At 66.9% G+C, this 47,868-nt stretch carries 43 protein-coding genes; 33 read left to right on the top strand and 10 right to left on the bottom strand.

What is annotated here, in order from left to right:
• The 12 genes from ACM9NP_RS17965 to ACM9NP_RS17910 form a co-directional block, all read left to right on the top strand.
• The coding region (locus ACM9NP_RS17965) for an MBL fold metallo-hydrolase (protein ID WP_415647883.1) at nt 1–1,013 on the top strand (1,013 nt) is incomplete at its 5' end.
• On the top strand, nt 977–1,909 hold the full coding sequence (locus tag ACM9NP_RS17960; protein ID WP_415647888.1) for a fatty acid desaturase: 933 nt from the start codon (nt 977–979) through the stop codon (nt 1,907–1,909). The genes ACM9NP_RS17965 and ACM9NP_RS17960, both read left to right, overlap by 37 nt.
• A gap of 93 nt (nt 1,910–2,002) precedes the next feature.
• Complete coding sequence (locus ACM9NP_RS17955; RefSeq protein ID WP_415647882.1) at nt 2,003–3,574, top strand: NAD(P)-binding domain-containing protein; 1,572 nt, start codon at nt 2,003–2,005, stop codon at nt 3,572–3,574.
• Nucleotides 3,571–4,743, top strand: coding sequence for a trans-sulfuration enzyme family protein (locus ACM9NP_RS17950; protein ID WP_415647881.1), 1,173 nt, complete (start codon nt 3,571–3,573; stop codon nt 4,741–4,743). The genes ACM9NP_RS17955 and ACM9NP_RS17950 overlap by 4 nt, the downstream gene beginning before the upstream one ends.
• A complete protein-coding gene (locus ACM9NP_RS17945) occupies nt 4,740–4,985 on the top strand; it encodes an acyl carrier protein (protein WP_415647880.1) in 246 nt (81 codons plus the stop codon). The genes ACM9NP_RS17950 and ACM9NP_RS17945 overlap by 4 nt, the downstream gene beginning before the upstream one ends.
• Nucleotides 4,982–5,665 carry a hypothetical protein gene (locus ACM9NP_RS17940; protein ID WP_415647879.1) on the top strand — a complete coding sequence of 228 codons (684 nt, stop codon included), beginning with the start codon at nt 4,982–4,984 and terminating at the stop codon, nt 5,663–5,665. The genes ACM9NP_RS17945 and ACM9NP_RS17940 overlap by 4 nt, the downstream gene beginning before the upstream one ends.
• 79 nt (nt 5,666–5,744) lie before the next feature.
• Nucleotides 5,745–6,926, top strand: coding sequence for a bis-aminopropyl spermidine synthase family protein (locus ACM9NP_RS17935; RefSeq protein ID WP_415647878.1), 1,182 nt, complete (start codon nt 5,745–5,747; stop codon nt 6,924–6,926).
• Nucleotides 6,927–6,928: 2 nt separating this feature from the next.
• On the top strand, nt 6,929–7,396 hold the full coding sequence (locus ACM9NP_RS17930) for a GNAT family N-acetyltransferase (RefSeq protein ID WP_415647876.1): 468 nt from the start codon (nt 6,929–6,931) through the stop codon (nt 7,394–7,396).
• A gap of 89 nt (nt 7,397–7,485) precedes the next feature.
• On the top strand, nt 7,486–8,535 hold the full coding sequence (locus tag ACM9NP_RS17925) for an HAD-IIIC family phosphatase (protein ID WP_415647875.1): 1,050 nt from the start codon (nt 7,486–7,488) through the stop codon (nt 8,533–8,535).
• Nucleotides 8,532–9,146 carry an S-adenosylmethionine decarboxylase gene (locus tag ACM9NP_RS17920; RefSeq protein ID WP_415647874.1) on the top strand — a complete coding sequence of 205 codons (615 nt, stop codon included), beginning with the start codon at nt 8,532–8,534 and terminating at the stop codon, nt 9,144–9,146. Before ACM9NP_RS17925 ends, ACM9NP_RS17920 begins: the two co-directional genes overlap by 4 nt.
• A 341-nt stretch (nt 9,147–9,487) precedes the next feature.
• The gene (locus tag ACM9NP_RS17915; RefSeq protein WP_415647873.1) at nt 9,488–10,051 is read left to right on the top strand and encodes a HEAT repeat domain-containing protein; all 564 of its coding nucleotides are present in this window, start codon (nt 9,488–9,490) and stop codon (nt 10,049–10,051) included.
• A gap of 64 nt (nt 10,052–10,115) precedes the next feature.
• A complete protein-coding gene (locus tag ACM9NP_RS17910; protein WP_415647872.1) occupies nt 10,116–10,544 on the top strand; it encodes a VOC family protein in 429 nt (142 codons plus the stop codon).
• 24 nt (nt 10,545–10,568) lie between these two features.
• Here the strand turns inward: ACM9NP_RS17910 and ACM9NP_RS17905 are convergent, their stop codons facing one another.
• The 3 genes from ACM9NP_RS17905 to ACM9NP_RS17895 form a co-directional block, all read right to left on the bottom strand.
• Nucleotides 10,569–10,706: a hypothetical protein gene (locus tag ACM9NP_RS17905; RefSeq protein WP_415647871.1), complete on the bottom strand. Its 138-nt coding sequence runs from the start codon at nt 10,704–10,706 to the stop codon at nt 10,569–10,571.
• 18 nt (nt 10,707–10,724) lie between these two features.
• A complete protein-coding gene (locus ACM9NP_RS17900; RefSeq protein WP_415647869.1) occupies nt 10,725–14,909 on the bottom strand; it encodes an nSTAND1 domain-containing NTPase in 4,185 nt (1,394 codons plus the stop codon).
• 387 nt (nt 14,910–15,296) lie between these two features.
• Nucleotides 15,297–16,289: a prephenate dehydrogenase gene (locus ACM9NP_RS17895; protein ID WP_415647868.1), complete on the bottom strand. Its 993-nt coding sequence runs from the start codon at nt 16,287–16,289 to the stop codon at nt 15,297–15,299.
• A 112-nt stretch (nt 16,290–16,401) separates the two neighbouring features.
• On the opposite strand from ACM9NP_RS17895, the gene ACM9NP_RS17890 reads away from it, so the two are divergent.
• Complete coding sequence (locus ACM9NP_RS17890) at nt 16,402–16,749, top strand: MmcQ/YjbR family DNA-binding protein (RefSeq protein WP_415647867.1); 348 nt, start codon at nt 16,402–16,404, stop codon at nt 16,747–16,749.
• A 277-nt stretch (nt 16,750–17,026) separates the two neighbouring features.
• On the opposite strand, the gene ACM9NP_RS17885 is transcribed toward ACM9NP_RS17890, so the two are convergent.
• Together ACM9NP_RS17885 and cysC are read right to left on the bottom strand one after the other, a co-directional pair.
• Complete coding sequence (locus tag ACM9NP_RS17885) at nt 17,027–18,232, bottom strand: cytochrome P450 (protein WP_415647866.1); 1,206 nt, start codon at nt 18,230–18,232, stop codon at nt 17,027–17,029.
• A 256-nt stretch (nt 18,233–18,488) separates the two neighbouring features.
• Nucleotides 18,489–20,027, bottom strand: a complete 1,539-nt coding sequence (gene cysC, locus ACM9NP_RS17880; RefSeq protein WP_415647865.1) for an adenylyl-sulfate kinase — start codon at nt 20,025–20,027, stop codon at nt 18,489–18,491.
• A 250-nt stretch (nt 20,028–20,277) separates the two neighbouring features.
• Between cysC and ppc the strand changes: the two genes are divergently transcribed.
• Both ppc and ACM9NP_RS17870 read left to right on the top strand, forming a co-directional pair.
• Entirely contained in the window at nt 20,278–23,013 is a 2,736-nt protein-coding gene (ppc, locus tag ACM9NP_RS17875) for a phosphoenolpyruvate carboxylase (protein ID WP_415647864.1), read from the top strand.
• A 56-nt stretch (nt 23,014–23,069) separates the two neighbouring features.
• Complete coding sequence (locus tag ACM9NP_RS17870) at nt 23,070–23,663, top strand: histone deacetylase (RefSeq protein ID WP_415647863.1); 594 nt, start codon at nt 23,070–23,072, stop codon at nt 23,661–23,663.
• Nucleotides 23,664–23,687: 24 nt separating this feature from the next.
• Here the strand turns inward: ACM9NP_RS17870 and ACM9NP_RS17865 are convergent, their stop codons facing one another.
• Nucleotides 23,688–24,788 carry a hypothetical protein gene (locus ACM9NP_RS17865; RefSeq protein ID WP_415647862.1) on the bottom strand — a complete coding sequence of 367 codons (1,101 nt, stop codon included), beginning with the start codon at nt 24,786–24,788 and terminating at the stop codon, nt 23,688–23,690.
• 181 nt (nt 24,789–24,969) lie between these two features.
• Here ACM9NP_RS17865 and ACM9NP_RS17860 point away from each other — a divergent pair, with 181 nt between their 5' ends.
• From ACM9NP_RS17860 to ACM9NP_RS17845, 4 genes are all read left to right on the top strand, one after another.
• Nucleotides 24,970–25,785, top strand: coding sequence for a metal-dependent hydrolase (locus tag ACM9NP_RS17860; RefSeq protein WP_415647861.1), 816 nt, complete (start codon nt 24,970–24,972; stop codon nt 25,783–25,785).
• 177 nt (nt 25,786–25,962) lie between these two features.
• Nucleotides 25,963–29,592 (top strand): transcription-repair coupling factor, encoded by a 3,630-nt coding sequence (mfd, locus tag ACM9NP_RS17855; RefSeq protein ID WP_415647860.1) that lies wholly within the window; start codon nt 25,963–25,965, stop codon nt 29,590–29,592.
• Between the two features lie 92 nt (nt 29,593–29,684).
• On the top strand, nt 29,685–30,350 hold the full coding sequence (locus tag ACM9NP_RS17850) for a hypothetical protein (RefSeq protein WP_415647859.1): 666 nt from the start codon (nt 29,685–29,687) through the stop codon (nt 30,348–30,350).
• Between the two features lie 5 nt (nt 30,351–30,355).
• On the top strand, nt 30,356–31,336 hold the full coding sequence (locus ACM9NP_RS17845; RefSeq protein ID WP_415647858.1) for a nucleoside triphosphate pyrophosphohydrolase: 981 nt from the start codon (nt 30,356–30,358) through the stop codon (nt 31,334–31,336).
• Between the two features lie 323 nt (nt 31,337–31,659).
• On the opposite strand, the gene ACM9NP_RS17840 is transcribed toward ACM9NP_RS17845, so the two are convergent.
• Genes ACM9NP_RS17840 through ACM9NP_RS17830 form a run of 3 tightly spaced genes read right to left on the bottom strand, consistent with a single transcriptional unit; the run spans nt 31,660 to nt 33,525 of the window.
• Complete coding sequence (locus ACM9NP_RS17840) at nt 31,660–32,334, bottom strand: YqeB family protein (RefSeq protein WP_415647857.1); 675 nt, start codon at nt 32,332–32,334, stop codon at nt 31,660–31,662.
• Entirely contained in the window at nt 32,331–32,933 is a 603-nt protein-coding gene (locus ACM9NP_RS17835) for a TetR/AcrR family transcriptional regulator (protein ID WP_415647887.1), read from the bottom strand. Before ACM9NP_RS17835 ends, ACM9NP_RS17840 begins: the two co-directional genes overlap by 4 nt.
• A 40-nt stretch (nt 32,934–32,973) precedes the next feature.
• Nucleotides 32,974–33,525, bottom strand: coding sequence for an HD domain-containing protein (locus ACM9NP_RS17830; protein ID WP_415647886.1), 552 nt, complete (start codon nt 33,523–33,525; stop codon nt 32,974–32,976).
• 286 nt (nt 33,526–33,811) lie between these two features.
• On the opposite strand from ACM9NP_RS17830, the gene ectA reads away from it, so the two are divergent.
• The 10 genes from ectA (at nt 33,812) to ACM9NP_RS17780 (ending at nt 44,469) form a co-directional block, all read left to right on the top strand.
• On the top strand, nt 33,812–34,345 hold the full coding sequence (ectA, locus tag ACM9NP_RS17825) for a diaminobutyrate acetyltransferase (protein WP_415647856.1): 534 nt from the start codon (nt 33,812–33,814) through the stop codon (nt 34,343–34,345).
• 96 nt (nt 34,346–34,441) lie between these two features.
• The gene (gene ectB / locus ACM9NP_RS17820) at nt 34,442–35,701 is read left to right on the top strand and encodes a diaminobutyrate--2-oxoglutarate transaminase (RefSeq protein ID WP_415647855.1); all 1,260 of its coding nucleotides are present in this window, start codon (nt 34,442–34,444) and stop codon (nt 35,699–35,701) included.
• The gene (locus ACM9NP_RS17815; protein WP_415647854.1) at nt 35,698–36,117 is read left to right on the top strand and encodes an ectoine synthase; all 420 of its coding nucleotides are present in this window, start codon (nt 35,698–35,700) and stop codon (nt 36,115–36,117) included. The genes ectB and ACM9NP_RS17815 overlap by 4 nt, the downstream gene beginning before the upstream one ends.
• The gene (gene thpD, locus ACM9NP_RS17810; protein WP_415647853.1) at nt 36,114–37,007 is read left to right on the top strand and encodes an ectoine hydroxylase; all 894 of its coding nucleotides are present in this window, start codon (nt 36,114–36,116) and stop codon (nt 37,005–37,007) included. The genes ACM9NP_RS17815 and thpD overlap by 4 nt, the downstream gene beginning before the upstream one ends.
• 557 nt (nt 37,008–37,564) lie before the next feature.
• Nucleotides 37,565–38,479 carry a class I SAM-dependent methyltransferase gene (locus ACM9NP_RS17805; RefSeq protein WP_415647852.1) on the top strand — a complete coding sequence of 305 codons (915 nt, stop codon included), beginning with the start codon at nt 37,565–37,567 and terminating at the stop codon, nt 38,477–38,479.
• 224 nt (nt 38,480–38,703) lie between these two features.
• Nucleotides 38,704–40,317, top strand: a complete 1,614-nt coding sequence (locus ACM9NP_RS17800) for a DUF885 domain-containing protein (protein ID WP_415647851.1) — start codon at nt 38,704–38,706, stop codon at nt 40,315–40,317.
• Between the two features lie 300 nt (nt 40,318–40,617).
• Nucleotides 40,618–41,895 (top strand): phosphopyruvate hydratase, encoded by a 1,278-nt coding sequence (gene eno / locus ACM9NP_RS17795; protein ID WP_415647850.1) that lies wholly within the window; start codon nt 40,618–40,620, stop codon nt 41,893–41,895.
• Between the two features lie 364 nt (nt 41,896–42,259).
• Complete coding sequence (locus ACM9NP_RS17790; protein ID WP_415647849.1) at nt 42,260–43,573, top strand: M14 family zinc carboxypeptidase; 1,314 nt, start codon at nt 42,260–42,262, stop codon at nt 43,571–43,573.
• Between the two features lie 89 nt (nt 43,574–43,662).
• Nucleotides 43,663–44,022 carry a DUF6086 family protein gene (locus ACM9NP_RS17785; protein WP_415647848.1) on the top strand — a complete coding sequence of 120 codons (360 nt, stop codon included), beginning with the start codon at nt 43,663–43,665 and terminating at the stop codon, nt 44,020–44,022.
• A gap of 60 nt (nt 44,023–44,082) precedes the next feature.
• Nucleotides 44,083–44,469 (top strand): GNAT family N-acetyltransferase, encoded by a 387-nt coding sequence (locus tag ACM9NP_RS17780; protein ID WP_415647885.1) that lies wholly within the window; start codon nt 44,083–44,085, stop codon nt 44,467–44,469.
• Nucleotides 44,470–44,664: 195 nt separating this feature from the next.
• On the opposite strand, the gene ACM9NP_RS17775 is transcribed toward ACM9NP_RS17780, so the two are convergent.
• The gene (locus ACM9NP_RS17775) at nt 44,665–45,081 is read right to left on the bottom strand and encodes a hypothetical protein (protein ID WP_415647847.1); all 417 of its coding nucleotides are present in this window, start codon (nt 45,079–45,081) and stop codon (nt 44,665–44,667) included.
• Between the two features lie 174 nt (nt 45,082–45,255).
• On the opposite strand from ACM9NP_RS17775, the gene ACM9NP_RS17770 reads away from it, so the two are divergent.
• From ACM9NP_RS17770 to ACM9NP_RS17755, 4 genes are all read left to right on the top strand, one after another.
• A complete protein-coding gene (locus ACM9NP_RS17770) occupies nt 45,256–45,861 on the top strand; it encodes a superoxide dismutase (RefSeq protein ID WP_415647846.1) in 606 nt (201 codons plus the stop codon).
• A 201-nt stretch (nt 45,862–46,062) separates the two neighbouring features.
• The gene (locus tag ACM9NP_RS17765; protein ID WP_415647884.1) at nt 46,063–46,431 is read left to right on the top strand and encodes an FtsB family cell division protein; all 369 of its coding nucleotides are present in this window, start codon (nt 46,063–46,065) and stop codon (nt 46,429–46,431) included.
• The gene (locus tag ACM9NP_RS17760; RefSeq protein ID WP_415647845.1) at nt 46,428–46,925 is read left to right on the top strand and encodes a DUF501 domain-containing protein; all 498 of its coding nucleotides are present in this window, start codon (nt 46,428–46,430) and stop codon (nt 46,923–46,925) included. Before ACM9NP_RS17765 ends, ACM9NP_RS17760 begins: the two co-directional genes overlap by 4 nt.
• Nucleotides 46,922–47,836, top strand: coding sequence for a Ppx/GppA phosphatase family protein (locus ACM9NP_RS17755; protein ID WP_415647844.1), 915 nt, complete (start codon nt 46,922–46,924; stop codon nt 47,834–47,836). Before ACM9NP_RS17760 ends, ACM9NP_RS17755 begins: the two co-directional genes overlap by 4 nt.
• Nucleotides 47,837–47,868 lie beyond the last annotated feature (32 nt).

Here is a 47,868-nt window from a genome sequence, read left to right as displayed (position 1 = left end):
CTCCCCAACCGGCCCCCGCCCCGCCGACCGACGGCGTCCGCATGCGCTACCTCGGACACGCCGGAGTACTGCTCGAATCGCCGGACGCGTGCGTCCTCCTCGACCCGATCGCCGGATACGACGGCGACGGGATCGACCACGTCCGCATCACCGACCTGCCGCCGTACATCGACGCGATCGTGCTCAGTCACGCACACGCCGACCACGTCTCGATCGAGACGCTGCTTCAGTTGCGGCACAAGGTCGGCACCGTCATCGTGCCGGGAGCGGGAGGCGGCACCGTCCTCGACCCGGCGCTCGCCCCGATGCTGCGCGCCCTCGGCTTCGCGAACGTCGTCAGTTTGGGCGAGCTCGATTCGCACCGCGCCGGCGAGGGCCTGTCCGTGACGTCCGTCCCGTTCCTCGGCGAGCACGCCGACCTCGACATACGGGCGAAGATGGTGCCGCTCGTCGAACTCAACGGGCGCCGGTTCCTGTTCGCGACCGACACCGTCGTCATCGAACCGAAGCTGTACCACCGGATGGGCGACCTCGTGACCGACGTCGACGCCCTGTTCATCGGACTCGAATGCGTCGGCGCGCCGATGTCCTGGCTGTACGGAGCGCTGCTGGGCCGACGCCCGGATCGCGCCCATGACCGCACTCGGCGACTGTCGGGTTCGGACGCCGCGATGGCGGAGGTCCTCACGACGCTGACCCGCGCCAAGCACGTCTACACGTACGCGATGGGCTTCGAACCGTGGCTGCGCCACATGACCGGATCATCCTATGAGGATGACTCCGAGCAGGTGACGCAGGTCCGCGAGCTGGAACGCTCGCTGGCGTCGCAGGATGTTCCCTGCGAGATGCTGTACCTGCGTGGGGATCGACAGTGGTTATCGAGCGCCACCGCTTCGCCCCCGTCATCGAGGACGAGCTTCGACAACTGCGCGGCCTCGACAACTGGCACGGTCCGCTCGCCTTGGCCACCGACTGGATGGTCATCGTCGGTGTCATCGTCGCCTGTGAGCTGATGCTGTCGGGCTGGACGTGGTGGGTGGGCTACCTGCTCATCGCGTTGCCGATCATCGCGACGAGACAGCGCGCCCTGGCGACGTTGCTGCACGAGGCGGCCCATGGGGTGCTGACGCGGAACCGGCGCCTCGGCGTGCTCCTGGCGACCTGGCCCTCCGGCTATCTGATTCTTCAGAGCCATCGGACTTATCAGCGCAGCCATCTACGTGATCACCACGGCGCCTTCGGGAACCCGTACATCGATCCGGATCTGCGCGCGCACCTGGCGCACGGCCTGTACGAGCCGATGTCGGCCAGGACGTTCACGCTCAAATACCTGTTGGCTCCGCTGTTCGGAGTGCGCACGCCGCGACTGATCGCCGAACTGATCACGCAGCGGTTGTCCGGCACCCGCCGGGAGGTCCTCGCCGGGCTCGGGGTGGTCGCCTACTTCGCGGCCGTCGGAGGCGTCTTGTTCGCCTGTGGACTGTTCGACGTCTTCGTCGTGTACTGGCTGGTGCCGCTGTTCCTGGTGTTCCCGCTCGTCAACTGGTACATCGAGCTGCTGGAACACTTTCCGATGGTGGGCAATGAGTACGTCGACATTCTGACGAGCCGCCCGAGGGCGACCGGGCCGATCACCCGGCACCTGTTCGGCATTCACGGCGAGGGTTACCACCTCGACCACCACCTGTCCCCGAAGATTCCTTATTGGAACCTTCGGCGGGCTCACGAGATCAGAACGCGGGATGCCCGGTATCACGCGGCCGTCCTGGCGACGGCGCCGCCCGGTCGCGGCCTGCTGTGGCAGTTCCGGGACATGGCGCGGCAGGTCGGTCGAGCCCAATCCAACACCCGACTACGCGCCCAACTCGATTCGCTGACCGACGCCCCCACCCCGGTGCGAGCGGCGTGATCGAGACCCGCGTCAGAGCTGTGTGGACGTACCGTCCATCGCACCCCCCTCCGCCCGATCCGCTGGACGGGCACCGACAGACGGGAGCATTCCGTGACTGAACCAACCGCCGATCGCCAGCACGAGTACATCATCATCGGAGCGGGACCGGCCGGGCTCCAGCTCGCGTACTTTCTCGACCGCGCCGGACTCGACTACGTCCTGTTGGAAGCCAACAAGGTCGGTCATTTCTTCAGCGAACTGCCCCGACACCGGCGGCTGATCTCGAACAACAAGGTGCACACCGGGTACGACGATCGGGACATGAATCTCCGGTGGGACTGGAACTCCCTGCTGTCGGAGAACCTCGATCACCTCTTCACCGAGTACACCGATGAGTACTTCCCGTACGCGGACACCCTGGTTCAGTACCTGGCCGACTTCCGCGAACGCTTCGCGCTCAACGTCCGGGAGGAGACCCGGGTGGCGTCGATCGGTCGGGACTCCGACGGCGGTTTCGTCGTCTCGATCGAGGGTGGGGAGGTCCTGCGGTCCCAACGCGTCGTCGTGGCGACCGGACACACCGTCCCGCACATCCCCGACGTCCCAGGCATCGAGGCCGGCGAAGAGTACTCGACGATCTCGACCGACGCGAACGAGTACCGCAACCAGCGCGTCATGATCGTCGGCAAGGGCAACTCCGGCATGGAGACCGCGGAGGCGATCTTCGAGCACGCGGCGAGCGTCCACATGCTCAGCCCGAACCCCGTCCGGCTGGCCTGGAACACGCACCACGTCAGCGACGTCCGCGCCGTCTACAACAACGTGCTGGACTCCTACCAACTAAAAATGCAGAACACCATCCTGGACGCGAACCTCAGGCGGGTCGAACGCCGCGAGGACGGACGGCTCAACGTCGCGTTCACGTACAGCCACGCCAACGGCCAGGACTGGGATCTGACGGTGGACCGGCTCATCCTGGCGACGGGCTTCCGATTCGACTTCTCGATCTTCGACGACAGTTGCACCGTCAGCACCTGCCATGACGGACGCTGGCCCGCGATGACGAGTTCGTGGGAGTCGACCGACGTGCCCGGCCTGTACTTCGTCGGCACGATCATGCAGGCACGGGACTACAAGAAGTCCTTCTCCGGGTTCATTCACGGCTTCCGGTACAACATCCGATTCCTCAGCGAACTGTTGCGCGAGCGGTATCACGGCGAGCCGCGCGCCGTTGACGTCATCGAGTGCGACCCGAAGACACTCGCGGACGCCATCGTGGACCGAGCCGACAACGCCTCCTCCATGTTCCAGCTGCCCGCGTTCATGTCCGATGTGTACGTCCTCGATGGAGCGGACGGGATCGAACGGCACCGTGACACGACGGTCGCCTACGCCCTCGACCACGAGCCGTGGCGGAACCGGACGCTTTTGATCGCGACCCTGGAGTACGGCCACCTCCCCAAGGGGGCCGACCCGTTCAACTTCCCGCGCGATCCCCGCGACGGCACCACCAGTCAATTCATCCACCCGGTCCTGCGGCTGTACGTCGACGGCGAGCACGTCGACACCTACCACGTCCCCGAGGACCTGGAGAACGAGTGGAACAAGGACATGTACCTCGAACCGTTCCGTGAGGCCCTGGCGCGCATGCTGAACCGTGACGAGCGAATGGTGACGGCGTGAGGCCGGCGACCCGGGCGGTCCGGGCAGGCCGCACCACGGACGCCGTCCGGGATCTCTCCCCCGCGCTGCATCAGTCGTCCGTCTTCTACGCCGAATCCGTCGCGGAGGCGGTGCAGCTCGAAGACATGAGCGGTGGGGTCTCCAGCTACACGAGAACCTCGAATCCGACGACGATGCGGTTCGAGGGCGCCATCGCGGAACTGGAATCGGGGGAGGCGGCCGTCGCGACGTCGTCCGGCATGGCGGCGTTGACGCTGACCTTCCTGACGCTGCTCACCCCGACCGACCGGGTCGCCATCTCACCGCACAGCTACGCCGACACGCTCAGTGTCCTCGAAGAACTGTCCGCGCGCATCGGCTTCACGCTCGCGGTGTTCGATCTGTCCGCACCCGACGCCCACGACCGGTTGGCCGAGGTCGCCGCGACGCTCATCGTCGTCGAGTCACCGTCGAATCCGATGTTGCGCATGGTGAATCTGCCCGAAATGGCGGCCGTGGCGACCCGACTGGGGGCGAAACTCATCGTCGACAACACGATGGCGACACCGATCAACCAGCGCCCGCTCGAACTCGGCGCGGATCTCGTGATCCACAGTGCATCGAAGTACTTGACCGGTCATCACAACGTCATCGGAGGGGTCATCGTCGGCCATTCCGAGCTCGTCGATCGACTCCGCTACATGCGTACTATCACCGGCATCTGCCTCGACCCGCACTCGTCGTGGTTGTTGTTGCAGGGTCTGCAGACCCTCGCGATCCGAGTGGCCGCACAGAACGCGACCGCGACGCGCGTCGCGGCGTTCCTGTCCGCTCATCCGGGCGTCGACTTCGTCGCCTACCCGTCGCTGGCGGACGACGTCGCGATCGCCAACAACCTGACCGGCGGCGGCGGCGTCCTCACCTTCGGTCTACGAGCGGGTCGGGAGGCGATCACGTCGTTCCTCGAATCGTTGTCGCTGTGCCTGATAGCGGTGAGCCTCGGCGGCACGAAGACCCTCATCGAGGCACCCTCGCTCATGTCGCACGTTCAAGGGGGGCCGGACAACAAGTCGCTGAGCGTCATCCCGGAGAACGCGATCCGCTTGTCCGTCGGGCTTGAGGACGCCCAGGACATCATCGACGACCTGGCCGCCGGGCTCGACCCGAACGCGGGAAAGGAACATCCATGATCGACACTCCAATGGCAATCGCGGTACCGACCGTGATCGCCGAGGTCCTCGGGCTCGACACGGTCGACGCCACCGCCGACCTCCGCAACGACCTCGGCATCGATTCACTGACCGGCACGTACATCGTCGCCAAGTTGCGCACCGAGTTCGGCCTCCGCGTGCCGCTGCCGACACTGCTCGACTCCGCCACGGTCGCCGACTTCTCAGCGACCGTCGGCGCCCTCGCCGGGGACACGGCGTGACCGCGAAGGCCCTACTGACGTTCGACTTCACCGGTGTCGACGCCGACCGAACGTTCACCGGGCTCATCCCCACCGAACACGTCGGCGCCGTCCATCGGATCGATCCATTGACGGCCCAGTTCACCCGAGCACTGTCCCTGGAAGAACAGGCGGACGTGATCGTGGACGGCGCCCCGTCACCCCGCCTCGTCCTGGCGTTCTGCTCCGCGGCGACACTCGCGACGATGGTCGCCGTGCGGCTCGGCGAACGCGACGGGACGGCCCCCGGCGTCATTCTCGCCGACCCCTATCTGGTGTCGCGGGCCCGCGTCGGGGAGGAGTTCGCGGCACTGCACCGAAAACTCGGCGGCGATCCGGGCACGCGCGTCTCCGAACTGCCGGAGATGGAACGTCACCTGACGGACCGGAGACCAGACCTGATCGCCGAATGCGGCGGCGAAGAGGTCGCCGACGTCGCCGACTACCTACTCGACCGGTACCGGTCGTGGCTGCGGTTCCTGTCCGCCAGCGCCGATGCGGGTACGGTGGTCGACGCCCCGCCCATCACCGTCATCTCGGACAAACCGGATCCCGTGGCGGGACTGACGACCGACCCCGCGACCGTGACGACGATCCGCTGCCCGACCGGCCGAGGCGCACCCGAGCTGGCGGCCGCCGTCGCGCGACTCGTGAATGGCTGAACGACGTCTCGAAGCCCGTCGCTATACTTGACCGTTCGTGTGCGCCGGGCGGTCCGCCCGTGCGTTGAGTCCCGTTTGCGTGAGGAGCAGTGGCATCGACCGCCGTGATATCGCCGTGATCGCGGCCGAGGTGGCCACCGCCGTCGACCTCGCCGAGGGCCCCGCTGGAGTCCTCGATGTGCTGCGGGCCGTGGCCCGCCACGAACCGATCGCCGTTCGCGACGTCAGTCGCCACGCCGAGCTGCCCGTCCCGATCGTCGCCGCGATCTGCAACGAGTTGCGCCGGCGGAACGTCGTCGACTCGCAGCGTCCGGTCCGGTTGACCGAATCAAGCCGTTCCGCATTCGCCGTCGGCGGCTGGCAGGACGGCGGCCGCTGCCCGACTTGCGACGGGCGCGGCATCGTCGTCCCGGCCGAGCTAGAGGCGATCGGCGATGAACTGGACCGGCTCGCCGAGGCGATGCCAGAGGCCAAAGTAGAGCTCGACCAGACACATTGCACCGTCGACACGAAGTTGCGTCGCGTCATGCTGATGGCGGAGCTCGGGTTGTTGACGAAGCGCATGGTCTTCCTGGGCGACGACGACCTCACGTCCCTGTCCGTCGCCCACGCCCTCAGCCTCACCGGCGAGACTCCCTCGATCACGGTCGTCGACGTCGACACCGACGTGCTCGCGTTCATCGCCGAGCAGGCCAGAACCCTCGGTGTCCACATCGACACCGTCGAGCACGACCTCGTCAAGCCGCTGCCGGAGGCACTGCTCGGTGCGTTCGAGCTGGTCTTCACCGACCCGCCTTACACGATCGCGGGCGCGGAGCTGTTCCTCTCCCGTGCCGCGTCGGCGCTCGCGCCCCAGATCGGGCATCACATTCTCTTCGCGTTCGGGGCGCGGCGTCCGTCCGAGACCGTCGCGGTGCAACGCATCATCGGCGAACTCGGTTTGGCGGTGCGGTCCCTGCAACCGAACTTCAACGATTACGTCGGCGCCGGGATTCTCGGTGGCACGAGCCACATGTACCACCTGCGGACCACCGACGAGACGGCGCCGCTCATCGTGGGCGAGCACGAGGGGCCGCTGTACAGCGCGGACGGGCGGGCCGCCGCCGTCCGCCGATACCAGTGTGTCCAATGTAAGCACATCGAGCCGGTCGGCCCCGGCGAGCGCTACCCGCGCATCGCCGACCTGAAGCAGGCCACGTGTCCACAGTGCGGTTCGGAGAAGTTCCGTCCGCTGTCTCTGAACGAGCGCCCGAAACGGTGAGCATGAGCCATGTGATTCGACCGGCCGACGAGCACGACGTCGACGGCATTGTGGACTTCGAGATCGAGATCGCGAAGATCTCCTTCGGGGACGAGGCGATCACCGATCCGGCCGTGCATCGCAAGCGAGTGGTGTCGGCGCTCGGCAAGAGTGGCGAGATCATGCTCGTCGCGGGCGAGCCGGGAACCCCGCCGTTGGGTTGGGCGTGGTTGTCGGGTCGCCGGAATTCGTTGACGGGGGCGCATTACGGGAACTTTCGGTCGCTGGCCGTCGGTGACCATCCCGACCGCGCGGAGATCGGTGAGGACCTGCTGGCCGAGGTGATCCGGCTCTGCCGGGCCGACGACATCGGGGAACTGGTCGGCAAGGTTCACGCGACGAACCTCCCGATGCGGGCGTTGTACCGCAAGTTCGATTTCGAGGCCGTGCATCTGACGATGCGGAAGCGTCTCGACGGGGACGACACGTGATCGGCACCGCTCATTTCGGCCGGCAATGGACGTCTCATGACTTGCGCTGACGTGCGACTCGTGTCGTATCCGTGCGATCGGGGCCGGTGATGGCGGCTCCGATCAAATGCGTCGTATGGGATCTCGACCGCACCCTTCTGGAGGGTGTGCTGCTCGAATCGGCCGACGCGAGGCACAGTCCGACAGTACGCCCCGGCATGGCCGAGGTGCTGTCCACACTGCATGAACGCGGGATTGTGTCGAGTGTGGCGAGTCGGAATCCTCCCGAGCTCGCCGCCTCCGCGGTCGCGGCCGTCGACTGGCCGACGCCGCTGCTGGCCCCGCAGTTTGGCTGGGGCGCGAAGTCGGCGTCGATCCGTCGGATCGCCGACGAACTGAACATCGACGTCGACGCGATCGCCTTCGTAGACGACGATCCGTACGAGCGGGCCGAGGTCGCCTCGGCTCTGCCGGACGTGATGACGCTGTCGCCCGACGATGTCGTCGGCGCGTTGACCTGGCCCCGTCTTCGTCCCGAGACCGTGACGGACGAGGGTCGACGTCGCGCGGAGAGCTACCGGGACGCGCGGCGCCGCACGGAGGCCGCACAGGATTTCGCGGGTTCCCGCGAAGAGTTCCAATCGTGGGCGGGAACGGTGCTCACAATCCGGTCGGCGACGACCGACGACGTCGCGCGGCTGGCCGAACTATCGGTGCGCACCAACCAGTTCAACTCTCGCGCCAGCAGTCTGTCTGCGGGGAGCTTCGAGGAGCGGATCGCCGACGACACCACGACCGTCGCCTGTATCGGCTTGTCCGACCGTTTCGGCGACGACGGGACCATCGGCGGGGTGGTGATCGATCGTGGCGCGAAATGGACGGTCGAGTTGATCATGATGTCGTGCCGGGCGATGGGGCGCGGCGTGATCGAGGCGATGCTGGCGTGGATCGACCGGTTCGCACAACAGTCGAATGTGGATGACATCGTGGTGCCGCTGCGCGTCAACGACCGCAACGTGCCGCTGCGTTTGTCGCTGGTCGCGGCGGGATATCGCGCCGCGACACCGGAACCGGGGGCGGAGGCGTTGTTCCGGCGTCCGGTGCCGACCGAACCGGTGACGCTCGAAACCTGGGTGACAGTCGAAAGTGGGGGGACATGATCGAGGAGCTGCGGACACTGCTGGCTCACCTGACCGCGCGCGACGAGCTGGGCCGGATCGGAGCGGACGTCGCTTTGTTCGGTGAGGACGTCGGCCTCGACTCGTTGACGGGAATGCGCCTGCTGCAAGAGGTCAAGGACCGGTACGGCGTCGACGTCGCCGCCGAGGACTTGAACCTGGACGCCCTCGCGTCCCTCGGCGCGCTCGCCGCGTTCATCACCATCCATCGACCGGACCCGATGGCTGGCCTGTCGATCATGCGCGAGATCGAGGCGTACACGCCGAAAACGCTGTATCTCGTCGACGCCACGTACACGGACGCGCCGCTGCTGTCCGATATCGACGGTCTCACGCGGGCCGCGCGGGCCGCCGTCGACTCCGCCGGTGGCCATGTCCTCAGCGACAACCACGTCGTGTTCCCCAACGGCGCGATCACGCTGATCATGATCCTCGCCGAATCCCACCTGAGCGTGCACACCTGGCCCGAGGAGAGCCGCGTCGCGATCGACCTGTTCAGTTGCGGCATGATCGACGGCCGCGCGGTCATCACCGAACTCAGTGCGGCGCTGGCGATCCCCGATCCCGACATCAGGGCCATCGACCGGGGCTGATTCGCCGCCCCTGGATCCATCAGTCCCTTGTGCACTTTTGGAGGCGGCCCTCGCCAGGTCAATCGGGGCATCGACATCGCGTCTTGCCCCAACACGATGGCCGACACCGATACGCGGGCGATCCGCCCGTCTTCCAACGCCACGTCCGCCCATTCTCCTCGAGGAATCGACGCTCCCCCCGAGGATCGATGCGGCGGCAATGTCCGCCGCTGATCACATCGCCGGGAGCGAACTGCGCGTCGTCGAACGCCACACCGCGCTGAGGCTTCGCGACCCAGGTGACGTCCCGACCCGCGCTTCGCTCACCCGGAAATGACAGGGTCGGCCATTAGAGTCGGACCATGACCGAACCGGCCCACCCCGAGCGCTCTCCGCGGGCGCTCGTCGCCGAGGCCCGCGATAAGTACGGGGACGGCGTCATCGTGCGCTGGTGTGCGGATCTTCTGCGGGGCAGGGTATCTCCGTCCGATCCGGACTCGCCGTCGCTCGGTTGGATCGGTGGGCGACACGCGCTGTCCGAGCTGCGCGTGGGCCGTATCGCGGAGCGCGGCCAGGACTACTGGATCCGAACCTGGGCGGCACGGGCATTCCTGTACGTGTGGGGTCCGGAGGCGATCCCCGCGGTCTGCGCCGGGCTGAGCGATCCGGCGTGGCGAGTCCGAGAGATGTCGGCGAAGGTCGTGCGGCTGAGGGAGATCGGCGAGGCCGCGGACCTGTTGCCCGAGCTCGCCGACGACGAGACTCCGCGCGTCCGGGTCGCCGCGCTCCGCGCCATCCCGGTGGTCGCGGAAGCCGAAGCGGCCGAGGCGATCCGGGGCCGCCTGGACGACGATGACGACTCGGTCCGGGACGCGGCCGAGACCGCGTTGGCCCGACTGTCCGAACGCCTCGATCGGGAACTATGACGTCGGTACCGGTGCGGCGACCACAAACTCTGTCGATTTGGACTCCACACAAGATGAGGACACCATGAAACAACAGGTGCACTTCGTGACACTCGCGACCGCCGACCTCGACGCCACTCGCGCCTTCTACGGAAGCCTCGGGTGGACGTCGACCGTGGACGTCGAAGGCGAGATCGTCTTCTTCCAGGCGGCATCGGGTCTGCTGTTGGGATTCTTCGACGCCACGAAGTTCGACCAGGATCTCGGCTCTACATCAGACACCTCGACGATCTCCGGGGTGACGTTGTCCCACAACGTCGACAGCCCCGCCGCCGTCGAGGAGCTCGTCGACGCCATGCGGGAAGCCGGTGGGACGGTGGTCAAGGAGCCGCAACCGGGTGCGTTCGGCGGGATCTACCACGCTCACGTCCAGGACCCCAACGGCGTGATCTGGGAGATCGGGCACAATCCGCATTGGAGCATCGACGAGGACGGCACGGTCAGGCTCGGCTGACCATCCTGGGACGGGCCGAGCACGTCACGGCGTCTCGGCCGTGTACGTCGTCGCCAGACCACTGGGGACACACCCGGTCACGTAACCGCCGACGGCGCCGAGTCCGCGAAGGTACACCAGCTCGGCCGCACCGCCCTGAACCACATGGACTCTCGTGTCCATATTGTCTAACCTTACGACCTAACCACAGACGGTCAAGGAGTCTCGCGAGATTTCGGGGAGGTACTCCTCCCACTCGCGGTCGGTCAATCCACGTCCGACCCGGTCGCAGACGGCAGAGTGGGGGTCCCGCAAGAAACCAAAGTCGAAGATGTACGTGACTGCGCTTGCGGAAACCGCGAACTCCCGACCATCGGAGGAGAACTGGATATCGTCCACGGCTTTGCTGATAGACAGCTCATATACCACCATGGCCCGATCGATATCCCAGACGGCAACGCGGCTATCAGATCCATCGGCCATCTCCACAGCGATGAAGTTGTCATCGGAGGAGAAACTAAACGACTCCACATCGGCTCCGCTCAATTCCGGGTTCAGGTCGCGCGCCGAGATCGTGTGACGTTCACCGGTTTCAACATCCCATATGTTGAGGCTGCCACCGTACCCGTCAGCCAAAGCCGATCCGTCATGACTGAACAAGAGCTCACCACTCCATACCCCGTGATTTCCTTTTAGGACCTTCTTGAGTTCGCTGGTGCGGACGTCCCACAACCGCACCGACCGTCCGTCAATAGTGGCGAGAGTCGTAGCGTCATCGCTGAGACTCAGCGACCACACGCCGTTTTCGTGACCGGGGAAACTCATGATCATTTCGCCGGTACGAGTGTCCCAGACGCGGGCAGATCCATCACTAGTTGCGGATGTGGCACTCGCCAGAAGCCTGCCGTCGCCACTGAAATCGAGTATGTCCACCGGCACTTCCTGATCGGGCAGAGTGGCGAGCAGTTCGCCGCTCGAGCTGTCCCACAGATCGATCTCGCCCCCGCCCTCGGTATGCGACACGACTGTCGCCACTGTGGATCCATCGGGACTGAGCTCACTGAACGATCCAGACCGCTCAGAGTAGTGGGAAGGTGCATCAACCAGGCTGCCTGGCTCGGTGGGAAAATTCCAGACCGCCGTGCCATCGTCGTTGGTGGCGGTCGCTTGGGATAGATCATCGGCAAGTTCGGGTTTCCAACTAAGCCTTGAATCGAGCGTCCAGCTCGGAGCCGGCAGCGCTTGCTCTAGATCCCACAACTGGATGCCACTTTCCGTGCCTGCCACGAGAATCTCGCTTCCGGGCCACAGCTCAAGGTCACTGACGTCGCGAGCCGGGACCTGGGCGACGAGGTCGAGGGTTTCGGCATCCCATACACCGACGAAGGTTCCGTACCCCAGTGCGAGCAGCCTGTCGACTCGACTCACCACATCAAGCCCTTCGTATGATCCCGGAATCTGTGGTGCGGCCATCCCATTGGCTATGTCGAGATAACACCCTCTGTCCGTGCATGCATGGTAACCGTCGGCCGAGTCGTTCCACAAAGCCGTTACAGACTCTGCGGAACCAGTCGACCATGAGTCCACCTCCCGTCCGCTATCGATACTCCATCGTCGAATGTTGCCTGTGAGGTCTCCGGTCAGGAGGCCGGCCCCATCTGTGGTGAAGGCCAAGGTATTGATCGTCTCATCCTTGCCGGCTTCCAGCTGGAGGAGTTCTTTACCGGAATCGCTGTCCCAGACCCAGGCCCGATTCTCGTAATAGCTTGCACCAGCCAGCATCGAACCGTCCGGGCTGAATTTCAGAACAGAGATCCCGGCCTCAATCCCGTCCCCGACGATCATTTCTTGGTCATGCGAAGCGGTGTTCCAGATTCCGATCCCCTCCCTCACATTGGCGGCGAGGCGTGACCCGTCCGGGCTGAACTCGAGATTCGCGGCAGTCCCAACAGGAGCTTCCCCGTTGAACGGTGTCGACTTCCAGGTCTCGGTGTCCCACAAGGTCATTGCTCCGGTATCTGATCTCGAGGCAAGCTGCGAGCCATCGGCGCTGAAGGCCACGGCAACCGAATCCAGCGCGTCCGGATCGGGAACCAGACCGATGGAGGCGTCATCCACCGCGGTGGTCATCGCGGCGAAGGCTTTGTCACTGTTGTCGAGCTTCCATGCCGCGGCAGCGAGAAGCTTCGCGAGTTCTCCGTCGGTGCCCAGCTGCTTGGCGCTTTCGGCGGCGAGTTGGTCTGACAGAACACTGTTGCGCTGCCGCGTGAGTTCTTGATTGGCGTCGAGAACCTGTCCCACCATGATCGAGGCGAGCACCACGAGGGCCACAAGACTCGATGTCACCACACGCCTGACCCGGCGGCGTCGTCCAGAGCGGCTTCGGGACGCTTCCAGGAAGGCTTCGGCGCAGCCGTCCGGTGGGTTGAACCGCTTCGTGTCCTCATTCCACACATGACGACGCTCGTGCTCAACCGCTTCCAGTCGCGTTCCGCGGTACAGGAAGGACGAGTCCTCAGCTCCGGCACGCCACTCAGCCGCGTCATCAATCCATTGTGACCAGAGAGCCAGGCTCTCCCGTTCGGGCTCCATCCACTCTCGCAACCGGCGCCAATGCACCAAAAGCACGTCATGGGCGATCTCCGCCGTGGTCGCATTCTTGACGACCAAACGTTCGGCGGTAGCCCTCTCCAGTACCGTGTCGGCGTTGCCGTCGACGGCGAATAGTTCCTGGTATGTGGCCGGTCGCCTGGTCAGCCTTCCGTCTCCGGAGACCGTGGTCATGAGCCGGAAGAGGTCGTGTGCCGTCTTCTTGTCGTCGGGATCAAGCGTGGAATAGAAGCTCTCGGCGCTGGCCTGCACCGCCTTGGAAACTCCCCCGAACGACAGATAAGCGCGTCGGGTAAGGCGGTCACCATCGCGGCGCCGCCAGGTCATCAACATCGCCTGCGACAACAACGGCAGCACCGCCGGCCCGATATCACCGTCACCTGTGGAACTGTGCAGGCCGGCAAGGATGTCGTCCGCAAGCCCCTTCTCCAGTTCGATGCCCGCAGCGGCAGCCGGGCCCGTGATGACCTGCCGCAGCTCATCAACGCTCATCGGGCCGACAACGAAAGCGTTGTCCTGCAATGCCGGGATCAGCTCGCGGTAGTTGGCGCAACGATCGACGAAGTCACCACGCAATCCAAGAACCACCAGCCCCGATGATTCGGACCCGCCCGCAGCGATCGATTCGATGGCGACGATGAAGGCCTTGCGTTCGGTCTCATCGTCGACAAGGGTGAAGAGCTCCTCGAACTGGTCCACCACCAAAATCAATCGAGCCGGTTCATCACGACCGCTGTCCGGCATCAGATCTCGTACGAGATCGTGTGCCTGTTCCGGCGCGTCACGCAGTGCGCCAAGCAGCTGATCGGCTTCGGCTCCACTCACCGATGCCAGATGGCCCGCCAACCGCTCCATAGGGGCCGTTCCGGGGGTCATGACCCGGTGCGGCCATTCATCGGCACCCGGTACCGGACACCGACCGGCGGAGACGGCCGGAATGAATCCGGCGTGCAAAAGCGACGACTTCCCGGCTCCCGAAGCGCCGGTCACCACCAGGATCCCGCCCGAGTACAGCGACGAAGCAGCCCGGTAGACGACCTCCTCGGTCGAGCGCTCTCGTCCAAAAAAGACAGCCGCTTGGTCTTCCTGGAACGACGACAAGCCACAATAGGGAGCCTGGCCGTGCCAATCGATATCGACGGGTTCTGGTTGCCTCTCTTGGTTTTCCACGTGCCGGAGGATCCGCCAGGTCAACTCCCGGTCGGCCTCCTGGCGAGTCTCGATCCGTTCGAGTCGGCGCAACGCCTCATCGACGCCCCCGCTGATACGGATCAGCAGCGGCCTGAACTCCACATGGTCGACCGCCAGCGCGCGCAACTCGGTCAGGATCGCCCCATCACCCTCCTTGATGGCCGCCGCAACGACTTCGGCTACCGCGTCCGTCTTTTCGAATAGGTTCGCGATCCCGGTACGAAGTTCACTGGCGAACTCGGTGTTCTCGTACAGCAACTCGTCGAAACGCTGTTCCAACGCTGCTGCGACGACCTCCTCCGCTACCTGCTCACCCTTGTCAGTCTTGAGTCGATCGACGATCCCGGAGACCACACTGCTGAGAGCTTGACCTCCGATGCCACCCAGCACGCCGACGGCGGCCACCGCAATCGTTCCCGCTCCCGTCGCGGCAGCGGCGATCGGGGCACAGGCGCCCGCGCAAAGCATCGCCGTCAACGTTGGACGCGCACCGGACCGCACCACACCGACAGCACGTCCAACCGCACTGCGAATCCCGGCACGCATTCTAGAAATGACATGTTCATCCGAAGGTACAGACCCCATGTACTTACGGTAGCGGATTCCGTTGGGGCACAGGGATCACCGAGCCATGTACGAGCCCGTGCCACCTTCATGGAGGGTCTTTCGGGAAGGCATTGCGGTTGCGCCGCAAGATCCGTATAGCTCCCGTTTGGACGTTCACGCGGACGTCGATCTGTAGTCACGAGTCGAGTTTCACGGCTTGGTGGGGAGGCCCCTCCTGCCAGTGCATTACCTTGCGATCTCGTACACCGCCCACCAGGCCGAAACCGACTTAGGACGCGATAGTCGGCCCAAGAGCACGCGAACGCGGAAGACAGAGCACCCGAAGGGCACCACATTCCGGGACCGTCGACTTGAGGCACTCTCGCTCATTAGCACGAACGCCATAATCTGTCCTCTTTGGAGGCACTATGCCGGCGTCTCGGCCGTGTACGTCGTCGCCAGACCGCTGGGGACGCACCCGGTGACGTAACCGCCGACGGCGCCGAGTTCGCGAAGGTACGCCAGCTCGGCGGCACCGTCGCCGCTCGCGAAGGTTCGCGTCCTCGTGGTCATGGCGCGCGCGACGACCGCGTTTCGCAGCGTGGCGGCTCCCGTGAACAGATCGATCAGGGTCTCGTGTTCGTTGTCGCGCACGGCCTCCAGGACCTCGTCCATGAATCCGGCGACGCCGCCCCACTGGTCGAGCACCGCCTGCCGGTTGTGCAGGAGCATGTCGACGGTGCGGTCCGGGTTCGTGCCGGCGACGCGAGTGCCATCGCGAAAACTTCCGGCCGCGAGCGCCGTCACCGTCGGGGCCATCGGCGAGGCCGCGGCGGCTCCCGCGAGCGCCCCGGCGAGGACGTGCGGAATGTGCGAGGACAGCGCGACGGTCTCGTCATGCCGTTCGGCGTCGATGACGATCGCCTTGGCGCGCATGACATCGGTGACGAATCCGACGAGGCTCCGCAGGGGCTCGATGAGGATTGTCGATGGTGGACATAGCACCCACGGCGCGTCGGTGAACAGGTTCGGGTCGGCAGCGGCGAGGCCCGAGAGTTCGGTACCCGCCATGGGGTGCCCGCCGATGAACCGTCCGGCCAGTGAGGAGGCTGCGGCGAGGACGTCGGTCTTGGTGCTGCCGACGTCGGTGACGACTCCGCCGTCGTCCATGCTCGCGGCGATCGCGTCGAAGCCGCCCCGGATCGCGTCGAGCGGCGCCGCGCAGACGATGAGATCGCGACCGATGACGGCGGTGCCGACGTCGGCGGTGAACGGTAGACCCAGACGTGACGCGATCTCGGCCGTCCCCGGGTCGGGATCGCACCCGATGACGTCGATCCCGGCGTCGTGTGCCCGGCGCAGGATCGAGCCTCCTATGAGCCCGGTGCCGATGACGGCGATGCGGCGAAACGCCTCCACGATCGCTCCCCTTCCTCGTGTTCGGGGGAAGCATCGCACGACCGACCGCTGTGACGTGGGGGCACCTCGCGTGTCGCCCGGTCGTGTCGGCGTCGTCCCCTACCCTGACCGGATGAGTGTTGCGTTGGCCCGGCTGCGGAGTCTGTGTTCGGCGCTGCCGGAGGCCGTCGAGGGCGTCACGGTGCACCACCCGAGTTTCAACGTGAGAGGGAAGACCTTCGCGCTGTGCACGGATTCCCCGGAGCCGGACCTGTGGATCAAGTCCACTCTGGGCGATCAGGCGGAACTGATCGCGACGGACGCGACGCGATACTTCAAGCCCCCGTATCTGGGACCGCGCGGTTGGGTCGGCGTCCGTGTTGACGGCGCCGACTGGTCGGAGGTCGCCGAGCTCGTCACGGACGCCTACCGCCTCGCCGCCCCAAAGCGCCTGATCCGCCAACTCGACGACCCCAGCTGAGCAGATCGCGTCGGACCTCGATTCCTGACTGAGGCCATTCCAACTTCCGCTTGGTTGGTCAAATGTCGGAAACAGGCGTGTTTTCGCAATTTGCCCAACCAAGCGGAACTTTTGACCAACCAAGCGGAACTTTTGACCAACCAAGCGGAGTGGACGGTGGGGGGACGGTGGTCGAACTGATCGGGCGTCGATGATCGGCGCGGAAGGGAACGATCCCCTCGCCGCGACGGATGAACCGTGCCGCAAGGGGATCGGACGTAACCAGGGCTGGGGCGTACTACCAGGTGACGGGGAGCTTCTCGACTCCGTACACGATGGAGAGTTCGCGGAACGTCAGGTCCTCGAACGGCACCGCGAGGCGAAGGTTGGGGAAGCGACGCAGCAGCGCCGGGTACGCCATGCGCAGCTCCAGGCGACCGAGTTCGGCGCCGACGCACCGGTGGAGGCCGTAGCCGAAGGCCACATGGGACGGCAGCGGACGGTGCGGCTGGACCTGGTCCACGTTGACGCCGAGCTTCGGGTCGCGGTTCGCGCCCGACAGCGAGCACAACGCGAGCTCGCCGGCCTTGATCGTGTGCCCCGCGATCTCGACGTCCTCGAGCGCGACGCGCGGGAACGCGACCTGGACGACCGTCAGGAACCTGAGCAGCTCCTCCACGACCGCGTTGACGTCCTTATCGGACCCGTCGCGGACGAGGGCCGCGTGCTCGGGCTCCGTCATGAGGTGCAGCGCGCCGAGCGCGAGCATGCTGGCGGTCGTCTCGTGCCCGCCGATCAGGATGCCGTCGGCGAGGCCGGTCAGCTCCTCGTCGCTGATGTTGTCGCCGTGCTCGCGGACGAGCATGCCGAGCAGGTTGTCGCCCGGGTTGCGGCGCTGCTCCTTGACGAGCTCCGACAGGTAATCCAATGTGTCCTGCACGGCGGCGAGGCAACCCATGATGTCGCCGAGGAAGTCGAAACGCGACTCGGACAACTTCTGGAACTCGGCGCGGTCCGGGTACGGGACGCCGAGCAGCTCGCTGATGACGAGCGACGGGATCGGCACCGCGAAGAGGTCGACGATGTCGACGGGCCCGCCGGTGGCGGCCATCTCCGCCTCCATCGCGTCGAGGCGCTCCGTGATGATCGCGTCGATGCGCGTCTCCAAGCGGCGGAGCCGACGCATCGTGAACTCCGGCGTCAGCATCTTGCGGAGCCGGGTGTGGTCGGGGGGATCGGTGAAGCCGAGGCCGCCGGGGTTCATCTCGGCGAGCATCTCCAGGCCGTCACCGGCGGTCAGTTTGCTGTAGTCGTTGGAGAACCGGTCGGAGTCGCCCAGCACCGCGCGCGCGTCGTCGTAACGCGTCAACAGCCACACCGGCGGCCCGATCGGGTATTGGAGCCGACTGATCGGCTCCTCCATGCGCCGCTTCGCCAGTTCCGGCACGGGGCTCAGGCCCTCGCGCTGAAACATCACGAGGGTGAAGGGTTCTTCTTCCGACATGGGTGGTCCTCATCGTTATGAAAGGGGTCGAACTCAACCTGCCAACGTACGTGTTCAGCCTGCCAGACGCCATGGCGGAGCCGCACCGACCTGCATCACAAAGCGGCCCTGAGTTAACCCTGAGATCGTCTCCTACCGGTGAGTAATGCCCACCGTTCAACGCCTGCCGAACACGGGCGCACAACGCGGCCCACCTGGCACCCTGTGTGGCAACTCACGCGCCGCCGAACCCCTGAAATGACGTGGTGGGGCCCGGTCAGCGGGACAGCCCGAGACCCGTCGTCTCCAGCCATCCACCCTCGGTGAGGAAGTCGAGCACCCGGTTCACGGCCTCGTCGATCGACAGTTCCGAGGTGTCGACGGTCAGGTCCGCGTCCTCGGGAACCTCGTACGGGTCGGAAACGCCCGTGAACGATTCCAGGACGCCCGCGCGGGCCTTCGCGTACAGACCCTTCCGGTCGCGCTCCTCGCACACCGCGATCGGCGTGGCGACGTGTACGAGCACGAAGTCGCCGCCCGCCTCGGCCGCCATCTTCCTGGCCGCCTCACGCCCGGCGGCGTACGGGGCGATCGGGCAGCACACGGCGACGCCGTGATGGTGCGCGACCTCGGCCGCGACGAAACCGATCCGACGGATGTTGAGGGCGCGGTCCTCTGGTGAGAAGCCGAGCTTCGCCGACAGCAGCCGTCGCACGACGTCGCCGTCGAACAGGGAGACGGTGCGCTCGCCGGATTCGAGGATGGCGTCGTAGACGCCGCGCGCGATGGTCGACTTTCCCGAGCCGGACAGGCCGGTGAGGAACACGACGACGCCGCGCTTGCGGCGTGGTGGCTTGGCGCGCCGCAGTTCGGCGGCGACGGCGGGCGGTGTGTGCCAGTCCGGGAGACCGAAGCCCCGGTCGAGCATGTCGTTGATCTCCGCGGTGCCCATCGGGTGCCGGCGGAAGGGCGGCTCGACCTCGTCGATCGCCCGCCACTGTCCATCTCGGACGTCATAGCAGAGTTGGCGCGGAAGCATGACGCGAATGCCCGATCCGCCCGCGAAGGTGCGCCCCATCGCCAGCAGGTGCGTGGCTCCGTACGCGGCCGCGACGCGCGCCGACAACAGGCCGTCGCGTACCTCGTCGCCGCGCTTCGACAGCGGGACGGCGACGATCGTGGACGCGGGCAGGCGGTCCCGCGCCGCGAGGATCGATCTCACGAGCGCCGACGGTGTCAGTCCGGCGCTGCCGAGATCCGCGACGGGGATCAGGATCAGCACGTGGGCGTTGAGGGTGTGCGCGGCCCGGGAAATCTCCGCCAATTGTGGACGGTGAAGCGGTCGGTCGGCGATGACGCCGAGCACTCTGGAACCGGTGAGGCTCTGCCGCACCTGCACGGGCGTGGACCGGAGCTTCCTAAAGGGACCTTGCTGGACCTCGCCGATGCGTCGCACCGGTCCCCCGACCAGGACGTGCCCGTGCGGAGCCGGCGTCATCTCGACCGCGTCGACGGCGGCGACCGGCGCGCCCTCGGGATCGGTGAGCACCAACACGCGCTGCAGCGGCGAATCCGGCCGCAGCGACTCGACGAGGGCCTCCGGTACCTCCAATGTGACCGGTGTCGGCCACGGCGTCCCGTCCGACAGCGTGCCCGAGGCGAGCACGGACTCGACATCGGTCTGTCCGAGGAAACCGCGCAGCGGCTCGTACGCGCCCGCCAGCAGCAGTTCGAGATCGGCCAGCTCATGCGAGCGTGGGGTGTAGGCGGGCGCGTTGGCCAACACCTCGTCGGGCAACACCCAATCGGAAACCACGCCGCATCCCCTTTCGAAGGCACAACACTCACGTCGGCGCGTCCAGTCTCCCAGGCGCCACCGTCAAGTTAGCCGACCGGTCCGACGCGTGATCGCGCAGCCACGTCGCGTTCGTTGGCGCCGACCGGCGCNAACGAGGCGATCCACACCGTACGGTTACGGGGCGCTACTCGAAACGACGCGGCGTGCCGTTAGGCTTCGGCTGGACAGCGCGGTCCGCATAGCCCGATCGACATCCTTGGAGTGACCCGTGGATGCACAGACTGTGGACATCGACGCCAAACTGCGCGCGGACATCCGGCGGCTCGGCACTTTGCTGGGCCACGGGCTGACCCGCCAAGAAGGACCGGAGCTGCTCGACCTGGTCGAGCGAGTGCGTCGTGCCGTGCGCACCGACGCCGACGAGGCCGAGGAGCTGCTCGCCGGGCTCGACGTGACGACGAGCAAGAACCTGGCGCGCGCGTTCTCGCTGTACTTCCACCTCGCCAACATCACCGAGCAGGTGCATCGCGCTCGTGAGCTGCGACGACGGCGTGCCGTCGGTGGGGGTTGGCTGCGGGAGGCCGCCGCCGAGATCCGGGCGGAGGGGCTGCCCGCGGAGACGATCGCGCACGCGGCGCGGCGCCTCGACGTCCGTCCGGTCTTCACGGCCCACCCGACGGAGGCGGCGCGTCGGTCCATTTTGACCAAGCTGCGGGAGGTCGCCGACGTGTTGGACGTCGAGGCGGCCGACGCGGCGCTGACCGGACACGTCGACACGGAGTCCACCGACGAGCGACTGTCCGAATTGATCGATCTGTTGTGGCAGACCGACGAGGTCCGCGCCGAACGGCCCGCACCGTCCGATGAGGCGCGGAACGCCGTCTACTACCTGACCGACCTGTACGCCGACGCCGCGCCGCGAGTCCAGGCCGACCTCGCGCGGACCCTGGTCGAGCTCGGCGCGAACCCGTCGCTGACGGACACCCCGCTGCGGTTCGGGACGTGGATCGGCGGCGACCGTGACGGCAACCCGTTCGTGACGCCGCAGGTCACCGAGAACATCCTGCTGTTGCAGCATGAGCACGGCATTCGGGCGGCGGAGGCGGCGCTGGACGCGTTGATCTCGGAGCTGTCGATCTCGCGGCGGTTGCGCCCGGCGAGCCCGGAGTTGATGGCCAGTCTCGCCGTGGATCTCGAGGCGCTGCCGCGGCTTCCCGAGCGGTTCCGGCGGGTCAACGCCGAGGAGCCGTACCGGTTGAAGGCGCGGTGCATGCGCGCGAAGCTGGAGGCGACGCGGGAGCGGCACGCCAATCGGGGACGACACGAGCCGGGCGTGGACTACGCGGACGGTTCGGAGCTGGTGGCGGATTTGCTCGTGCTGCACGATTCGCTGGTGGCGGGCGCGGGTCGGCTGGCGGCGGCGGGCCGACTGGCGAACGCGATCCGCGCGGCCGCCGCGTTCGGACTGCATCTGGCCACCATGGACGTTCGGGAGCACGCCGCGGCGCATCACGCCGTCCTGGCGGAGTTGTTCGACCGCCTGGGCGAGCTGGATCGGCCGTACTCGGCGTTGTCCCGGGAGGAACGGACGGAGCTGCTCGCCCGCGAGCTGGGTTCACGTCGGCCCTTGGCGCCGACGGATGTGCGGCTGTCCGACGCGAACCGCCGCACCTTCGACGTGTTCACCACGATCCGCTCGGCGCGGCGCCGCTTCGGTGCCGAGGTCATCGAGTCCTACATCATCTCGATGACGGAGGGCGCCGACGACGTACTGGCGGCGGCGATACTGGCCCGCGAGGCCGGGCTCATCGACGTCGGCGAGGGTCGCGCGGACATCGGGATCGTTCCGTTGCTGGAGGGCGTTCCGGAGCTGGACTCCGGCGGCACGACGCTGCGTCGGTTGCTGGACATCGCGCCGTATCGCGCGATCGTCGAGGCCCGCGGTGGTGTGCAGGAGGTAATGCTCGGGTACTCCGACTCCAATAAGGAATCGGGTATCGCGGCGAGTCAGTGGGCGATCCAGTCCGCGCAACGGGATCTGCGCGACATCGCGCACGCGGCGGGCGTCCGGCTGCGGCTGTTCCATGGTCGAGGCGGCACCGTCGGTCGAGGTGGTGGTCCGACGCACGAGGCGATCCTCGCGCAACCGTCGGGCACCTTGGACGGCTCGATCAAGGTGACCGAGCAGGGCGAGGTCCTGTCCGACAAGTACACCCTGCCGGTGCTGGCCAGGGAGAATCTGGAGCTTTCGGTGGCGGCGGTGCTGAAAGCGACGCTGCTGCACGCCGTTCCCCGGCATCCCAAGGACGTCCTCGACGGTTGGTATTCCACCATGGACATGGTGAGCGGCGCGGCCCGGTCGCGCTATCGCGAACTCGTCGACGATCCGGGGCTGCCGGAGTACTTCTGGGCCGTATCGCCGACGGAACTGTTGGGGGCGCTCAACATCGGGTCGCGCCCGGCGAAACGGCCGAACGCGGATGCCGGGCTCGGCGGCCTGCGGGCGATCCCCTGGGTGTTCGGATGGACGCAGTCGCGGCAGATCGTGCCGGGCTGGTTCGGCGTCGGCTCCGGTCTCGCGGCGGCACGGCGCGCGGCAGGTGGTGACGTGCTCGACCAGATGCACCGCCAGTGGCAGTTCTTCTCCACGTTCATCTCGAACGTGGAGATGACGCTGGCGAAGACGGATCTCGACATCGCGGCGCGCTACGTGCGCCAGCTGGTCCCGGAACGCCTGCACGGGCTGTTCGACGTGATTCGGACGGAGCACGAGCTGACGGTGTCCGAGGTGTTGCGGTTGACCGGGAACGACGAGCTGCTGGCCGCCAATCCACAGCTGCGCCGAACCCTGGACGTGCGGGACAGGTATCTGGCGCCGCTGCACCACCTCCAGGTGTCCCTCCTGAAGCGATATCGCACCGAGTCCGAAGCGGATCCGCAGTTGACGCGGGCGTTGCTGACGACCGTGAACGGCATCGCCGCAGGCATGCGCAATACCGGCTAATACATCGGTTTCGATATAACAATATACCGGTACATGACTGAACATAAGGCGATCTCGTGACGACCGACGACAGTCCTGTGTGGTATGTCTGTTATGGATCGAATCTGGACGGCGAGCGCTTCTCGCGCTATGTGCGCGGGGGTCGACCCGACGGTGGCGCGCGGGTGTATCCGGGGTGTCGGGACAACTCGGCACCCACCGACACGATGTCGTTGTTCATCGACGGAGAGGTGTACTTCGCCGGCCGGTCGGTGACCTGGGGCGGTGGCATGGCGTTCCTGGACCCGACGGTCGGCGGCGATACGCCCGGACGAGCGTATCGGATCACGCTCGGACAGTTCGCCGACGTGTGCGCGCAAGAGCAGCGGCGCGCGCCGGGAACGGTGACCGTGCCGTTGGCCGACGTCGCCGACGCGAAGCGCCTCATCGTCGGTACAGGCGACTACGCGGCGCTGCACTGGCTCGGAGACCGCGACGGAGAGCCGATGCTCACCTTCACCGCGGCGAATCGGCTGCGACCCTATGTGGCGCCGAGCCCGGCGTATCGAAACGTCATCGTCGCGGGGCTGCGCCAGGCGCACGGGTGGGACCGGGATCGCGCGCTGGCGCACCTGTCCGGGCTGCCGGGGTTCCACGGCGAACCGGCCTGAGCGCCCGCGTGGGCGCCCGTCGCGTCAGAACTCCAGGTCGACGGTGTAGGTGTTCGGCGCGTCCTCCCAGACGCCGACGCCGTTGACGTTCTTCCACACGGCCGTGAGTTTGCCGGTCGGAGCGACCGTGAACGTGGCGGCCGTCGCGTCCTCCGACACCTCGAAGATCAGGTCGACGGAGACCGGGTCGAACCGGACGTCGGTCGAGCCCGGAACGACGGTGCTGTCGACGTCGGCGGTGAACGTCGGGTTGCCCGCCGCCGTGGTCTTCTTCCCCTTGTCGGGGTTCAGCGAGAAGACGTCGTCCTGGGCGAACTTCCAGTACAACATCGGCTCGTGGCTGTCCTCGCTCGTATCGAAGCCGTACACGGCGTCCGTCGTGATGTCGCTGATCGGGACGCTGACCCACACCTTGCCGTCGTCGGCCCAGCCCTTGGCGTCGATCCACGGCGCCCGTTCGGCGGCGCCGATCGCCATGCTCACCGAGACGGAACGCTGCGCCGGTTCGTAGGCACCGCCCGGTCGCCCGGTGGCCTTGCCCTTGGCCTTGTAGTCGTCGGGGTCCTGGGAGCGCAGCGCGGCGTTGTAGTAGGCGTCGATCTGTTCGGTGCGGCTGCCGTCACGTAGGTCGAGGGTCTGGCTGCGGTCGGCATCCGTGACGCGCAGCAGGACGGGCGCGTCGGTGGGAATGACGGCCGCGACGGTCTCCCCGTGAGTGGGAACCCGATCGAGCGTGGTGGCCTCGCCGTCGACGAGCAGCTCGGCCGTCGCGCCGGGCTCGGCGTGCCCCTCCCCGAACACGGCCAGGAAGAACTCCGTGCCCTTGGTCGCATGAACGGGGCCTCCGCCGAAGCCATACCGGGCGGCGTCGACGGCGCTGACGGATCGCGAGACGCTGTATCCGGTGGCCTGGAGGGAGTAGTGAGGCCCGGTGAGGCGGCCGGGGCTGTCGGAGGCGGTGGTGTCTATGGGACTCGCGGGCGTGAATCCGTCGGCCACGGCGAGCTGTACGTAACCGGCGGGCCCGTAGCGGTGGAGTCCGGCGGTCGGCGCGGCACACGCGGACAGCCCCAACACCACTGCCAGGGTGATGGGCATGACGAAGCGTCGGCGGCTGGAGGACATGCACAAATACTATGCAGCCGTCCACGTTCACCGAACCGCCCGGACGTCTGGTTGTCAATGGGTCGTCCTACCGATGCCGATCCCATGAGCCCCGCCCGCTTCAGGACCGCAGTGGCGAATCTGACACCCTAACGGGAGAAGACACCCCGTCCATAAAAGAATAACCATTGAGGAGTCACCAATGGTCATGGGCCCCACGCATGCCGTCTCCGGTACTGCGGCATGGTTGGTCGCCTCCGCCGTCGGCGAGTTCGCCTTCGGCATCCATCAGTCCGCCGCGTCCATTGCGGTCGGCACGATCGCCTGCACAGGCGCCGCCCTATTGCCCGATTTGGACTGTTCCGGTCGCGTACTGCAGAACAAGGGGGGCGCGACCGTCGCCCGCACCTTCGGAGTCGCGTCGCTGTTCCTCGCCGAGTGCGTCGAGAAGGGTGCCCTCGGCATCCACAAACTCACACGCACCAAAAAGGACAAAAAGCGAAATCACGGACACCGAACCTTCACTCACACCTGGCTGTTCGCGATTCTGCTCGGCCTCGGAACCGCCGCGCTGGTCGGCAACTTCGGTAAACCCGCCGTCATCGGCGTCATGTTCTTCCTGACGGGTCTGGCGATCCGCGGGATCATGAACGACTGGGCGCGCCAGCAGGGCTGGTGGGTGATCACCCTGTTGTCCCTGGCCGCGGCATTCGGCTTCCATCAGTTGTTGCCCGGCAACCAGTCCTACACACTGCTCGGTGTCGCCGTCGGCATCGGCTGCGTCGTCCACACTCTGGGGGACATGATCACGAAGATGGGTTGCCCGGTCTTCTTCCCGATCCCCATCAAGAAGAAACTGTGGACGGAGTTCGGCCTGCCGAAGAAGATCGCCATCAAGGCCGGCAGCCCGATCGAGAAGAACATCCTGATGCCCGCGTTCACGACGATCGCCGTCGTCTCCATGATCCTGCTGCTCCCCGAGGTTCAGTTGATGATGGCGGCCGCCTTCGCCGAATGACGACGGCGGGGCCGTCCCCGGACGGTTCCGCCAGCGCCCGACCGGCGCGCCGACCGCAACCGCGTCGGCGCGCCGGTTTCTTGTCATAGGGCGGGAGTACAGTCGTTGGGCGGCGCACGACCCTGTCGTCGCTTGTCCGTTATGTACTGTATGTCTGGTTTGGGGTGGCTTGCTGCCATGACTACGTCCGTCAACAATCTGTCGGGGCTACGCCGGGCGTCCCTCGACGAGCCGGGGCTGGCCAGCGTCGCCCGGCTGGGCGCCGACGCGTCCCCCAGCGAGGCGGTCGACGTGACCGCGCCGAACGCGGCCCGTCCGTTCGTCATCGCCGGGCTCGCGGCGCAGGACCGCACCGTGCTCGCGGTGACCGCGACCAGCCGTGAGGGCGAGGAGCTCGCCGCCGCCGTGGCGGACCTGCTTCCCGAAGCGGGCGTGGCGTTCTACCCGGCGTGGGAGACGCTGCCGCACGAGCGCCTGTCGCCGCGCAGCGACACCGTCGGGCGGCGGATGGCGGTACTGCACCAACTCGCGCACGGCGGCGACGCGCCGATCCGAGTGCTCATCGCGCCGATCCGCAGCATGCTGCAACCACAGCTGAAGGGCCTCGGGGACCTCGTACCCGTTCAACTCCACATTGGCGACACCGTGGATCTGACGGAGGTGGCCCGGGCACTCTCCGATCTGGCCTACACCCGCGTCGACCTCGTCGAGAAGCGCGGCGAGTTCGCCGTCCGCGGCGGCATCCTCGACGTGTTCCCGCCGACGGAGGAGCACCCGTTCCGGGTCGAGTTCTTCGGTGACGACGTCGAGTCGATCCGCCAGTTCGCGGTCTCCGACCAGCGATCCCTCGACGGCGACGGCTCGGCCGAGGTCAAGTTCGTCTCCGCCCCACCCTGCCGTGAGCTGCTTCTGACGCCGACGGTGCGCGAACGCGCCGCCGAGCTCGCCGAACGCCACCCCGGACTGGCCGAGATGTGCACGCCGATCTCGGAGGGCATTCCCGTCGAGGGCATGGAGTCGTTGACGCCCGCCCTGCTCGGCGGGGATCAGCTGGAGTTGCTCGTCGAGACGATGCCGCCGGGCACGGTCGTCGTCGCGTGCGACCCGGAGCGGATCCGCGCCCGCGCGCACGACCTCGTCGCCACGAGCGAGGAGTTCCTGCAGGCGAGCTGGGCGGCCGCCGCGACGGGTGGCTCCGCGCCGATCGACCTGGGGGCCGCCGCGTTCCGCAACCTCGGCGAGGTCCGGGAGACGGCGCTCCGCCGCGACTGCGCGTGGTGGACGATCGGGCCGTTCGCGCAGACGGACGCAGAGACGCAACGACTGCGGTCCACCGCCGACGAACTGGCCGCGATCACCGGCGAGGCCGCTGACATGGGCGACGTGACCGACGATTCGACCGTCATCACGGTCGGCGCGACGGCCGCGAACCTGTACCACGGCAACGCGTCCACCGTGGCCGATGACATCACACAGTGGACTACGGCGGGTTGGCGCGTGTGCCTGGTGTTCGCCGCGTCCGGCCCGGCCGCCCGCGCCGTCGAACAACTGCGGGACGCCGGGATCGGCGCGAGTCTGTCCGATTCGGTCAGCGACCTGACACCGGGAACCGTCACCGTCACCACGGGGGCGCTCAGCGGCGGCCTCGTCGACGAGAGCGCCAAGCTCGCGATCCTCACCGGGGACGACATCTCCGGCGGCAAGGGTTCGACCACGAGGGACATGCGGCGGATGCCGTCGCGGCGACGCGGTGGCGTCGACCCGCTGGAACTGCGCACAGGGGACTTCGTCGTCCACGAACAACACGGCGTCGGCAAGTACGTGGAACTGGTGCGCCGCACCGTCAACGGGGCCGAACGCGAGTACCTCGTCATCGAGTACGCGGCGAGCAAACGCGGGCAGCCCGGCGACCGCCTGTTCATGCCGACGGACTCGCTCGACCAGCTGACGCGCTATGTCGGCGGTGAGATGCCGACCGTCCACAAGCTCGGTGGAACGGACTGGCAGAAGGCGAAGACCCGCGCCCGCAAGGCCGTCCGCGAGATCGCCGCCGAACTGATCAAGCTGTACGCCGCGCGTCAGGCCACCGAGGGGCACGCGTTCGGGCCGGACACGCCCTGGCAACGGGAGTTGGAGGACGCGTTCCCGTACCACGAGACGCCGGACCAGGCCTCGGCGATCGACGAGGTCAAACGGGACATGGAGCGGTCGATCCCGATGGACCGGCTCATCTGCGGCGACGTCGGATACGGCAAGACCGAGATCGCGGTGCGAGCGGCTTTCAAGTCCGTCGCCGACGGCAAGCAGGTGGCCGTGCTCGTCCCGACCACGTTGCTGGCCAGCCAGCACTACAACACGTTCACCGACCGGATGGGCCAGTTCCCCGTCCGCATCCGGCAGCTGTCCCGGTTCCAGACCGCGAAGGAGGCCGCCGACATTCAGGCCGGGCTCGCGGCGGGAGACGTCGACATCGTCGTCGGCACGCATCGCCTGCTACAGGCGGAGACCCGCTTCAAGGACCTCGGGCTCGTCATCGTCGATGAAGAGCAGCGTTTCGGTGTCGAACACAAGGAACGCCTGAAATCGCTGCGCGCTCATGTGGACGTGCTGGCGATGTCCGCGACGCCGATCCCGCGCACCCTGGAGATGGCGGTCACCGGAATCCGGGAGATGTCGACGATCGCGACGCCGCCGGAGGAGCGCCACCCGGTGCTCACCTTCGTCGGCGCGTACGAGGACAAGCAGGTCGGCGCCGCGATCCGGCGCGAGCTGCTGCGCGACGGCCAGGTGTTCTACCTGCACAACCGGGTCGAATCGATCGAGAAGGCGGCTCGACGCCTCCGCGAGATCGTGCCCGAGGCTCGCGTCGTCACCGCGCACGGCAAAATGAGCGAGACCCGGCTGGAACAGATCATGCAGGGCTTCTGGGACCGTGAGTTCGACGTCCTGGTGTCGACGACGATCATCGAGTCCGGGATCGACATCCCCAACGCGAACACGCTCATCGTGGAGCGGGCCGACATGCTGGGTCTGTCTCAGCTGCACCAGATCCGGGGCCGGGTCGGGCGTGGACGCGAACGCGCGTACGCCTACTTCATGTACCCGCCGGAGAAACCGCTGACGGAGCAGGCTCACGAACGTCTCGCCACGATCGCGCAGCACACCGAGCTCGGCGCGGGCATGTACGTCGCGATGAAGGACCTGGAGATCCGGGGCGCCGGGAACCTGCTCGGCGGCGAACAGTCCGGACACATCGCGGGCGTCGGTTTCGACCTGTACGTGCGGATGGTCGGCGACGCGGTCCGCGCGTTCAAGGGCGACAAAGAGGAGATCCTGCCCGAGGTCAAGATCGACCTGCCGATCGACGCCCACATTCCCTACGACTACATCGAGGTTGAACGGCTGCGGTTGGAGATGTACCGCAAGCTCGCCGAGGTGCGCGGTGAGGAGCAGCTGGACGAGGTGCGCGCGGAGATGATCGACCGGTACGGCGAACCGCCGGAGCCCGTCGAGAACCTCGTCTTCGTCGCGCGGTTCCGGCTGATGGCCCGCGAACACGGGCTCGCCGACGTGTCGCTGCAAGGTCGGCACGTGCGGTTCTCACCGATCATCCTCCCCGATTCGAAGCAACTGCGGCTGAAGCGATACCACCCGGACGCGGTCTACAAGAACGCCGCGTCGCTGATCTCGGTGCCACGGCCGCAGACGGCGCGAGTCGGCGGGCAGCCGATGGAGGGGCTGGCGCTGCTGCAGTGGTGCGCTGATCTGATTAGGACGGTAACGGCCGAGGCGGCCGCGACTCGCTGACTCGACGATGGCGGGCCGGGAGCGGCCCGCGCGTACCGCTAATGTGTCCTGCGGCCGTGTTTGGCCCGTGAACGAACTCGAAGGAGCTACTCGTGAAACCGCGACTTCCGCGCCGCGCCATCGCCGCCGCCGTCCTGAGTCTGGCCGTCGTGGCGTCGACGACGGCGTGCCGGGTCGAACAGGGGGCCGCGATCTTCGTCGGTGACACCCGTATCGCCGAATCCGAAGTGAGCCAACTGGTCGACAGCCTCGACAGCGAGAACCTCACCGGTGTCGGCGACCTGCGCGCCGCGATCGTCGAGGCGCTCGTCGTCGTCGAGGTCGGCAAGCGGATCGCCGAGGACACGGGGGCCACCCCCGACCGGGACAAGGAGGGCCAGCTGCTGGAGCAGCTGTCGCAGATGAACCGGCTCCCGAAGGACAACCCGGTCATCCGTCTGCTCGCCGAGAAGGAGGCCTACCGTCCGCTGCTGGTCGCCAAGGCCGACCCGGTCGATCCGACGGAGCACGACGTCGACGCGATGTCCGCGAACGTCGCCGACGCCATCGGCGGCAAGGTGACGCCGGAGATCCGCGCGGGCATCGTCGCCGACCTGGAGAGCGAGACGGGCCGCGAGCTCACGGGGCAGCGGCACCAGGTGCTCGACTACTTCACCGACTACGACGTATCGGTGAACCCCCGGTTCGGCGAGACCTCGGTCGTCATCTACGCCGACCAGCAGAACAACCCGATCATCACCGCTCCGATTCCACAGTAGGCACCATGTCGGTCGTCGTCACCTGGCTCGTCACCTCGCCTCGCCTCCCGGCCGGGCTCCTGACCGCGCACGCGTGGGACGTCCTGCGTTCCGCGCCGGTCGTCGCCGCAGCGGCGAACAGCGACCAAACGACGGCGCTCGCGGCATTCGGAGTCGACATCACGATCGCCGGGACGACCGACGCCGCATCCACCCTCACCGATGCCGGTGGGGTGTGGATCGCGTCCCCCGACGGTGACGACGCGTTGGCCGAGGAGCTCGCGCGCCGCATGTCGACGGACCCGACCGCGTTCACATTGGAGCAACTCGTCGGCTCATGGGATCCGCCGGGCGCCAAGTTGTTGGACCTCGTGGCGGTCATCGACCGACTCCGCTCCCCCGGTGGCTGCCCGTGGGACGGCGAGCAGACCCATCGGTCCCTCGCGCCATACCTGCTCGAGGAAACCTACGAGACCCTCGACGCGATCGACACCGGTGACGCCGTCAGCCTGCGTGAGGAGCTCGGCGACCTGCTGATCCAACCGCTGCTGCACGCGCGGATCGCCGCCGAGGCGCAGGACGGTTTCGGCGTCGACGAGGTCGCGGGCGACGTCGTCGAGAAGCTGGTGCGGCGACACCCGCACGTCTTCGCCGGGGAGGAACTCGGCGATCGGGACGCGTACCGCCTGTGGGACAGGCAGAAGCGCGCCGAGAAGACGGAACGTCGATACGCCACGGACGGCGTGCCGCGCGCCCTCCCGGCGCTGGCTCTCGCGGGCAAGTACCTGTCGCGGATCAAACGCGCCGGGGTCGAGATCGAAGCGCCGTCGGCGACGACCGCCTCCACGACCGACGCGGTCGCCTCACCGGAAGCCCTGGGAGAGGCGCTGCTCGCGCTCGTGGCAGAGGCGTCCGACGCCGGTCTGGACCCGGAGCTCGCACTCCGAGCCGCCGCCGAACGCCACGCGGCCGCCGCACGCGCCATAGAGGACAAGAACCGCCCCTGAACGTCGGGCCCACTCCCCCAACGTCACAACCACTCCCGAATCTCATTCGCGGCTCCACTGGCGAATCTCTTGAGGCACAAGGCTTCCAGAAATCCTGTGTGGATATTCGTCGGACCTTCGGTCGCGCCCACCGGGTCGGGCTCACGGGATGAAAGGCGTGGCGGAACTGTCGGGTGGCATGCCGACGACGCGCTTGGATCAGCGGCGAAGTGTTGTGGCCATGCGCATTCCGGCGACCACGACCATCACAAGAGCTGTCGCCGTTTGCTCCGACGCTCGGGGCACGGCGTACTCGCTCGACCCGGCGCCAACACGTCGAGTCCTCAACGGCGGCGGTATTGCTGAGCGCCGTCGCGGTCTCGCAGGATGACGCCGTGGTCGTTGAGTCGGTCGGTGATGGCGGCGGCCTCGCCGGCTTTGCCGTCGGCGAGTGCGCGGCGACGGGCGAGCATGAGTTTGTCGAGGTCCTCGGGCAGATCGGGGTGGCCCTCGACCCACTTGCGGTAGGCGGCCTCGTTCGGGTCGCCCCCGTCGATCCACGGGTATCCGAATTGCCGGAACGCGTCCGAGACGGCGGCAGCGTCGAGGTCGCTCGCGTTGTGACGGGCGATCGGCGCGGATTCCGCGTCGAGTAGGACGAGGTCCTTGCCGTCCCGGAAGGCCTGAGCGACGCGTTCGCGGGGAACGTACTTCTCCTCTCCCTCGTGGATCAGGCTGACGTGATCGTGGGCGACGGTGAGCACGAGGCTGTCCTCAAGCGCCTGCTGCGCGAGCCACAGACCGATAAGGAAACCGACGCCGGCGAGCACCGGTACAGCCCAGACGGTCGGAAGCTCGGCGGCGAGGCGCAGCGGGCCTGGCGCTGACCCGATGAGGCCGACGATCCAGTTCACTATGGGGCGAATCGTGAAGGCCAGCCCGGCGCACACGATCGTGGGAACCGCGACGAGCAGGTAGGGCCATCCCGACCACATCCGGACCGTGACGGGGGTGGTCATCGAGTGCTCTCTTTCGTTGGCGGGGTGAGGAATCCGAGGACGGTGCGACGCAGCGGCGATCGCGGGTCGAAGTCGGGTCCGGCGTTGAGGAACGCACCGTCGATGATGGACTGTATCCAGGCGGCGGCCGGGAGCGGGTCGAGGGTCGCGTCCACCACGCCGACCGCGATCGCGCGCTCGATCAGCTCCGCCAGTCCATGCTGGATGATCGCGGCGTTCTCGGTGATCGCCCGCATCAACAACGGGTCGTTTCCGACCTGGCGCAACAGCTCGACCAGAATGCCGGACGCCGACGAGTCCATCGCCGGTTCGACCAGCTCATCGACCATGACCAGGAGCCCGGAGAGCGGGTCGGACTCGGCGTGGCAGCGCTCGACGAGTTTCCGGGACAGGGGTAGGTCCCGCTCGAAGACCGATCGGAACACGGCACGTTTGTCCGCGAAGTAGTAGAAGACGCTTCCGGCACTGATGCCTGCGGCACGCGCGATGTCGGCGGCGGTGGTGCCCTCATAACCCTTGCGCGCGAATAGTTCCGCGGCGGCGAGGGTGATCTCCTCGCGTCGCCGGGCGGCGCGGGCTTCGTCAACGGGGCGTGCCATCACGTGACGAGGCTAGCAGATTAACTGACTGGTCAATCAATTAACTGTCGGACGACTCGTCGACACGGCGCGCGCGGACGTTCTGCCAGGCCAAAGGGTCACCGTCGAGAACGGCGTCCGCCAGCGCGCGAGCGGAGTCCGTCACCAGCGCGTCATAGGACGAGTCGATCCACGGTTGGACCGTCACCACACCCTGCGTCCGATACTCCACGGCCTGGATCAGGCATTCCAACTTGTCGGCGTCGCGAGCACAGATCGCCTCGGGCGTCGCGCGGGCCTCGTACTCGGCTACCGCGGCGGTGATGACGTCCGACACGGCCGGCGGACACGCGGCGACCTGATCGACGGTGACGTCGAGGTTCTCGACCGCGGTCACATAGGAGCGTCCGATATGGGGGATGTCGCCGACCCTGGTCTCCTGGCTGTCGTGCAGCGTGCACAGCAGCGAGACCCTGGCCGCGTCGGCGCCCTCCATCGCGGCGATGACCGTCCCCACGATCGCGGCGCGGAACGAGTGTTCGCCGATGCTCTCGGGATCGCGTATCCCGGCCACCCACCAGCCGGTCCGCCGAGCGCGTTTCAGCACTCCCATCTCGAAGAGGAATCCCGCGGCCCCGTTCGCATCCGCCGTCACGTCATTCGCCTTCCGTCCGTCCCGAATGTGCGCCGTCGATGGAGGATAACGCCCCACGAACCGGCGATGACGCCTGAAAGAGTCGTGGCGATCGCGACGGAGAAGGCCGGAATTGTCGGCCGGTTTCTTGTCAACGCGAATATTGTCGACAATTGACGTAGCGATTTTGGTGGTGTTTGTCCGGATATATACCCCCAAATCAGTCCAAAATCCGGAGCGGATCGTATCCGCTACTTTGGTATCCATGCCCCCCGGCGACACAAGTGCATCAGTCACCCAGGCAAGCCGAGAGACGAATCTGGACCTCAGGCCGCCCTCGATATCCGACGGCAATGGCATGTGGACGCTCGCCTCCGCGTCCGGGACGCTCGACGTCAACTCCCGCTACAGCTATCTGCTGTGGTGCCGAGACTTCGCCGACACCAGTGTCATCGTCACCGACGGAGGCGACTACGCCGGATTCCTCACGGGATACCGCCGCCCGGACTCGCCCGACACCTTCTTCGTCTGGCAGATCGCCGTGGCCGACTCCCACCGAAGACGCGGGCTCGCTCGCCGCATGCTCGACCACGTCGTGGCTCGAGACGGCGCGAACCCCCGGTTCGTCGAGGCGACCGTGACGCCCGACAACATCCCGTCGACGCGCCTGTTCGAGTCGTTCGCCGACGCGAACGACTGCCCCATGAGGCGCGACGAGCTGTTCAGCGAACGGGCCCTTGGGGACGGTCACGAGCCAGAGATCCTCTTTCGGATCGGCCCGCTCCACGACCACACCTGAAAACCCGTTCCACACCTGGGTTCCGAGCCGGCCCAGGGGCGCGTCGATCCCCAACGGACGCGTGGAACGGCAGCCGTAGGCCCACCCGGAAAGACCATGACGGTATTTGAAGAAGTCGAATCCCACGTCCGCTCCTACTGCCGAGGCTGGCCGACCGTCTTCACCACGGCCACCGGTAGCACCATCCACGACGAAGCCGGAAAGTCCTATATAGACTTTTTCGCCGGCGCGGGTGCCCTGAACTACGGGCACAACAACCCCGTCATCAAGAACGCCCTCGTGGAATACCTGACCGGCGACAACATCGTCCACGCCCTGGACATGCACACCGTCGCCAAACGCCAATTCCTCGAAGACTTCCGCGACCTGATCCTGCGCCCCCGAGGCTTCGACTACAAGGTCCAGTTCCCCGGCCCCGCCGGCACGAACGCCGTCGAAGCCGCGATCAAGCTGGCCCGCAAGGTCACCGGCCGCGAACTCATCGCCCGCTTCACCAACGCGTTCCACGGAATGACCCTCGGCGCGCTCGCCCTCACCGGCAACGCGATGAAACGCGAAGGCGCCGGCGTCCCCCTCGGCCACACCGTCACCCTGCCGTACGACCAGTACCTCGACGGCCAAATGCCGGATCTGCTGTGGATGCGCCGACTCCTCGAAGACTCCGGCTCCGGCGTCGGCCAACCGGCCGCCGTCATCGTCGAAACCGTCCAAGGAGAAGGCGGCATCAACGTGGCGCGCGCGCAATGGCTGCGCTCACTCGCCCAGTTGTGCGCCGAGAACGACATCCTGTTGATCGTCGACGACATCCAGATGGGTTGCGGCCGAACAGGTCCGTTCTTCAGCTTCGAGGCCGCCGGGATCACGCCGGACATCGTGTGCCTGTCGAAATCGCTGTCCGGTTACGGGCTGCCGATGGCCGTGACCCTGCTGCGGCCCGAACTCGACGTGTGGGAGCCCGGCGAACACAACGGCACCTTCCGCGGTTACAACCCCGCCTTCGTCACCGCCAGCGCCGCCCTCCGGCACTACTGGAAGGACGACGCGTTCTCCCGCGCGACGACGGCGAAGGCCGACCACATCGTCGACACCCTGACCACGATCGCGGCCGAACACGCGGACGTCGGCGTGACGACGCGCGGTTCTGGCCTCGCGCAGGCCCTCGCCTTCGACAACCCGAAGTACGCCCCGGCAATCTGCTCGACCGCCTTCGAGCGCGGCCTGCTCCTCGAGACGGCCGGACCGCAGGACGAAGTCGTCAAACTGCTTCCGGCACTGACCATCGACGACGAACAGCTCCACAACGGGCTGCGAATCCTCGCCGAATCCACCCGCGACACAGTGAAGGAGCTCGCATGATCGTTCGCAGACTCGCCGACATCATCGGCACCGATCGAGACGTCCTCGGCCACGACCGAGACGTCGCCGAAGGCACCTGGCGTTCGCGGCGCCTGCTGCTCGCGGGAGACAAAGTCGGTTTCTCGCTGCACGACACCGTCCTCTTCGCTGGGACGGAGACGTCCATGTGGTACGCCAACCACACCGAGGCGGTCTACGTCATCGAAGGCGAAGGAGAACTCGTCGACCACACCAACGGGGCGAAGCACGCGCTCGCCCCCGGAACCATGTACCTCCTGAACGGTCACGAGCAGCACACCCTGCGCGCGTTCACCGACGTGCGCACCGTCTGCGTGTTCAACCCCCCGGTGACCGGTCGCGAGGTGCACGACGACAACGGCGTCTATCCGCTGTTGACAGAGGAGGATGATCAATGACCATTCGCGACATCTATCCCACCCGCACCGGCCGGGAACCCGTCATGCTGTACCGCACCGACGACCCGACCGTGTACGGCACCGCCACCGACGGGCCGATCGACGCCGACACACTCGACAGCTACGGCGACAACGGCTTCCTGACGATCGACCAACTCGTCAGCCCCGAAGAGCTCACGGTGTACCAAGCCGAGCTGAACCGGCTCCTCGTTGATCCGGCCCTCAACGGCGACGAGCGCGTCGTCCGGGAGAAGAACTCGGACGAGATCCGGTCCATCTTCGAGGTCCACAAGATCTCCGAGGCGTTCGGCGCCCTGCTGTCGGACGATCGACTCGCCGGCCGCGCTCGCCAGATCCTCGGCTCCGATGTGTACATTCACCAGAGCCGCGTCAACTACAAGCCCGGTTTCAAGGGCAACCCCTTCTACTGGCACTCCGACTTCGAGACCTGGCACGCCGAGGATGGGATGCCTCGCATGCGGGCGGTCAGCCTGTCCCTCGCGCTGACCGACAACCACGCCTACAACGGTGGGTTGATGATCATGCCGGGCTCCCACAAGACCTTCGTGTCCTGTGTGGGTGAGACGCCCGACGATCACTACCGCGAGTCGTTGAAGGAGCAGGAGGTCGGCACACCGGACGAGACGAGCCTGTCCGTCCTCGCCGAGAAGTACGGCATCGAACTGTTCACCGGCCCGGCGGGCTCGGCGACGATGTTCGACTGCAACTGCATGCACGGATCGAACGGGAACATCACGCCCTTCCCACGCTCCAACGTCTTCGTCGTCTACAACAGCGTCGAGAACACCTGCGTGGAGCCGTTCTCAGCACCTCGTCCCCGCCCCGACTTCATCGGCACGCGTGACTTCACGCCAGTGAAGCGGAAATAGGGCACGCCAGTGAAGCGAAAGTAGAGAACGCCAGTGAAGCGGAAATAGGGCACGCCAGTGAAGCGAAAGTAGAGAACGCCGGTGAAGCGGAAATAGGGCACGCCGGTGAAGCGAGAATAGGGCGCTCCGAACGGAAGTAGAGAACGCCAGTGAAACTGATCGGCCGTCGCCGTCGCGGTGCTCCAGAAGTCGAACGCCCTGTATAGCGGCCTTAAAGCCAGGTTTCTCCGATCGGAAGCCCTCAGGGCCCGGTGCATCGCACCGTCCTTGGGGGCTTCCGCCGTGCCCGGATCGCGACGTCGACGAGCGAAGCGCTCCCGGTCCACGCGGTACCCGCCTGAGGTGTCGGCCACGACGAGAATCCGTCGGATCTGTACGACGACCTCCGACAGTCGGCGTTCGCCGGAATGCCGGCCCCTCGGTGGCTACCGGGCCGTGATACGGCGCGTACCAACGCTTCTCGACATTTCAGGCTCGATAATAAACATAGTGGACGCTTCCTCTCCATGATTGATATTCAATGGACGAACAGAACGATGGTTAATACCGTCATCGCCATGACACATCTGCGTGGCCTCGGTTACCTACTTGGACTGCAAGGGGCCGCGCTGCTGCGGGGCATGCGGGAGGGAACGGCGGACCGAGCGTTCGTCGAACGTCGCATCGATGAGATCCGACAGTTGCTGGACGACCCCGCCCTCAACGCCGACGAGGGTGTCGACGCCTCTCTGGGGGACATCAGCACCAACGACGTCTATCAACAGTGGGCGCCCGCGTACGACGGCCCGAACACGATGATCGATCTCGAAGAACCCCTCATTCACTCCATTCTCGACGATCTACCGCTGGGTACGGTGCTGGATGCGGCGTGCGGGACCGGACGATACGCCGCCCATCTCGCCGAGAAGGGCCACCGCGTCATCGGCGTGGACGCCTCACCGGACATGCTCGCCGTCGCACGGAAGCGGCTGCCCGACGTCGATCTGCATGTGGCCGGATTGGAGGCGCTCCCCTTGCCCGACGACTCCGTGGACATCGTGGTGTGCGGGTTGGCGTTGGCGCACGTGCCCGACCTCGTGCCGGTGATGGCCGAGTTCGCCCGCGTGCTGCGCCCCGGCGGACACCTCGTCATCTCCGACGCTCACCAGCTGCTGTCCTATGTGCGCCCGACCTTGGCGAGGTACGCCGAAGACGGCGCACCTCCGAGCATTCTCGTCGAGCACCATCGACCCCTCAGCGCATACCTTGCGGCGGCGCTGCCGATGGGCTTCCAGGTCAGGCATTGCGCCGAACCGAAGAGCCCTCGCGAATCGCGGTCCCAACTCGACGAGCCGCTGTCCGACCCGCCACCGACGCATGTCTCCTGGGAGATCCAAGGATGGTGCCCGGAGGCCGCCGCGATCGCCAACGACGTCCCCTCGATCGTCATCTGGCATTTCCAACTCGACGACGAGGCGAAGTCCGGCCAATGACGAGTCCAGAACGGATGAAAGCGCCACGCGGCCCCACACCGTAGCGGGCGCGGCTTCTCGGTGACCACATCGACTGCCGCTCAATGAATCACTGAACACCTCCTCCGGTTCGTCGTTGACCGTCATCCCCGCAGCTGACGCTACCCGGGTCGGCTGAAGCCAGCCTGAAGCCGCCTGATGTCGGCTTCAGGCTTCCTCGTCCTGACCCAACTACCCTTGTGGGCATGGCAGCTGACTTCCACGACCGCGCCGAGCGCATCGTCGACGCCCTTCTCGAATCCGACCCGGAAGCCGCCCTCTGGGCCGGGGACCACCGTTTCGACGGGAGGCTTCCCAATCTGTCCCAGTCCGGCGTCGTCGAGACCGTGACGATGCTGCGCGAGGCCGCCGACGCGCTCGACGACGTCGACCCCGACACCCTGGATCCGGCGGACGCCGTCGATCACGAGATCCTGACGAACGAGGTTCAGTCTCGACTGTTCACATTGGCGGACAGCCGCGAGCAGGAGTGGGATCCCCTGATGCACAACCCGGGGCACCTGCTCGACGCACTGCTGACGAAGGCGGTGACGCCCGCCGACGAGCGCGCCGAGGCGTACGCGCAGCGGTTGGAGGCACTCCCGGACGCCCTGGTGTCGGCGCGCGCGACGCTTCGGGATGTGCCCCGCATTCACGCCGAGACGGCGGCCGCCCAGTTCCGCGGCGTCGCCGAACTCGTCCGGGCGCAGTCACCGGCGCTGGCCGCGTTGGAGTCGACGTTGACCGGCCGGATCACCGGCGCGGCCGCGTCCGCGGTGACGGCGTTGACGGAGTTCGCCGACGCGATGGACGCCCAGCCGGACGGCCGCGACCCTCGGCTCGGCAAGGAGCGCTGGCAGGCGAAACTCTGGTACAGCCTCGGCAGCATGATGTCGGCCGAGGAGGTGGTCGCCCACGCGCGCAAGCGTCTCGACGAGGTGACCGAGGAGATGGCGGAGCTCGCCGGGTCCATCACGGGCCTCGGCGGGCGAGAGGCGATCGTCGCGGCTCTGGACGAACTGGCGAAGGAGCGGCCCGACAACGATACGATCGTGCCGCTGGCGCGGCAGACCTTGGAGGAGACGACCGCGTTCGTCGCGGAGCACGACCTCGTCTCGCTCGTCGACGATCCCCTCGAGATCATCACGATGCCGGAGTACGCGAGGGGCGTCGCCGTCGCCTACTGCGATCCGCCCGGCACCCTGGAGACGGCGGCCGTGCCGACGTACTACGCGATCTCGCCCACGCCGGAGGATTGGAGCGCGGAGCGTTCGGCGTCGTTCTTCGCCGAGTACAACAACCACATGCTGCGGAACCTGACGGTGCACGAGGCGATGCCGGGGCACTATCTGCAGCTCGCGCATTCGCGGCGGTATCGCGGGTCGACCCGGGCCCGAGCCGTCAACTACAGCGGCACCTTTGTGGAGGGTTGGGCGGTGTACGCCGAGGAGTTCATGGCGGACGCCGGTTTCGGTGGTGACGCGGTGCGCATGCACCAGCTGAAGATGCAGCTGCGGATGATCATCAACGCCCTCCTGGACCACGGTGTCCACTGTGAAGGAATGGCCGAGCAGGAGGCGATGGATCTGATGACCCGGCGCGGCTTCCAGGCGGAGGGCGAGGCCGCCGGGAAATGGCGCCGCGCGCTCCTGACGTCGACGCAGTTGTCGACGTACTTCGTCGGTTACACCGAGGTCGCCGCGATCGGCCGGGAGCGCCCGTCCGGAATGAGTCCGAGGCAGTGGCATGACGCGATGTTGTCGTTCGGCAATCCGACACCGAAGGCGATCCGGAGGTTGCTCGGCCTCGACGCAGGGTAGCCCGTCCGGCACCTGACGACCTCGTGGCGGCCCGCGTGCGACTCGCCCGGGCCACCACGAGTGGCATCCCGAGCCGGCTACCACTCGGTACGTTGTCGCGCGGCACACCGGCGCGCCGCGCACCGTCCACCTCCGAAGACGGACCTCTAGACTCGCGGGCGGACGACGCGTCGTCGGTGAGCGCAGCGCAGCGCTCTTCTCGCGGTCGGCCGGTCACCGACACCGGCCATCGATCCGCGCAGGTCACGCCGCACGTTACGTTTCAGCGATCCGAGACAACCGCTCTAAGGAGTGCGCACAGTGGCAAGCATCGAGAACATCGCCGCCCGTCAAATCCTTGACTCTCGCGGCAACCCGACCATCGAGGTGGAGGTGCTGCTCGAAGACGGCAGCCACTCACGGGCGGCCGTCCCGTCGGGAGCGTCGACGGGCGCGTTCGAAGCGCTGGAGTTGCGCGACGAGGACCCGTCGCGGTACCTGGGCAAGGGCGTGCAAACCGCCATCGACAACGTGAACGAGCGGATCGTCGACGAGCTCGTCGGGATGGAGGCGAGCGAGCAGCGTCTCATCGATCAGCGCTTGCTCGACATCGACGGCACGCCCGACAAGAGCTCGCTCGGCGCGAACGCCATGCTGGGCGTGTCCCTGGCGGTGGCGCGGGCGGCCGCCGAATCCGCGGACCTGCCCCTGTTCCGCTACATCGGCGGCCCGAACGCGCACGTGCTGCCGGTGCCGATGCTCAACATCCTGAACGGCGGCGCCCACGCGGACTCCAATGTTGACATTCAGGAGTTCATGATCGCACCGGTCGGCGCGCCGACGTTCGCGGAGGCGCTGCGGTGGGGCGCCGAGACGTACCACGCGCTGAAGTCCGTCCTGAAGAAGAAGGGCCTGTCGACGGGCTTGGGCGACGAGGGCGGCTTCGCGCCGAGCCTGGGCGCCAACGCCGACGCCCTGGAGCTGATCACGACGGCGATCGAGGCGGCCGGCTTCCAGCCGGGTCGCGACATCGTCTTCGCGCTGGACGTCGCGGCGACGGAGTTCCACTCCGACGGGACCTACACCTTCGAGGGTGAGAAGAAGTCCGCCGAGGACATGATCTCCTACTACGCCGAAATGATCGGCCAGCACCCGATCGTGTCCATCGAGGACCCGTTGTCGGAGAACGACTGGGACGGCTGGGTCGAGATGACGGCGGAGCTCGGCGGCAAGATCCAGATCGTCGGCGACGACCTCTTCGTCACCAACCCGGAGCGTCTGCGTCGCGGCGTCGACATGCAGGCGGCGAACGCCCTCCTCGTCAAGGTCAACCAGATCGGCACGCTCACGGAGACGCTGGACGCCGTGGAACTCGCGCACCGCAACGGTTTCCGTTGCATGATGAGCCACCGTTCCGGCGAGACCGAGGACACGACGATCGCGGACCTCGCGGTCGCCACCGGTTGCGGCCAGATCAAGACGGGCGCTCCCGCGCGTTCCGAGCGCGTCGCGAAGTACAACCAGCTGCTGCGCATCGAGGACGAACTCGACGACGCGGCCCGTTACGCGGGTGCCGGGGCGTTCCCGAAGTACCGGTAGCCCCCTCGTCCACGAAAGTCGCCACGGGCGGTGGTGGAGTGCGAACTCCACCACCNCCCTCGCTCTGCCCTCCGTTCGCCCGATCCGGACCGCCACGAGAATCCTGAGGGGGTTCGGCGATTCCGGGTACGAGCGGCATCCGTTCCGGCGGCCTTGACGGCCCCCAACTACGCGACCACCGACTCATCCGATTTGTTCCATTATGGTGGCTCTTCGACGACATTGGTGCATCTGCCGCCTTAAATCGTCGCTAAGTGACATGTGTTCGGGCATCGATCCGATGCCATTCAGCCTAGGTATTCAGTATCCTCAATACTTCAATACCGAAGTGGGGTTAAAGCTCGCCTCACCGAAAGGACGACACATGACAGCTTTCCGAAGGCTGCTCGCCGTCGGCGCGGCCACCGCGCTCGTCACGGTGGCACTCGGCCAGCAAGCGGGCGCGGAGCCCGCCACCAATGACGGCGCACCCGCCACGTGGAGCGTCGACATGTCCCCCGCCGTGTTCGCCGACCTGACGAACGACGGCTTCGACATCGAGCACTACGACGGACAGAGCGCCGTCGTCGTCGGCGACACGACCGTCGCCGCCGACCTGCGTGATCGAGGACTGAACCCGGCATTCCTCGACACCGTTTACAAGCCCGTCCCCGAGATGTCCACCTCGGCGGACACCTACTACGGCGGCTACCACACCGTCGACGCCCACGAGGCGCACCTCGACCAGGTCGCCGCCGACAACCCGGACCTCGCCACCGTCTACGACATCGGCGATTCCTGGTTGAAGACGCAGGGCCGGGGCGGCCACGACATCAAGGCGATCTGCCTGACCGCCAAGCAGGACGGCGACTGCGAACTGTCGCCCGACTCCGCGAAGCCGCGTTTCTCCGTCATCGCCCAGATCCACGCCCGCGAGGTCGCCACCGGCGAGATCGCGTGGAAGTGGATCGACAGCCTCGTCGCGGGCTACGGCACCGACACCGCCATCACGGAGCTGATGGACACCACCGAGATGTGGGTCGTCCCGATCGCCAACCCGGACGGCGTCGACATCGTCGCCTCGGGTGGGAACTCGCCGGAGCTGCACCGCAAGAACGCCAACGACTCCAACGGCAGCTGCGTCGGCGTCGACCTGAACCGCAACTCCTCGTTCGAATGGGGCAACGACTCCAACAGCCCGTGCGCCGAGACCTACCAGGGCCCGAGCGCCGCCTCGGAACCCGAGGTCGAGGCGATCGAGAACATGCTGCGCGGAATCCACCCCGACCAGCGCGGGACAAGCGCCACCGATCCGGCACCGGCGGACGCCCGTGACGTCTTCATCTCGCTGCACTCGTACGGCAACTACATCATCGTCCCCTGGGGATACACACAGGACACGTCGCCGAACGACACCGAGCTGCGCGCCCTCGGCGACGCGATGTCGGAGTCGAACGGCTACTTCGTCGGCACCAACGAGGACACCGTCGGCTACTCCACATCGGGCACCACCGATGACATGGCCTACGGCGAACTCGGCGTCGCGAGCTTCACGTTCGAGATCGGCGAGAACAGCTGGTGGGGCGACTGCACCGGCTTCCTCCCGGCATACTCCTGCGTGGACGATCTGTTGTGGCCTGAGAACCAGGGCGCCCTGATGACGGCGGCGCAGGCGGCCGCCGCGCCGTACACGCTCTAGCACCCCGCACCCCGGCCCGGAACCCCACGGTTCCGGGCCGTTCCCATGACGGATCGCAGTCCGGCCGGAGTCAGGATCGAGAGGTAATCGTGAGTTTCGTCTTCGACGTACACGACGAGACGGTGTGGAGTCCGTCATCCAGAGTGGGACGGCTGTACGTCGATACGGCCGAGACGTTGTCCCGCTTCGGCGCGGTTCCGTCGGGGCTGGTCGCCATCGCCTCCGACATGTACGAGCTCGATCCGATCACGTTCCCGAGCTTCGTCCGGACTCTGCTGGACGAGCAGTCGATCGCGCACCCGATCTACACCGTCCTCATCGAGGGATTCGTGCTCACGAGCGGCGTCATGATGGAACGAGGCGGCATCGGGGATGATGCCGTCGCAACCGTCATCGCACGTTTCCCCACGAGGTCAACGGAAATCGGACGCGCCATGCCCCGTCTGTGAGGTGGTCGACTCGCGAACGACAAGGCGAGTCGACGGTGGGAGGCTGTCCGCGTGACTGAGATCGAGTACCGGCCACGGTTTCCCGTGGACGATGACGAGCTGTCGGCGCTGCACGCGAAGGCGTTCGGGTCGACGGCGACGACGATTCCGTGGGCGCGACGGTTGGAGCGGCACAGCCTCACGTGGATCGGCGCGTTCCTCGGTGATCGCCTCGTCGGCTTCGTGCACGTGTGCTGGGACGGCGGTGCACACGGCTTCCTGCTCGACACCGTCGTCGATCCCGACCACCAACGGCGCGGCATCGGACGACGGCTGGCCGCCTCGGCGATCGCGGAGGCGCGCGACGGCGGCTGCGAATGGCTGCACGTCGACTATGAGGCACGGTGGGACGACTTCTACCGGCGCTGTGGGTTCGGTGCGACGAAGGCGGGGCTGTTGCGTCTTTGACGTTCCACCGCCCACGCCGCTCGCGACCGGATGTCAGGTTCCGAGGCCATGGTTCCACCGGGCCGAAGACCAGGACGTCCACTTGGCCGATCGTCGTCGACAAGGCGCCCGGTGAGTCGTCGACGCACGGCGCTGCCGGTTCGAGGACATGGACGAACCGGGCGAGACGATCGTCCCGCCCGGGGTGGTCGAGAGTCAGGCGGTGCGGCGCATCGTCGTGTGGGACTGCGGCCGAGCGGGACCCTCGTCGCGGGACCACCACCACGCGTACGTCAGCGCGCCGGAGGCGTCCAGCGAGATCACGATCTTCGCGTTGATCGGCTCGAAGGCCACGAACACACCGGGCTCGGCCTCGGTGAAACGCACGATGCCGGGCAGTTCGTCCGACACGACGTGCAGTTCCCCGCGAGCGCGTTCGTCCTCGGCGAGCATGCAGTGGTCGACGTGCTGGACGCCGTCGGCGCCGACCGCCTCATAGTCGATCAGTACGACACGGCCGTCGACGGCCGTGCGGACTTCGCAGCGGGAACGGAAGGGGCCGCTTTCCGGGCCGTCGCCCGCGCCGCGGTAGACACCGGGGAGGGTGGCGAGTCGGGCCAACAGGTCACTCATGGCGACGACGGTATCCATACCGTGCCACCGGGTCCGCCAACGTCGCGGCCGGCATGGATCATTCCTGGTTGACGACGTGATCACACTCATCCGTCACATCCGCCGCGTCCGCATCACGCGTGCAATAGCATCGGACGGGAATTCTGACGCGGCAACCGTCAACAAAGGAGCAACATGGCCGTCTACTCGCTTCCCGATCTCACGTACGACTACGGTTCGCTGGAGCCGGCGATGTCGGGTGACATTCTGGAGCTGCACCACAGTAAGCACCACGCGGCCTATGTCAAGGGCGCCAACGACACTCTCGACAAGCTCGCGGAGGCCCGGGACAAGGGCGACTTCTCGACGCTCGTCGGTCTCGAGAAGACGATGGCGTTCAACCTGTCGGGGCACGTCCTCCACTCGATCTTCTGGAAGAACCTGTCGCCGGAGGGCGGCGGACGTCCGGAGGGCGAGCTGGCGGCCGCCCTCACCGAGTTCTTCGGCAGCTACGAGGCATTCTCGGGTCAGCTGACGACGGCGACGACCGCCGTCCAGGGCTCCGGTTGGGGCGTCCTGTCGTGGGAGCCGCTCGGTAAGCGTCTCCTGATCGAGCAGGTCTACGACCACCACGGCAACGTCGGTCAGGGAACGACGCCGTTGCTGGCGTTCGACGCGTGGGAGCACGCGTACTACCTGCAGTACCGCAACGTCCGGCCCGACTACGTCCAGAAGCTGTGGGACTTGGTCAACTGGGGCGACGTGACCGCTCGGTTCGACGCCGCGCGCGCCGCGAGCTAACCCGCTCGCGGGTTCATCCGGGTTTGACACAATGGCCCGGTGACCGCACGCAAAGGCCCAAGCGGACAGGGGCCGCGCACCCGTCGTCCCGTCAAGGGCCGGGGGCGCCCGCCGCAAACGCCGCGGNGCCNGGCNCGCACGTCGNGCCGGGCGCCGTCGCGTCCTCGTATTCGCCGTATCCGATTCCGCCCACCGTGGCGGATGTCGGGCAGGACGGCGGTGATCGCGCTGGTACTGTCGGCGCTGGCGTTGTCCTACGCGTATCCGGTGCGGACGTACCTCGAACAGCGCGCCGAGATCGACGCGTTGCGCGATTCGCAGGAGGCGCAGTCGGATCGCATCGACGCGCTGGAGACGGAGCGGGCGCGCTGGGACGACCCGGAGTACGTCAAGACGCAGGCACGAGACCGGCTGCTGCTGGTGGAGCCGGGTTCGGAGTTGATCATCATCATCGACGATCCCGAGGGCGCCGCCGCCGACGCGGGGATCGAGCCGGAGCCGCCACCCCCAGCCCCCTGGTACGACGACCTGTGGGACACCTTCAACGAAGCCGACCAAATAGGACAATGACTGAGATCTCCGACGCCGACCGCGACGCCATCAAGCGCCAACTCGGCCGACCCCCGCGCGGCGTCCACGCGATCGCGTACCGCTGCCCGTGCGGCAAACCCGCCGTCACCGAAACCCTTCCTCGGCTGGAGGACGGCACGCCGTTCCCGACGATGTACTACCTGACGTGCCCGAAAGCGTCCGGCGCGATCGGCACGCTGGAGGCGTCAGGCGTCATGAAGGAGATGACGGCCGAACTCGAGACGGATCCCGACCTGGCGAAGCGCTATCAGGCGGCCCACGAGGCGTACCTGGCTCGCCGAGCCGAGCTCGGCGACGTGCCCGAGATCGCGGACGTCTCGGCCGGGGGCATGCCCACTCGGGTCAAGTGCCTGCACGTTCACCTCGCACACGGCCTCGCGGCGGGTCCGGGCGTCAACCCGTTCGGCGACCGGGCGCGAGAAGAAATCGGCGAGTGGTGGGCCAACGGGTGCTGCGTGGAGGACGACTCATGACGAACGTCGCCGCCATCGACTGCGGAACCAACTCGATCCGCCTTCTCATCAGCGACCTCAGTGGCGAACGCCCGCGCGATCTGGTGCGAATCATGGAGATCGTGCGTCTCGGTGAAGGTCTGGACGAGACGGGCCGGATCGGCGAGCCCGCGCTGGAGCGGACCGCCGCCGCGTTGCGCGACTTCACCGCGCTCATCGAGACCCATCAGCCGAAGGCGGTGCGGATGGTCGCGACGAGCGCGAGCCGGGACGCCGAGAACGCCGACGAGTTCCGAACGATGGTGCGTGGAATCCTCGGTGTCACACCGGAAGTCATCACGGGTGACGAGGAGGCGCGACTGTCCTTCGGTGGCGCCGTAGCGGACCTGCCCTCGGCGACCGAGCCTCGGCTCGTCGTCGACATCGGAGGCGGGTCGACGGAGTTCGTGCTCGGTCTCGACACGGCGGACGCGGCGCGTTCCGTCGACATCGGCTGTGTTCGGATGACGGAACGCCACCTGCGCTCCGATCCACCCACTGTGGAGGAGATTCGGGCGGCGCAGGAGGACATCGCCTCGCATGTCGCCGACGGCTACGCGGCCGTCGACCCCGATCGGTCGGCGACGACGCTGATCGGGCTCGCCGGTTCCGTCACGACGGTCGCGGCGCTGGCCCTCGGCTTGGACGAGTACCGCTCCGACCGGATCCATCACGCGCGGGTCAGCCGCGCCGACGTCGACGCGATCACCTCGGAACTGTTGGCGGAGACGCGAGTGCTGCGCCTTCGGCACGGCGTCATGCACCCGGGGCGCGCGGACGTCATCGCGGCGGGCGCACTCGTCCTGCGGACCATCATGGAACAGGGCGGTTTCGACGAGGTGGTCGCGAGCGAACACGACATCCTCGACGGCATCGCGGCGAGCATCGCCTGATTCCCCAAGGGGCCACCCGGTCTACCCCCAGC

The organism is Stackebrandtia soli (assembly GCF_965137155.1).
Lineage (GTDB): Bacteria > Actinomycetota > Actinomycetes > Mycobacteriales > Micromonosporaceae > Stackebrandtia > Stackebrandtia soli.
The sequence above is the reverse complement of the archived record's forward strand: the minus strand, read 5'-3'. Positions and strand labels throughout refer to the sequence as shown.

Excerpts from the sequence above, each read along its gene's own strand:
- ACM9NP_RS17960 (WP_415647888.1), top strand. The coding sequence starts at position 977 with ATGGTCATCGTCGGTGTCATCGTCGCCTGTGAGCTGATGCTGTCGGGC.
- ACM9NP_RS17945 (WP_415647880.1), top strand. The coding sequence starts at position 4,740 with ATGATCGACACTCCAATGGCAATCGCGGTACCGACCGTGATCGCCGAG.
- ACM9NP_RS17930 (WP_415647876.1), top strand. The coding sequence starts at position 6,929 with ATGAGCCATGTGATTCGACCGGCCGACGAGCACGACGTCGACGGCATT.
- ACM9NP_RS17925 (WP_415647875.1), top strand. The coding sequence starts at position 7,486 with ATGGCGGCTCCGATCAAATGCGTCGTATGGGATCTCGACCGCACCCTT.
- ACM9NP_RS17920 (WP_415647874.1), top strand. The coding sequence starts at position 8,532 with ATGATCGAGGAGCTGCGGACACTGCTGGCTCACCTGACCGCGCGCGAC.
- ACM9NP_RS17915 (WP_415647873.1), top strand. The coding sequence starts at position 9,488 with ATGACCGAACCGGCCCACCCCGAGCGCTCTCCGCGGGCGCTCGTCGCC.
- ACM9NP_RS17910 (WP_415647872.1), top strand. The coding sequence starts at position 10,116 with ATGAAACAACAGGTGCACTTCGTGACACTCGCGACCGCCGACCTCGAC.
- ACM9NP_RS17905 (WP_415647871.1), bottom strand. The coding sequence starts at position 10,706 with ATGGACACGAGAGTCCATGTGGTTCAGGGCGGTGCGGCCGAGCTGGTG.
- ACM9NP_RS17900 (WP_415647869.1), bottom strand. The coding sequence starts at position 14,909 with ATGGGGTCTGTACCTTCGGATGAACATGTCATTTCTAGAATGCGTGCC.
- ACM9NP_RS17890 (WP_415647867.1), top strand. The coding sequence starts at position 16,402 with ATGAGTGTTGCGTTGGCCCGGCTGCGGAGTCTGTGTTCGGCGCTGCCG.
- ACM9NP_RS17885 (WP_415647866.1), bottom strand. The coding sequence starts at position 18,232 with ATGTCGGAAGAAGAACCCTTCACCCTCGTGATGTTTCAGCGCGAGGGC.
- ACM9NP_RS17865 (WP_415647862.1), bottom strand. The coding sequence starts at position 24,788 with ATGTCCTCCAGCCGCCGACGCTTCGTCATGCCCATCACCCTGGCAGTG.
- ACM9NP_RS17860 (WP_415647861.1), top strand. The coding sequence starts at position 24,970 with ATGGTCATGGGCCCCACGCATGCCGTCTCCGGTACTGCGGCATGGTTG.
- mfd (WP_415647860.1), top strand. The coding sequence starts at position 25,963 with ATGACTACGTCCGTCAACAATCTGTCGGGGCTACGCCGGGCGTCCCTC.
- ACM9NP_RS17845 (WP_415647858.1), top strand. The coding sequence starts at position 30,356 with ATGTCGGTCGTCGTCACCTGGCTCGTCACCTCGCCTCGCCTCCCGGCC.
- ACM9NP_RS17840 (WP_415647857.1), bottom strand. The coding sequence starts at position 32,334 with ATGACCACCCCCGTCACGGTCCGGATGTGGTCGGGATGGCCCTACCTG.
- ACM9NP_RS17835 (WP_415647887.1), bottom strand. The coding sequence starts at position 32,933 with ATGGCACGCCCCGTTGACGAAGCCCGCGCCGCCCGGCGACGCGAGGAG.
- ACM9NP_RS17830 (WP_415647886.1), bottom strand. The coding sequence starts at position 33,525 with ATGGGAGTGCTGAAACGCGCTCGGCGGACCGGCTGGTGGGTGGCCGGG.
- ectA (WP_415647856.1), top strand. The coding sequence starts at position 33,812 with ATGCCCCCCGGCGACACAAGTGCATCAGTCACCCAGGCAAGCCGAGAG.
- ectB (WP_415647855.1), top strand. The coding sequence starts at position 34,442 with ATGACGGTATTTGAAGAAGTCGAATCCCACGTCCGCTCCTACTGCCGA.
- ACM9NP_RS17815 (WP_415647854.1), top strand. The coding sequence starts at position 35,698 with ATGATCGTTCGCAGACTCGCCGACATCATCGGCACCGATCGAGACGTC.
- thpD (WP_415647853.1), top strand. The coding sequence starts at position 36,114 with ATGACCATTCGCGACATCTATCCCACCCGCACCGGCCGGGAACCCGTC.
- ACM9NP_RS17805 (WP_415647852.1), top strand. The coding sequence starts at position 37,565 with ATGACACATCTGCGTGGCCTCGGTTACCTACTTGGACTGCAAGGGGCC.
- ACM9NP_RS17800 (WP_415647851.1), top strand. The coding sequence starts at position 38,704 with ATGGCAGCTGACTTCCACGACCGCGCCGAGCGCATCGTCGACGCCCTT.
- ACM9NP_RS17790 (WP_415647849.1), top strand. The coding sequence starts at position 42,260 with ATGACAGCTTTCCGAAGGCTGCTCGCCGTCGGCGCGGCCACCGCGCTC.
- ACM9NP_RS17775 (WP_415647847.1), bottom strand. The coding sequence starts at position 45,081 with ATGAGTGACCTGTTGGCCCGACTCGCCACCCTCCCCGGTGTCTACCGC.
- ACM9NP_RS17770 (WP_415647846.1), top strand. The coding sequence starts at position 45,256 with ATGGCCGTCTACTCGCTTCCCGATCTCACGTACGACTACGGTTCGCTG.
- ACM9NP_RS17765 (WP_415647884.1), top strand. The coding sequence starts at position 46,063 with ATGTCGGGCAGGACGGCGGTGATCGCGCTGGTACTGTCGGCGCTGGCG.
- ACM9NP_RS17760 (WP_415647845.1), top strand. The coding sequence starts at position 46,428 with ATGACTGAGATCTCCGACGCCGACCGCGACGCCATCAAGCGCCAACTC.
- ACM9NP_RS17755 (WP_415647844.1), top strand. The coding sequence starts at position 46,922 with ATGACGAACGTCGCCGCCATCGACTGCGGAACCAACTCGATCCGCCTT.